We start from the raw sequence: 57,671 nt of genomic DNA, 5'->3' as shown, positions 1-57,671 counted from the left end.
GTTCATCAATGGTAGAAATCATATTCAAAAGCGTCGTTTTACCGCTGCCGGAAGGACCCATGATTGCCAGGAATTCACCTTTTTCAACTTCAAAACCCAATTGGTTTATGGCTCGGTGCGTGACTTTGCCTTCATAGACTTTGGTGACATCATCAATTTTAACTAATGGCATTTTTTTCCTCCTGTATGACCGTTTCCTGATTCGCAAAAAGGATGGAGACGGTTGTTCCTTGGCCAACTGCTGAATCGATTGACAATTGGTGTCCCAGCTTGCCGCACACTTCCTTCGCAATATAAAGGCCCATGCCCGTCGACTCCACTGTTTTCCGGCCATTTTCACCGGTGAAAAACGCCTTGGTCACTCTGGCCATGTCCGTAGCCGGAATGCCGATCCCTTCGTCACGTACAGAAAGCTGGAGGTGACTTTCCAGACAGGCCGCCGTAATATGGACTTTTTTATTTTCTTCGAACGTATATTTGACGGCGTTCGTTATTAATTGGCCCAACACGAATTTCATCCATTTGCGGTCAGTCGCTGCATGGAACTGGGCATCCACATCCACCACCGGATAAACCCGTTTCGATATGAAGAGACGCTTATTTTCGGAAATGATTTCCGTTGCGAGACTTTGCAGATTCACTTGTTCAATCTGCATATCCTGCTCGAATGTATCCAGACGCGCGTTCATCAGAACTGTATCCAGACTCGCTTTCAGGCGGCTGATTTCTTCTTCCACACTTTTTTTATCCAGCTCTTCCGGATTCTGAAGCATCAGCTGGATGACAGAAATCGGTGTTTTCATCTGATGCACCCATTGGTTCATGAATTGAAGATGGCGGTTTTGGGACGCGTACAATGCCTGGGCTTCATTCTGGTAGACTTTATATAATTTCTGGAGGTAGAGGTCGACCTGGAGCTGCTCCGGTGACCGTCCATCCTTTTGCAGCATGTGTTCCATCGCTGCAGGGGTTTCCATGATCTTTTTATAATAACGATGGCGCTTGATATAGCGTGTACCGAGAAAAGCGCCGGTCAACAGAATGCTGATGACGAATGAATAAACGGCTGTATCAAGGTTGCGGAAACCGTCAAGCCAGTAGAGGATCATGATGAACGAGACCAGTACAGCCTGAAAAACGATGTATGCGGCGTGTTCTTTCAAAAAAAGGCGGACCATTAAAGTTCCCCCTCGTCGAGCAGCAGCCGGTAACCCGCTCCCCTGACTGTTTCAATGACAGAACGCACACCGTAATCGGCAAGTTTTTTGCGCACCCTGGTCATATTGACATTGAGCGTGTTTTCATCGACAAATGCCTGCTCATCCCATAATTCTTCCAGCAATTGCTCCCGGGATACCACTTTCGGATATTGCCCAAGCAATAAACCAAGGACCGTCGCTTCTTTCTTTTGCAGCGGAATGGTTTCATTGATCACATGCAATTCCATCCGCTCCATATAAAGTGTAAGACGGCCGGCTTTCACTGACCGTTCTTCCTGTTTTAACGCATATTCCCCAAATGCCCTGCGAAGATGGCTTCTTATTTTTGCAAGGACGATTTCATAATGGAAAGGTTTCGTGATAAAATCATCGCCGCCATTTTCTAAAGCGAAAACCTGGTCCATCTCACCTGAACGTGCTGAGATGAAGATGATCGGACAGGTGGTTGTCAGCCGGAGCTGGCGGCACCAATAATAACCGTCATAAGAAGGAAGATTGATATCAAGCAGGACCAGATGGGGATCGAACGCCTCAGCCTCTTCCAGAATTCGATCGAAATCTTTTGCGGTCTCCACTTCGTAATGGTATTTCCGAAGCGTTTCAGCAAGCATTTCCGCTATTTTCAAATCGTCTTCCACTATGAATATGCGCTGTGCAGACATAAGTGATCCCCCCCTTTCCTCTTTCTTTCCATTCTATCAAAAGAGCCTGCTGATAAGCAGGCTCTTCATAATATCTTAATAAATTAATTTGAGGAATTCTTCTTTTGTAATGCCGCCCAACAGTTTAGGGATGTCCATGCCGGAGACCGCATCGTCCAAAGAGGCGCGTTCATATTTGACACCGGTGATGGCATTTTCAATTTCAGATACATCACCGACGCCAAAGAAATCGCCAAAGATTTTTGCATCTTCAACCATGCCTTTTTCAACCTGCAGACGCACATCGATGCCTCCGACAGGGAAGCGGTGTGAATGCTTCACATTGAATTTGGGCGACTTGCCGTAATTCCATTCCCAGTTGCCGTAGCGCTGGCGTGAAATTTCGTGGATGCCTTCCCAGTCTTTATCAGTCAATTCCCAGATTTTAACGTTTTCTTCCCCTTCAAAAATGGAATGAAGGATCTTCGAACGGAATTCTTCAACCGTCATCGGCTCCTGGAGGAACTCGGAAATATTGGCTACACGGCTGCGGATCGATTTAATGCCTTTGGATTCGATTTTTTCCTTGCTGACTTTCAGCGCAGAAACCACTTCATCCACATTCGTATCAAACATCAGCGTACCGTGGCTGTACATGCGCCCTCTTGTTGAAAACTGTGCATTCCCGGATACTTTGCGGCCTTCCGCCATCAGGTCGTTGCGCCCTGACAACTCAGCATTGACGCCCATTTCGTTCAATGCCTTTACAACAGGTTCCGTAAATTTGCGGAAGTTGCGGAAACTTTCACCATCATCCACTGTGATGAAACTGTAATTCAAGTTGCCGAGGTCGTGATAGACGGCCCCCCCGCCGGACAATCTGCGGACGACATGAATTCCGTTCGAATCCACGTATTCTGTGTTGATTTCTTCAGCAGTGTTCTGGTTTTTACCGATGATGATCGATGGTTCATTGATATAGAACAGCAGGAACGGGTCTTTTTCCACGTCCATATTTTTCAGCAAATATTCTTCGATGGCCAGGTTGATCCGTGGATCTGTGATTCCCTTATTGTCTACGAAATACATAATCTCTCTCCTTTTGAATTGTATCCTTTCTCCAGTTTAACGGATTATTGAAAATTATTCACCGTTTAGAGTTGACTTCTTCAAACTGTTATAATACACTGTTTTTAATCAACACAGTACTATAACAAAAAGGAGCTGGAATGAATGATTGAGAACGTAGTCGAATTTTTCAAGAACCTGCCGCCGAAGCAATGTGCGAATTGTGGAAAACAGATTGAAGAACAGCATGAGTGCTACGGGACTCAATGCAATTCCTGCGACGAAGTATAGTATCTGATTGCCAAAATGAAAGCAGAAAAACATCATCTGCTTCCATCATTCCGTTTCAGCTGGACGCGTTCCGCAGGGAGCTGCCTGAGCCTCCTCGATAGCTTACGCTATCTGCGGGGTCTCAGGACTCGCTCTATATCCTGCAGGAGTCGCCAGCTGCTACTCCATTTTGAGTCTGTGAGAAACTGGATATCTACTTTTTCAACGGACTCATTTTCTTGAATTTTTCTTTATCGAAAGTGATGCTGAGATATGGAGCAAAATAGTGAAGACTCCATGGTGAGTAAGCGAAGTGCTGAGATCCACTCGGGCGAAGTGGAACGAGACCGAGTTAGCTCAGCGCAAGCCACCAGGAAAGCGCAGCTGTTTTGCGGAATATCGATTACTTACCTTTACTTCTTTCTCAACAAGCAAAAAAGGCAGGCGCTTATGCGCCTGCCTTTTTTCTGTATCCATCCTTTTCTATCAATGGCCGTGGCCACCCATATCGACATTGCTTTCTGAATCGTCGCTGTCATCCGGTACGATTGAATCGGGATCTGGATTACCGACAGTGATTTCCTGCTTGGGCATCACATGAAGCGATCGAGCCGTCGTATGTGCCTGAACAATATAAAGCCCTTCTTCATCAAATGTCGCTTCGCTTTCATAGACGCCAGCGCCGACATGCTCAGCCGTCAGCATCTCGGCCTCTTCACGGTTGCCGGATTGCCACACTTCGTAAACGACTTCATCCGCATCTTCAACAAGTTCGTCCCCCTGTGTCACAACTACGGATAAAGTCATCGCTTCCCCCGGTTCGCTTGTAGCAGGTGAAGTGAATTCAGTTTCGATTATTTCTGTACTGCGCGTTTCTTCTGCCGGATGATCGTCTTCTCCGCATGCGCCGAGGAGCAGAACACCGGACAAAGCTGCAATCGATAGTATTTTTTTCATAAGATTCATTGTCCCCCAGGATTCCAGCCGGAAATGTGGCTGTCAGCTCAGAACGCTGCCGCACATTCCATTGTTAGCTGGAAACTAAATCGTTTATTTTTCAGCCAATTTGTTCAGGACAGTATCAGCCAATCCGTCGATGAACAACGGCTGCACATTCGGCATTTCCGGACGGCGGTATGCCGCTCCGATTTCGTCGCAGACAACTTTGCATTCGTAATCGTTATCGAATAATACTTCCAGGTGATCCGCAACGAATCCTACTGGCGTATAAACGAAAGAATCATACCCTTTCACGTCATGGAGTTCACGCGTCAGATCCTGTACATCAGGGCCGATCCAAGGTTCAGGCGTCTGCCCGGCACTTTGCCAGCCGACTTCATAGTTTTCAACGCCGGCTGCCTGAGCGATCAGGTCTGCCGTTTCCTTCAATTGATCCGGATACGGGTCGCCGTTCGCAATGATTTTCTCCGGCAATGAATGTGCAGAAACGATCAGGCAAGATTTTGCCCGTTCTTCTTCTGACATTTCAGCGAAGGCATCACGCACTTTTTCGCTCCAGTACTGGATGAATTTCGGTTCTGTATACCAGCTTTCCACTGATGTCAGCTTGATGCCGGCTTTTTCAGCCGCTTCTGCCGCACGGCCATTATATGATTTGACCGAGAACGTCGAGAAGTGCGGAGCCAGTACGATTGAAACAGCTTCGGTGATGCCATCCTGTTTCATCGCTTCCACTCCGTCTTCAACGAATGGCTCGATGTGCTTCAATCCAAGATACACTTTGAATTCGATATCATCCTGAACAGCATTCAGGCGGTCGCATAATGCCTGCGCCTGATCTTCCGTGATTTTCGCCAAAGGAGAAAGTCCGCCAATCGCTTTGTAGCGGCTGCGCAGATCTTCCAGGCTTTCTTCGCTCGGCTTGCGGCCGTGGCGGATATGCGTATAGTAGCGTTCGATATCTTCTTCTTTATATGGCGTTCCGTATGCCATCACCAATAAACCCATTGTCTTTTTCATCAATAATTCACCTCTTGAGAAATTTTTATCCGATTATTTCTGTGATTTATAAGCCGCACTGTAGTCATGCACGAAGGTTGTCAGACGTTTTAATGTATCCGGATTCACTTCCGGGAATACGCCGTGTCCAAGATTGAAAATATAGCCGTCATCCTGCATGCCCATATCAAGGATCTTTTTCACGCGTTCTTCAATTACAGGCCAGTCCGCCAATAAGTATGCGGGGTCAAAGTTCCCCATCAACGGTTTTGTCAAACCTCTTTGGCGGGCTTCCGAGATCGGCAGGCGCCAATCAAGCCCAACTACGTCCACCGGCAGGTTATGCCATTCGTTTGCCAGATGCGTTGCACCGACACCGAAGATTGTAAGCGGCACGCCTTCGCTGCGCAATTCGTTGAAGATACGGTCCATGACCGGTTTGATATAGATGCGGTAATCTTCCACATTCAATGCGCCGACCCATGAATCGAAAATTTGAACGGCTTTCGCTCCAGCTTTCACTTGAGCCTTTACGTAAGGAATGATGGTGTCAGCAAGTTTATCCATCAATGCAAACCACATTTGCGGCTGGGATACCATCATCGCTTTTGTCTTGTTATAGCTTTTGGAAGGTCCGCCTTCGATCATATAGCTTGCCAATGTAAAAGGTGCACCTGAGAAGCCGATCAATGGCACATTCAATTGTTCTTCTGTCAGCAATTTGATGGTCTTCAATACATAATCGACATCCTGCTCGGGATTTATTTCGCCCAAACGGCTGATATCGTCCATCGTACGGATCGGATTGTCGATAACCGGACCAATGCCTGCTTTGATCTTCACATCCACACCGATTGCCGGCAATGGCGTAACTATGTCTTTATAAAGAATCGCGGCATCGACATTATACTGGTCGACCGGCAATTTCGTTACATAAGCACAAAGTTCCGGCTGATGCGTAATTTCCTCAAGTGAGTATTTTTCTTTTATCTTGCGGTACTCGGGCTGCGAACGGCCAGCCTGTCTCATAAACCATACAGGTACATGATCCGTCTTTTCTCCTCTTGTCGCCCTCAGATAAGTATCATTAAAAGCCATGTTAAAAACTTCCCTTCAAATTTATCGTCCATTGCATATCTTTCTTATGTCCGTATATACTATAGACGCTCTATTTTCTATTGTATAGATTGTACCGCTAAATGTCATAAATTAGACGCTTATGGCTTCACCAGTTCGACAAAGACGTTTGCAGATATTTATTCGGGGGAAAGTTATACTGTATTTATATATATAGGAGGGGATATAATGAATTTATTCATGACTACGGGAACTTATGAGTATATGAAGAAATTACGAGATAAATATCCTGAAGAAAACATGGTTGTCATGCAGGGAGAAAACACCACTTTAGTCCTGCATGAAACAGAAGGCAAAACTGTCTTTCAGTCAGCCCGCCGCTATGAAGTCGTCGTAGGAACTGGAGAATTCAGAGAAAAAGGATTTTTTGTTTTCAATAATATCCCAGTCACTGACGAAGGTCGCCCGATATTTGAGCACCGCTTCAAAAACCGTGCCGGTGCCATCGAAAATGAACCAGGCTATGTGGCATTCCGCGTCCTGCGTCCACTCGATTCAGACACGTATGTAGTTTTGACTGAATGGGAATCGCCGATTTTCTTTGAAAAATGGAAAGAATCACAGGCTTTCTCAAAAGCCCATTCCAAACCGGAAGGCGCATCAGCCGCGAAACCGGTGAATATTTTCTCGGGATCTTCTTATATAACTACTTATCGAGCAAAACCCGAAGATGAATAATGGACATGCTCTGCTTATGGCAGAGCGAAATACATACCCAGAACAGGAGGAAAATTAATTGGTTTTCGTTTATTTCTTGATAGCCGGCATCATAACCGTCTATGCTTCGATCAAGTTATCGGAGTATGCGGACGTCATCAGTGAAAAAACAGCAATGGGCGGCATGATGGTCGGGACATTGCTTCTGGCGGGGGCAACATCCCTTCCTGAAGTTTCAACAAGTTTCTCGGCAGCAGCCATCGGCAACGCCGATATTGCCGTCGGAAACATGATCGGTTCCAACCTTTTCAACTTATTCATTCTGGCAGGGTTCGATTTCCTGCTGCGCAAACGCCGTATCCTTGACCGCGCATCCCGGGATAATATCTACACAGCATTACTTGGAATCTTATTGACAGTATTGGTCATGTTGGCCTTATGGCTCCGGATCGACACTCAGATTCTAGGCGTCGGGCTGGACGCATTGATCATCGCCATCGTTTATATCGTCGGGATGGTGCTTATCAATAAATTGCCTTCTCTTGACCCTGCAGCTGAAGCGGCAGCAGAGGCGGAAGAAGAGCCTGATAATCCTAGCGCAGGACTTTCTGCTAAAGCTGCAATAACAGGCTTTATCATTGGAGCACTGGTCATCCTTGGTGCCGGTACGGCATTATCCATCACGGGTGATGAAATCGCCACTATCACAGGCATCGGTTCAAGTTTTATCGGCAGTTTCCTGATTGCCGCTGCCACTTCACTGCCTGAAGCTATTGCAGTATTCGTCGCCTTGCGCCTGAATAATGTCAATATGGCAGTCGGTGCAATTCTGGGATCGAACATCTTCAATATGATCATCCTCGCCATCTCTGATCCAGTTTATCGGGATGGCAACCTGATCGCTGCAGCTACGCCGGGTGCAACGATGATCATTGCAACTGGTGTATTGGTCATGTCATTATTGGCTTTATATTTACTGGCCAGAAAAAACAGCAAGTCGATCCTGACATATTCATTGCCATCACTAGTCATCGTGATCATCTATTTTGTCGCATCTTATATGAACTTTACGTATTAATTAAGAAGAGAGCGGATTCCGCTCTCTTTTTTTATGTTATTATTTACTGAATAATACACATTTTCTAGGAGGGGTTCTATTGGTGCTGAAGAAATTATATGCAGAACTGGACACAGCTTATCCGGAAATGGTCGATATCCGGAGACATTTGCATATGCATCCCGAAGTTTCATTCAATGAAATAAAAACTGCGCGGTACATACGTCATTATTACGAACAATTGGGAGTCGAAGTCCGGCATAATGTCGGCGGCAATGGTGTTGTAGCGACGATCAAAGGTTCAAAGCCCGGCAAGACGATCGCGCTGCGGGCGGATTTTGACGCTCTTCCGATACAGGATCAAAAAGATGTTCCTTATAAGTCGCAGGCACCGAATGTCATGCATGCCTGTGGACATGATGGCCATACGGCTACTTTATTGGTCTTGGGGAAAATCCTCCACAGCCTGCGGAACGAACTGGCAGGGACCTATGTCCTGATCCATCAGCATGCCGAAGAATTGGTTCCGGGAGGTGCAATGTCGATGATCAATGACGGCGCACTGGATGGCGTCGATAAGATTTTCGGCACCCATCTATGGTCCATGACTCCTTTCGGACGTATCGACTACCGTGTAGGACCGATCATAGCGGCAGCTGACAGCTTCACCCTGAAAATCCAAGGCCGCGGCGGGCACGGTGCAATGCCGCATAATACAAAAGATGCCATTGTTCTCGGTTCTCAGATAGTCATGAACCTTCAGCAATTGGTGTCGCGGAGAGTCGATCCCCTTGAATCAGCTGTATTATCCGTCGGTTCATTCGTCGCTGAAAACCCATTCAATATTATTGCAGATCAGGCAGTCTTGAAAGGCACCATCCGTACATTCAATAAAGCGACGCGGGATTTGATGGAAAAAGAAATGGAACGCATCATCCATGGCAATTGCCTTGCTGCTGGCTGTACATATGAATTCTCCTATACCCGCGGCTACTCCCCTCTTGTCAACCATGAAGAGGAAACGATGTATCTGAAAGACATCGCCGGACAGGTTCCGGGTGTGGAAGAAGTATATAACACTCCTCCTCTCATGATCGGAGAGGATTTTGCGTATTATCTCGAAAAGATACCAGGCACTTTCTTCCTGACAGGCGCAATGCCTGACGGTGAAATGTATCCGCATCACCATCCCAAGTTTGATTTCAAAGAAGAAGCCATGCTGATTGCTGCAAAAACACTCGGCAGCGCTGCGCTCGGTGCGCAGCCCTGAACATGAAAATCCCGTTTCCATCTGCTCATGGAAACGGGATTTTCTATTTCTTCTTTTTATTGGCAGCCAAAAAGACTGTCGCTGCTGAAACGGCAAGTATCACGGCAAAGGTAATCCCAGCGGTCAGATAAGCTCCTGCAAATAACAGGGAGATGGCCGCAAACAGGGCCTGCAGCAGCTGGACTGCGACTATCAGCTTCCTGACTGCGTGCTGCCTGCTGAAAGAAGACAGCGGGAACAGATTATCCATCCTGAAATGCTGGGTCTGATTCAATCCCTGCCATAATTGGATCGCTGTCGCAAAAGCCAGCGCCGCTGCAAAAATGGCTGCCGCGATCGTGAAGGGAATCAAAAGCGCACCTGCTATCGAAAGCAAGGTCAGCCTCACCCAAAGATAGAATAATTCATCCGACCGGATGAAGGTCCGCCAGACAAGATAATAATGGGCATCTTTCGGCTGAGTGCCGATCATTTTATAGATCCAGTTAAGCCATCTTCTCTGTTTGATCTTCCCTTTGATCTGCGGAACATCAGTAAAGTAATTCGCAAACTGATAAAAACGGAGCATCCGATTTTCTTCCATCCTGACGAAATGCTCATAAGGAAACGCCAAGCCGGCCGAACGGTTCTGCATCCATTTGCCGTAAAGTATCATAGCGAACAGCACCAAGCCGGCAAACAGCACCAGCCCTTCCACATAGAGATAAACAAATGCTCCCGCCATTACGAAGCGGACTGCGCGATCTAACCAGGCTCGATGGCCGGAAAATGCTTTCCTGTAAGAGAATTCGATCTGGATATTCCACCATTTGATGATCAGCACCAAAATCGGAAAACCGATCAAATAAGAAGTTTCCAGGCCATAGATGGCATTCACCGTCGGCAAAGAAACGACAAAGGCAATGATCGGCAAATAGAGCTGAGATAGAAAAGACCAACTCCGGGCCGGCTTTAAAAATTCATCCAATCTGCTTTCAAGCGGCAGAAAATATACCATATCCGCTTCTTTCAACAAAGTTGAAGGCGGGCTGTAGGCCAGCAGGACGCCGAAAATGCCGGCCAGGATCCAAGCCGCCGGGAAATCGGGCGGCACGTCCTGCACCCAGTCACTATAAGCATAGCCGGCAGCGCCGAGAGCAAATAACAGGACGACCGCAATATGTCCGGTAAAGATATATTTGAAATAATTCTGCACTTCCAATGTGTAGCGGTGCAGCCGTTTCGACCAGACATCATGCAGGTTCTTCATGATCATCATCCTCGGTCATCGCGATATAAAGGTCATCAAGCGTCGCATCGGGCAGTTGGAACTCTTGCCGCAACTGGTCCATTGTCCCGATTGCCCGCACTTTTCCGTTATGCAGGAGAATGATCCGGTCGCAATATTTTTCAGCAGTGGCGAGGATATGGGTCGACATCAAAACGGATGCCCCCTTCTTCTTTTGTTCCTCCATCTGATCCAACAGGGATTTGATGCCCAGTGGGTCAAGCCCGACAAAAGGTTCATCAATGATATAAAGATCCGGATCCACAAGAAAGGCACTCATGATCATGACTTTCTGGCGCATCCCTTTCGAAAAATGAGATGGAAACCAATTCAATCGCTTTTCCATTCTGAATTCCTTCAAAAGCGCAGCGGAACGTTTCTCGAAAGCATCCTTATCGAGCCCATATGCCATCGCTGTAAGTTCCAGATGTTCCCGCAAAGTCAATTCTTCATATAGCACCGGCGTCTCCGGAATGTAGGAAAATGACGAACGATAGGCATCCATATCTTCCTGAAACGTTTTTCCATTTAGCCGGATTTCGCCGGATTTTGCCTGCATAATTCCGATAATATGTTTGATCGTCGTACTTTTCCCGGCACCGTTCAATCCGATCAGACCGACAAGCTCACCTTTTCCGATTGAAAAGCTGACCTCTTTCAACACCGGTTTCCGCGTATAACCGCCTGTTAACGATTCCACTTCCAATATAGCCAAATCCAACACCTCTTTCTTACTATGTAAATTACATCAAAATTCTGCGTTAATACGCCGATTCGGCGCTATGGACAAAGCAAAGATTATACTCCTGCGCACAGCTCGTCGCAAAGGTGGTGCCATCTTTGTATGGCACCACCTTGGCTCCCACAATAAGCCGATAAGAACACTNATACTCCTGCGCACAGCTCGTCGCAAAGGTGGTGCCATCTTTGTATGGCACCACCTTGGCTCCCACAATAAGCCGATAAGAACACTAAGAACACTCGTCTTATTGCTCCACTCGGCATTCGCCTGCTCCTGAGCCGCGCCTTCGCTTAGGTCCACTTCTAGAGTTGGAGTGAAACAACAAATACTCCCTACAGTTTCAGCGCAGCGCCCGGCACCCACTAGGACGGGGATCCGAGTTCGCTTGTGGAAACCACCTCAGCTCGAGAAGGTTTTCTAAGATATGGAGCAAAACAGCGCAGAAAACCGTACTGCTCCACCAGCGCTTTGCGACGAAGCTAGCGCAGCGATGCAACGCACTTTCATGTCCCAAAGCTAGCGTTAGCGATGCAGGGACAGGGACAGAGACAGGAGCACGTTTTTTGGAAAGCAAAGCTGTTTTGCGGAATATCGGCTACTACAGTTATTTCATTCAACCCATAAAGCCATTGTATCAAAATTCACCGGCAATTTCTTTTTCTGCAAATGAAATATGATAGACTGAAGAAAATGGAAAGGATGTTGTATATGACGAATTGCATTTTCTGCAAAATCATTTCAGGAGAAATTCCAAGCGTCAAAATCTATGAAGATGAACATGTCTTCGCTTTTATGGACATCATGCCCTTATCAAAAGGACACACCCTGCTGATCCCAAAAACACACCGGGAATTCGTCTATGATCTTCAACCCGATGAAGCAGCAAGTCTTTTCAGTGTAGCGCCTAAAATTGCCGCCGCCATCAAAGAAACGTTCCAGCCGGAAGGCATGAACCTCCTCAATAATAACGGCGCAAAAGCAGGCCAAAGCGTTTTCCATTTCCACCTTCACTTCATTCCCCGCTACGGCGAAACGGATGGATTCGGGGCCAAGTGGATCACCAAAGAAAAAGAGTTCACCTCTGAGCGGATCCAGGAGCTGGCAGAAGAAGTAAAAAATAAATTAGCCGCCGAGGCTTGATTTCGTCAGCAGGAACGTTTAGTATCAAATATAAGTTTTTCGCTTGCGGTCATGAGGACACGCCGGGAGAAACTTAAAATATAGCCATGAGCTGAGGAGAGATGAGAAATGAATACGAAGAATCTTGTACTGATGGCGCTGCTGGTCAGCGTCGGGGCGGCGCTTTATGTTGTCATCCCTGGGATTAACGGCGGTATGAAGCCTGACTTCATGCTGACAATGATGTTTGTGGGCATCCTGTTGTTCCCGAATTTGAAATCCACTTTTTTGCTTTCAGTTACTACGGGAGTCATTTCCGGTTTGTTTTCAACATTCCCTGGAGGATTCTTCCCGAATATCGTTGATAAATTCATAACAGCTTTTGTTTTTCTCGCGTTTGTCTTCATCCTGAAGAAGGCGGCAGCAAAATTGCCGGTTGCCATTGCGCTCTGCGCAGGCGGAACAGTCCTTTCAGGATCGATATTCCTGTCGGCTGCCATTCTGCTGATCGGCGCCGAGATCCCATTCGCACTCCTGTTCACGACGGTTGTCCTCCCAGCGATGATATTCAACAGTGTAGCTTTCGGTCTAATCTATCCGATTGTCATAACGTTGGTGAAAAGATCAAAATTTGAAACCGCTGTCTCGCAGACAGCATAATATAGAAAGCTTTCCGGTATATTATTTGCCGGAAAGCTTTTTTTCTTTGAACAGCCGTTCAACTTTATGTTTTAATTAATGGTAATAGAGGAAAAGACCTTTATAGGACGAAAGGGGCGCATTATACATGAAAGCATCGAACTTTTTTATAGGGCTTGCGACAGGGATGGCTGCGGGAGCTGCAGCTACACTATTCTCAGCACCACAATCCGGCGAGGAACTTCGTACTTCCGTCAAAACCACTTCCTCGGACTGGAAAGAAAAGTTGGCAGATGTAAAGGAACAGGTGGCCAAGTTGAAAGAATCCATCAATACGCTCAAGACTGAAGCAGCGGCGCAAGTACCTGCAGCAATGGACGGCTTGAAGCAATCGATGGAGAAATGGCAGGAAGAAACAGGACCCGCCAAAGAGCATCTTCAACTGGAAATTCTGGCGATCCAGAATGCGATCGAAGAATTACAGAAAAACATCAGCAAAGATAAAAAAGATGATGATAAAGATGATAAAAAACAGGTTAAAAATCCAGAGTATAATAAAATCGAATCAGAAAATGAGCGCAAAGTTTCAGAATAATCGAACTTATAATTGGAAATCATTAAAAGAACTGCCTTTTGGCGGTTTTTTTATTTAATTTTTTTACTATTCGGACTTTTATTCACTTTACTTTATTGCTATAATGAAGAAAATCTTAAACTACGGGAAGCAGGTGCTTGTGATGGATGAACGGGAATACTCCATGAAAGAAGCGATGATGTTTAGCCAGCGTATCGGACAATTGTCTAAAGCATTGTGGAAGGCAGTCGAAAAAGATTGGCAATTATGGATTAAGCCTTATGATTTGAATATCAACGAACACCATATTCTCTGGATCGCCTATCACTTGAAAGGCGCGTCAATTTCCGATGTGGCAAAATTCGGCGTCATGCATGTTTCAACGGCTTTCAACTTCTCCAAGAAACTGGAAGAACGTGAATTCCTCGCATTTTCAAAACGCGATACGGATAAACGCAACACCTATATCGAACTTACCGAAAAAGGTGAGGAGCTCATGCAGGAAATGATTGAACGGTATCATGACACCCCTCATTCCGTTATTGACGGATCGTTGAAATTGCGGGAATTGTATGGGAAATTCCCTGAATTCCTTGAAGTCATGGCTGTCATACGCTCGATTTACGGGGATGATTTCATGGAGATCTTCGAAGCTTCCTTCAAGAATATCGAATCCAAATTCAACGAAGAAAATCACATTGTGGAAGCTATTAAAAAGTAACTGAATTTCTTTGCTTTGCATGGTTGCATTTATCGGATAATCGTTGTATTGTATGTAACGACTCATTCGAGAATACCATTATGTGAGGGATGCATTTCATGCACTGCTGGAAAACGATAAATGTAAAAAAAGAATATGGCTTTCACCGTCTTTTCACCTTTGCAACATTAGCCGGAATGGGTGTTTTTACTGTATTTTATATTTTACTGAACTCTTTATATACTTCTCCATTATCCGACGGTTATTTTATTGCTTTTGTCTTGGCAATTCTTTCAGTCTACCCTCTTCATAAAATGTTCCATTTCCTGCCGCTGATCGGCAGCCGGAAATGCCTGCAATTTATCTTGAAAAAAAAGCTGTTCATGCTGCCGGGTATTTCGCTTCATATCAAGGAACCGGTTCCTAAAACCAGATTTCTGCTCGCCCTGTTATCACCCGTTGTTATATTGAATGGCCTGATAATTATAATGAGTGTACTTTATCCTTCTTATATTCATTATTTCGCAATTCTTCTTGCTTATCATTGCAGTCTTTGCCTGACCGATTTGGTCTATGTGCGACACTTGCACCGCGCTCCAAAACATGCCCTGATTGAAGAAACAGAAACTGGTTTTGAAATATTGGTGCCGCAGACAATCGGTTAATCCTGTATTTTCTCTCCTGATTTGTTATACTTGAACCTAAGGCAGAGGGGAGGAAATTCATGATTATCGCATTGGTAGTAATGTTCTCAGTGTTTTACCTGTTCCAAATCAACCGAATGACTTTGGCGCTGGTAACATCACGGGAAATTCCAGAGGAAAACCACGAAAAAATATTCCGTACCATTAATATATTGATTACAATCTTACTTGTTTCGCTATATGTAGGCGTAGAATTTACCCCTTAAGTCTATTTGCCTTTTGGCACATAGGCTTTTTTTTAATTAAATGACGGGGAAATTTCTAACAAAAAGAAACTTTTTTAATTTTATAACGTTTGTGGTATAGTAACTACGGCAACCAGAATGTTAGATAGGAGCGGAATTTATGAAAAAAACAGTATTAACTTTATCTTTGGCAGCATCAGTACTTGCTTTGGCAGCATGCAGCGACGACAACGCAGACAGCACTGTCCTTGTAACTTCTGAAGTTGGAGATATTACAAAAGATGATCTATATGAAGAAATGAAAACTTCCATCGGCGACCAAGCGATCCAGATCATGATGATCGAAAAAGTTTTGGACGATGCATACGATGTTTCTGATGAAGAAGTAGAGGCAGAACTTGATAAATCAAAAGAAGAACTTGGTGAAAACTACGAAGCTTATCTCGCTCAGAACAACCAGACAGAAGAAAGCTTTGAAAAAGTGATCCGCTTGAACCTTTTGCAGGAAAAAGCGCTGACTGAAGGCGTCGAAGTGACTGATGAAGAAATTCAGGCGCAATACGACCGTCAGAACACAGAACTTAACGCCCGCCATATTCTTGTAGAAGATGAGGAAACAGCTGCAACTGTTAAAGCTGAGTTGGACGCTGGCGGAGATTTCGCTGCACTGGCGGAAGAATATTCTTCTGACGGTTCTGCTGCTCAAGGCGGAGACCTCGGCTGGTTCGGTGTCGGTGCAATGGTTCCCGAGTTTGAAGAAGCAGCATACGCTTTGGAAATTGATGAAATCAGCGAACCGGTTTCCTCACAATTCGGTTTCCACATCATTCAGGTACTGGAAAAACGCGATGTTGAAGGTGCTGAGCCGCTTGAAGGCCAGGAAGATGCACTCCGCAGCGAAATTATGATGCAAAAATCCGATCAGTCTGCATTGCTTCCTAAAATTGCGAAATTGATGGAAGATGCAAAAGTGGAGATCAAAGACGAAGATCTTGAAGGCGCATTGGATGAAATCATGAATGCTGGAGCTCCAGTTGAAGAATAAAAACAGATGAAGACAAAGGTTAACCCCCATTTCCAACCGGAAATGGGGGTTTTCTCATTAAATCTTCGGTTTGTAGAAAGAACGGTTCTCAAGCGGAAATAGCCGTTCGGAAAATTCGCCGGGTTTCGTTTTTTCGAGCGCACGGTCGAGCATCATCATCTTCGCATCGATATTATCGATATAATGAAGCATTTCCGCTTCTTTGATCATCGGCCGTTTCGGGCTGCCCCACTCTTCCTTGCCATGGTGAGACAGGACCATGTGCTGAAGGAGCATCACTTCTTCCCCTTCGATTTCAAGTTCGTCGGCTGTTTTCGAAATCTCCGTCACCATGATGGAGATATGGCCGAGCAGATTCCCTTCCACGGTATACGTCGTGGCAATCGGGCCGGACAGTTCAAAGACTTTTCCGATATCATGCAGAATGATGCCGGCATACAGCAAATCTTTGTTCAATGTCGGATAAATCGCCAGCAGCGCTTTTCCAAGCTGCAGCATGGAAACGACATGATCGGCGAGTCCCGATACATAATCGTGGTGATTTCTTGTTGCGGCCGGGTAAGTCAGCACACTCTGCTGATGTTTTTTCAGGATATGGCGGGTGATCCGCTGAATCTGAGGATTTTCCATTTCAAATAAATACTGCATAATTTCCTCGAAAAGCTGGTCTGTGCTTTTTTCAGATGCCGGCAGCAAGTCACCGATGGACTGGTTTTCTTCCGGCTTTGCAGGACGTATGCTCTTGATGCGCAATTGATTTTTGCCGCGGTAATTATGGATTTCTCCGCCTACACGGACGATCGTTTCAGCTGCAAACAATTTCTCATGTTCATCTTTTGTATCCCATAGCTTCGCTTCGATATCCCCGCTCTTGTCCTGTAAGACCAGTGACATGAAGGGATTTCCCGTCGTCGTGACGCCTTTGACCGATTGCTTGATCAGCAGGAATTCATCTATTGTTTCTCCCACAGCCCGCTGGGTAATGCCTTTTTTCATAAATACACACTCCTTCCAGTGTTGGCCACATCGATTACCTGTGCTTCCGGCCAGGCCGCGCACATCTCTTCGTGGCAGGTGAAATATATGAACTGATGATCCGCCTGCAGCTCTTGAATCAAGTTTATCACTTGCTGCAGCCGCAGGCGATCAAAATGGACAAATGGATCATCCATGATGATCGGGAAAGGATGGCTCTTTTGCATGGAAACAGCCAGACTGAATCGAAGGGCAAGATAAGCCTGCTCTTTTGTCGCCTGACTTAATTCGGCAATGCGGAAACGCTGGTTATCTTTACGGACTGCTTCAAAATGACCATCCGGATGGATTTCGATTGTGCTGTATGCACTTCCAGTAAGCCGCTGGAAGAAATGACACGCTCCATCCAGCACTGCCGGCAGGGATTTATCCTTCAGCTCAGCCATCGTTTCGCGGATTGCTTCCATAATCGATTTGTTCACTGACCAGCGATGGGCAAGTTCATTGAAATGCGCTTTTTTCTCTTCAAACTGTTGAAGCTTCATTTCATAGGCTTCATCTGTCTGAAGATGGATCACCCGCTGCTGTAATTCTGCCCTGTCATCCACCAGCTGATTGCGTTTCCCCTTTAGATCTTTGAGTTCCGTTTCCAGTTCACTGATCCTTATCTCTATAGGTACGCTTCCAGCAGCAAGGTCTTCTTCCGCCGCATCCATCGCAGCCAATTGATTTGCCACCAGCTCCAGTTCCTGCTGCAGTTCTTTTTTGCGGTTCCAATCGAGATGCATCCGGTAGTAATGATCGGTGTCTGCTGCTCCACTTTCATCCAGCAGCTTCTGTCTTTCAGCAGCCAGTTCGTTCAGGTAGCTGTTCAATTGATCGATTTCCGTCGTGAAGGTTTCTCTTTTTTCCGCTCGTTTCAGGAACGTTTCACGTTGTTCACGAACCGTTTCCGCTACTGACCGGAGCACCGTATATAAATCTGCTGATTGGACGATGCGCCCTGTTGCGGCAGCCGCCAGTTCGAGCCATTCGGTTTCTTCGTCTTCCGCTTTTGCCAGCGCTTCTTGATTTCTTTTCAGCCTGGCATGGATTTCCTGCACTTTTCGAATGGTCCTGAACAATTCGATCAATGTAGATCTGCCCGCCGCAGATGATATTCCCAATTGATGCACATGATCGGCAAAGGCGAGGGTCGCCGGTTTATGGCTGATTTCCTCAGACAATCCAGCGATTTTCCCATCACAGGCAGTTATCACCCGAAGCGTCTCTTCCACTCTGCGATCATGGTCAGCAACCCTTTGCTGAATCGCCTCGAGTTCGCCTTCCCTTCCCCCGTACCGGTTGATTATTTCATCTGTACCTTCAAAATTATCCGTTTTGCGGCGGTTCTGCCAGAGCATCCAGGTTCCTGCCAAGGCCGCTCCGATAGCCAAGATGCCAACGAATGCATCTCCCTGGACGAATCCCATGAGCAGCCCTGCAATCCCAAGGGCTAAGAGGATATAAGAAATCTGCGGGCTGTTTTTTTGTTTGCCCAGCCGCTGAAGCGCTTTTGCTTCAGCGAGTCTTCCTTTGAGCGTTGGCCATTCTTCTGCAGCTTTCCGCTCTTCTACTGTCGGCTCCATGTTTTCCAGAATGGACATTTCTTTTTCGGCTTCAATCAATTTCTTTTTTTCATCCTGGAGCTGCCGTTCACGGAAGCGGCTGTTTTCTTCTTCTTTCTCCGCTTCAGAGGCAAGGCCCACCAGTTTCTCCTCATTGATGAGGGATACATCAAATTGCAGTGCTTCGCCGATCGGCATGCCGATCCTTCCCAATTGCTGCTGAAGCTCTTCTTGAAGTTTCTCCCGTTCCATTTCCTTTTCCCTGAAATCCGAACGGAACCGATGCCATTCGGATTCCTTTTCAATCAATTCCGTCAGGCCGGCTTCATTAAATGACGTGTCTGCCACAGCAGGCAGTGCAGCCAATTCGGTCGATAAATAATTCAGTTTGGCTGCCGCCTCTGAAATCTGATCTGAAATCCGCTCCATCCGCCTGCTTCCATCCGCTGGAAACGATTCAACCGCCAATTGCGAGAGCTGATCTTCCAGTGTCTTTTTCTTCCTGTATAACGGAGCCGCCTGCTGCTGTTTCCCTGCTTCGGCAAGTTGTGCCGCCATCCGGTTTTCCTTTTCCGTCATTTCTGTGATCTGTCTGTTCAGTTGTCTCAACTGCCCGACATAAGGACCATATAAATCTGCCTGTTCACGGTGCTTTTTCAATTCTTTTTCATCATGCCTAAGCTCATCGACCAGACTGTTCAGCTGGGGATTGCGGCCCCCCTTTTTGAACAGGAGCCCCATTTCTTTTTCCAGTTCCGCCTCCAGCTGCATGATCGCATCGATTCCCGTCGTGCCGGATGCCAGCAGCGTCCTGCTCAACTGCTCTTCAGTCATCCTGTCGAGCCCCTGCAGTTCGTGGATGGAAAACGAAAAGATGCCTTCATATGAAGCGCGGTCAAAATCACGGAGGATCTTTTTCAATTCCGGTTCCGCTCCTCGTGAACCGTCTTCAAAATAAATCGTTACATCCCCAGCCGCTTTCCCTTTAATCCGTTCGACCACGACTTTTCCGAATTGCTCATCCATCAGATGGAGCTGTCCCCCGTATTTTCCGCCGGCTTTGGGTTCATAACGGTTGCCCGTGTGATTGCGGGAAGGAAACCCGAATAAAATCTGAAGGATAAATTGCTGAAGCGTTGTTTTGCCCGCTTCATTTCGCCCATGAAAAACAGCCAATGCCCCGTGGACCGGTATCGTCAGGTTTTCATGTTTCCCAAAGCCGTAAACCGTCAATTTTTCAATTTTCACCTGTCTCCCCCGCTCTCATGGCTTTATGTATTTTCGTTATCGCTTCCGATTTTACCTCTTCCATCACTTCTTCCGTCAGCGGTACAAGATACCTGCTTGCTTTCGGATGCTGATAGAGGTCTTTCAGATTCTTTTTCCAGTCTGCCGGCTCCCAGCCGCAAAGCGTCGAAGATATTTTCTCCCCGATTGCTGATACGCCGCGTTCGGTGACTGTGTCTTCGATAACGATATGTGATATCCACGCTTCAATGGAATCCCCTTCCAGCGCTTCCTGGATCGTTTCCAATAATGCAGATTCCGGTAATTCAGCCACCAATCCAGAGGAATCCGCATCCAGCTCTGTCAGATGAAGAACTCCGATAACCGCGCTGCCTTCTGCTGTGTATTGCTCAGCGGCTGCTTTGCACGCATCGATCAATTCGTTCATATGGAGGATGCCTTTGCACGAAACATACAGCGAATCGAAATTCACCTCGGATGTCCGGATAAATTCAAGCTCTGTTTCCGGACCATCCAGCCGCACGTCGTAGAATCCTTTAGCTCCCGCTTCATTCCGGTGCCTTCCCTGAATATTTCCCGGATAGACAATGAAGGGATCCCGATGGAGAATCTGGCGGAGATGGATATGGCCGAGCGCCCAGTAATGGTAATTGCGGCTAAGCAGCTGCTCTTTACGGAATGGGGCATATACAGCATGGCTTGAATCGCCGTCCATACTGCCGTGCAGCATCCCGATATGATAATCTGCACGGCCGTCAGCCATTGGATAATCCGTAATTCGCGCTTCTTTTACATGGCGCTCCCCGTAACTGAATCCGGTGACCGTCACAGAACTTCCGGAAACGAAGAATGTATGATCAGTGACTCCCTCTCCAAAAACATGGACATTCCCCGGCAGTTCAAAACGGCTCCAGACACCACCGAGATGATCATGGTTCCCATGGCTGATCAGTACCGGAATGCCGGCGTGCGACAAGCGTTCCATGCCCTGCTGAAATTTGAACTGTGCCCGGAGCGCCCGGTCTTCTCCGTCGTAGATGTCTCCTGCAATCAGCACAAAATCCGGTTGTTCGCTGACAGCATAATCGATCAGCCGGTCAAAAGCCTGGTAGACCGTATCAGCCAGTCTTTTCCGCTGTGCAGGACCGAGCCCCGCCATCCCGGTAAACGGACTTCCTAAATGTAAATCTGCAGTGTGAATGAAACGTATAGGCGCCATTCTGTGACCTCTCCCCTGAAAGCGAATATTTGTTCTAATTTTACCATGCAACTTCCATTAAAAAAACTGTTTGCAGAAATCTCTCCGCAAACAGTTTTTCAGATTAATATAAAATAAATAACTTATAGTAGCCGATATTCCGCAAAACAGCTTTGCTTTCCAAAACCCGTGCTCCTGCATCGCTGCGCTAGCTTCGTCGCAAAGCCCCAGGAGTCTTCGCTGTTTTACTACATAGCTAAGAAATCCTTCTCGTGCTGAAGTGGTTTCCAAATCGAACTCGGACCTTCGTCTGAGTGGGTGCTCAACGCTTCGCTTAGAATGTAGGACGTCTTTGCTGCTTCACTTCAACTCCAGAAGTGGACCTAAGCAAAGGCGCGCCTCAGGACCGGGGGGAGCAATAAGACGAGTGGTCTTCTCGGCTTATTGTGGGAACCAAGGTGTGCCATACGAAGATGGCGCCTCCTTTGCGACGAGCTGGGCGCAGGAGCATAATCTTTGCTCTGTCCAAAGTGCCGAAGCGGTATATAAACGTTACATCTTCGCTTAACCATTTACCTATTTTTTATTGCCAAGCGTAATGGCTTTGCCGATGTCTTTCAGCGACTGCGAAGAACCGTACATCAGCACGCCTCCGCGGTAGACGCGTGCGCCGAACCAGCCCAGGATGCCGATTGTCACAAGCATGATCGCGATGGACAGGAGCGGCTCCCAGATCGGAATATCGAGCATTCCGACGCGCAGGAACATGACGAGCGGCGCAAAGAACGGGATGAACGATGTAACAGTTACATAATTTGCATCCGGCATACTGATGCCTGAAAATGCGATAAGCGATGCAATGATGATCAGGAACATCATCGGCAGCATCAATTGCTGGACATCTTCTGTCCGGCTCACAAGCGAACCCAGGAGGGCTGCAAGAACCGCGTAAAGGAAATAGCCCAGCAGGAAGAATAGAACCGCAAACAGGAAAGTTGCCACTTTAATATCAGAAAAGCCCATTACGCTGAAAAATCCTTCTGTTAATTCAGAAGCGGACGTTTTGAATGCAAAATAGCCAGCGATTCCGAAAATCATCATCTGGACAATTCCGAGTGTGCCGATACCCAAGATCTTCGCAAACATGTGCTTGACCGGAGAAACGGAAGAAATCAGGATTTCCATCACTCGCGATGATTTCTCATTGGCCACTTCCATGGCGATCATATTCGGATAATAGATGACAGCAATGTAAATAAGGAGAATGAGAATATACACAAGGCCTCTTGCCTGACTCATCTCTTCTTCTGTTTTTGAACTGTTTGAGACGGCTTCCCGCTCGAAATTAACCGGCAGGAACAATTCTCCGACTTCCGCTCCGCTGAGGCCGAGCCTCTCCGCTGTCAATGCTGTCTGTATTTCCTGGACAGCGTTTTCAACTTCTCTCCCGGCTCCGATTTCATTGGCTGATTCTGAAACGTAGCGGGCAGATAAAGCATCTCCGGCTTCCATGATTAAATAAGCCTCGATCGTGCCTTCTGTTATGCCTTGCTTCAACTCTTCTTCAGAAAGATCCGTCGGCATTGCCTGAATCTCACTGTCCGATTGTTCAAGCTGTGCCTGCAATTGCGCCACCAGTTCACCGCTTTTATCCACCACATGGATCACATTGTCCCCACCTTCACCCGAAAAGGCATCAATGATATTCGGCAGGTTGGCAAGCAGGAAAAATCCCGCTGCTACAATGAGGGTCGTGATGATGAATGATTTCGTGCGGGCTTTTGTCATGAATGCCTGTTTAAAGATGATCCAGAAACTATGCATATGCCTTGCCCACTTTCGCGATAAAAATTTCTTCCAGAGACGGCTCTTCTATCGAGAAATGACGCAATTGCCCCAATTTCATCGCTTCCGTCAAAATATGTTGGGCTGTGGATTCCTCGGTTATCTGGAAAAGGGCGCCATCGATTGTTTCTTTATATTTTTCCACGCCCGGCAAACGGCTGAGACCGGCCAAGTCCTGATCCATTTTCAAACGCACATTCTGTTTGCCGAAGTTCCGTTTCACTTCTCTGATAGACCCGCCAACCACGATTTTCCCATGATCGAGAATACTCATATCATCACATAATTCTTCGACATGATCCATCCGGTGGCTCGAGAACATGATGGTCGCTCCTTGTTTCTGAACATCCAGGATAGCACTTTTCAGCATCCCGACATTGACGGGGTCCAGCCCTGAAAACGGTTCATCCAGAATAATCAACGAAGGTTTGTGGACAAGCGAAGCGATCAATTGGATTTTCTGCTGATTCCCTTTGGACAGCTCTTCGACTTTCTTATCCGCATAATGCGGTACTTCAAAGCGCTCGAGCCAGACAGCTGTCTCTTTTCTGGCCTCTTCTTTCGACATTTTCCGAAGCTGCGCGAGATAGATTAGTTGATCTTCCACTTTCATCTTCGGATAGAGACCTCTTTCTTCCGGCAAATAGCCGATATATGGACTTGTTTCATAGTTGATCGGTTTGCCGTTCCAGGTCACATTCCCTTGCGTCGGATCCAACAATCCCAGGATCATCCGGAAAGTCGTCGTCTTGCCTGCACCATTGGCACCCAAAAAACCGTGCATCTGCCCTTCTTCGATTTTCAAGGATAAATCATCCACTGCCGTGAAATCCCCGAACTTCTTTGTTGCATGGTCAACGATCAAAGTCATCTCATATCCTCCTTGCTGGGTTTGCTTTCTAGTTATACGGCCATTATATGCAAATGTTTCAAACAATTGCAGGACATTTGCAATAAAACCCTTTATACTGAAAATGAATAGCGATTCAGAAAGGGAGGATCCAGAATGAGAACATATAAATTAACGGCATTTGAACAAACTGGAAAAATGATACTGGATGAAACTTTTACAGCTGAAACTGATGAGCAGGCAAAAGAAAAAGGGCAGGAACTGCTCACCGAAAAAGGCTTGGTCGATCAAACGCACCGGCTGGCTTCACCGGCCGGCAAACTCTTGCTGTTCCATTCATAATCAGGCAATAAATAAATGTCCAGGCTTTTTGCCAGGACACTTTTTAGGCAGTCAGGACACTTCATCTGTTAGAATCATTTCGCTCCAGGCAGACGCGTTCCGCAGGGAGTTGCCTGCTGCTGCATACTGACTGTGCCGGAAATGGGGTACCCGCTTTTTTAATGGGGCTTTTTAAAAAACTTATTTTTTACAGAAAGCGCTACTAAGAGAGATACCCAAACAACAAAGACTTCATGGTGAGTAGGCGTCGGCCAAATCTTCCAAGTTATTTTGTGAAATATCGATTATTCCCATTTATTCTTTCTCAATAAACTTGAAAGTGCCCCAGCATTTGCTGGGACACTTTCATTGTTTATTGACCGGAAAATTCAGGCTTCCGTTTTTCGACAAATGCCTGGATGCCTTCCAGATGATCTTTTGTGCGTCGCATCGCTGATTGTGACGCCGCCTCCATTTCGAGCACCTGGTCAAGTTCATGTAATTTCAATGTATGAAGAATGTTCTTGGTCGCCAGTTTCGAAAGTACTGGAGAGGCCAATACCTCGTCCGCATATGCTCCAGCATGTTCCATGCCGCGCCCTTCAGCCGTCACTTCCTCTATCAGCCCTTTGGCAAGTGCATCGTGCGCTTTCAGCGTTTGTCCAGCCCAAATGATCTCTTTCGCTTTCGGCACGCCGACCCGCTCTTTCATGAAGAAGTGCCCGCCGCCATCCGGAACCAGTCCGATGCCAATGAAATTCATGGCCAATTTGCTGTTTTCTTCAGCGATGACATGATCACAGGCAAGAGCCATAGAGAATCCGAGTCCCGCTGATGCCCCGTGGATAATGGCAATCGTAACCTGCGGCAGCGTATAAAGAGCTTTTGCCAGCCGGCTGATGTCTTTCATCACTAGATCAATGTCCATCGGATTGTCCGGATTCATCATCTCTTTAATATCGCCTCCGGCAGAAAATGCTCTGCCTTCCCCGTAAATTTTCACTACGTGCAGGGATTTCTCGTGATGCAAAGACTCGAAGCAGTCAGCCAATTCCTTCATCATCAGCCCGTTCATCGCATTCATGGAATTTGGACGATTTAATACGACATGGCCAATGCGGCCCTGTTTTTCCAATCGAATTGTTTCATACATAGAAAAAGACACCCTTTCGTAAAAATGAATTGTCATTCATCTTTACTTATTCGGTGTCTTTTTCCAAAATCCTTTAAATTTGCTCCACAGAATTTCTAATGAAGAAGAAAGCGTAACTTATTACGACTAATGCCTTCAAAACTTAACGGGCGCCGTCGCTTTTCTCTGTCCAGACTCCGGCGGCCCAGCCCCTCGGTTCATCAGCCTGCCCAGCTGCGCGGCTCAAGCCGCTCCCCTGATCCGTCTTATGACTTTCAGGACTTAACGCGCGCCGTCGCTTTTCTCTGTCCAGACTCCGGCGGCCCAGCCCCTCGGTTCATAAGCCTGCCCAGCTGCGCGGCTAAAGCCGCTCCACTGATCCGTCTTATGACTTTCAGGGCTTAACGGGCGCCGTCGCTTTTCTCTGTCCAGACTCCGGCGGCCCAGCCCCTCGGTTCATAAGCCTGCCCAGCTGCGCGGCGAAAGCCGCTCCACTGATCCGTCTTATGACTGTCAGGGCTTAACGGGCGCCGTCGCTTTTCTTATTACATACTTTCATACAAAGATTGGACCGGCTTGATCAAGACACGATTCACTTCTTCGATCATTTGGCTGAGGCCCATCTCGGCTTCCAGCATCGCAAGAATCTTTTCGTTCTGCTGTGCTGCCATAGCAGTAGACTGTGCGCCCATCATTTCTTCTTCCGTGATTTCTTCACCCTGCTGCTGTTTTTGCTGCAGCGTGATTTGAAGATCACGGAAACTTTTGAATAATTCGTTCGCTTCGTTATCGGATTTCACGTTTTCCACCGCTGCCTCAAGTTTTTGAAACTCATCTGTCGAACGGAACGTGCTTTCCAATTTGTTGATGTCATCATAAATATTAACTGCCATTAAAATTCTCCTCTACATATTATTCAGTGCCAGACTGAGAACTCCCTGGACAACGCCGATGACGCCGCCAAGTAAAAAGCCAAGCGCTGTAATCATTTTCAATTCCCGCTGCGAAATCCCCAAAACGAGTTCTTCCAGGCGGTTTAACGGCAGAGAATCGACTTGCTCTTTGACCATGCCTTCCATGTTGATCTTCTGCAAGGCTTCTTCCAATTTTACCTCCCCTTGTTCAAAAGCGAATTCCACTACAAGGGGGATAATGTTTTTACTTGTCCATTCTAACCCTGTTGGCCAAGTCTCTGCAAGTGTTGCCCCCAGCCGCCCTTCAATATCGGCTGTCTCCCGGACATATTGCTTTACAGCCTCAATGGCTGGATCGAAATCGAATTCCTTCAGAAAATCATCCGCTTTCCGGTCCTGGATCTTCTCCCATTCCCCGTATGCGAGCGTTGCCAAGAGCTCAAAAGTCCGCGGCGAATTGAGGAATTTGATGATTTCCGGCTGGATCCGGTCCACCAGCACCCGTGCTTCCCCGAATAATGAATGCAGCATATTGCCGAGACGGCCCCGCGAGGATAGAAACTCATCAAGAAATGTCCGGATTGTTTTTCTACCTTCTATAGAAGCAAAATAATCCGAGCCCTGATCTATGGCGTATTTCAATCCAACAAGCATTTTCTGTTCTGCTTCATTCCGCCAATTTTCCGGCAGTACTTCCCGGACTGTCTTGTCTTTCGTATATTCACGGAGCGACACAATCTGGCGATCCACAAGTTCATCCAGTTTCGCCTCGACTTTTTGCGAGACTCCCTGCTGTCCCGCTGATTCCAGCCAATCATTCAATGAGTTGGAGGATTGGAATACATGGCGGTCCACCTGATCATACAGCCAGTTTTCCGCTTTGACGCGCATCCCTTCATTTAAAAAACGCTTTTTGAAAGTTTCCGGCGTCAATAAATGCTGGACGATGGTGCGGCCGAGCTGCGTGGATAATTCATCACGTCGCTTCGGTATCAATCCTGGTGTAAAAGGCAGTCGCCACTTGCCGATGTATACGGCTTTATAAGGTCGGAACAGCATTTTAATGGCGATGAAATTGGTGAATCCACCGATCAGCGCACCGATCAATGCCATCAACCCGATGATCAAAATTGTATTCAATATCTTCACTCTCTTCTTTTGTCTTTATGGTTTTCACGCTATCCCCTATAATGGAATGGATAGCAAAGGAGGAATTGCATGCTGCAGCATTTTAAATTTACGCCGATGTTCGAAAACACCCAGCTTCCCGGCTGGAATATTTCATTCTATTATAAAAATGAACGCATTACGGGAGAATACCACCCGGACGGAACGATTGCCTGGGGCATCCGTCAGCCCGAGGATGAAGAGGTTGTCAAAAAGATGGTCCATGAACTTATGCTCTATCATGTATACGATTAAAGCGCTGATATGTTTCAGCGCTTTTTCTTCTCCGTCCCTTCATTATAAAGTAAAGCACGGAAAATATAACAGCAATTGCCTCTAGTAAAGTAGCAGTAACCGATATTCCGCAGTACAGCTTCGCTTTCCAAAACCCATGCTCCTGTCTCTGCATCGCTAACGCTAGCTTCGAGACATGAAAGTGCGTTGCATCGCTGCGCTAGCTTCGTCGCTAAGCCGCAGGAGCAGTACGGTTTTCTGCGCTGTTCTGCTACATATCTTCAGGAAGTTCTCTGTAGTGATGGTCAGTTCATATCATGTAATTGGGAAAATGCTTGCTCACTCGGGCATTCGCCCGAGTAAATTAGACTGCTACACTTATTCAAGAACCTACTTAATTGCTCTCAAATCCAGAAGCGGTATATTATTCCTCTCCACACCTTCAAAAACAAAAAAGAGAATGTCCCCTACCCGATTTTCTGGGCAGAAGACATTCCTGATTGGATCTGATACATCTGATAATAGGTGCCGCCGAGTTTCATCAGTTCATCATGGGAACCGGCTTCGGCGATTTCTCCGCGGTCTAGCACAAGGATGCGGTCCGCATTTTTGATCGTGGATAATCTGTGAGCGATGATAAACGTCGTTCTTCCTTTTTTCAGCACTTCCATCGCATGTTGGATGATTTCTTCCGTCTCGGTATCGATATTCGATGTGGCTTCATCCAGAATGAGAATTGCCGGATCGAAAGCTAAGGCACGTGCGAAAGATACCAATTGACGCTGGCCGGAAGACAAGGTGCTGCCTTTTTCGACGACCGGCTCATCGATGCCTTGCGGCAGATGCTTCAGCACCCGTTCGCCTCCGACTTCTTCAAGCGCTTTGATGGCCCGCTCGCGGCTGATCCGTTTATCACCCAATGTGATATTCGATTCAATCGTTCCAGAGAACAGATACGGATCCTGTAAGACAATCCCCATATGCTCTCGGACACTCTGTCTCGGCATGTCATTGACATTGACTCCGTCGATGGTGATGGTCCCTTTCGACACATCATAGAAACGGAACAGAAGATTCATGATGGAACTTTTTCCGGAACCCGTATGGCCGACCAGGGCCACGGTCTCCCCCTGCTTCGCCTCGAATGTGAGGTCCTTCAAAACATATTCCTCTTCCTTATAAGCAAACCAGACTTTCTCAAATCGGACGTTGCCTTGATATCTTGGAATTTTTTCATCACTTACATCTTCCCCGCTGCGGTCAAGCAAGCGGAATACCCGTTCAGCAGCAACCAATGCCTGTTCCAGTTTTGCAAACTGGTTGACGATGCCGCTGATCGGATTGAACAGGCGGATGATATAATCGACGAATGCATAAAGCACCCCGACCGTTACAACCGAACTGCCGGTCATGGAAGCCCCGCCGAAATACCAGATGAACGCGATGAAAACAAGTGAACGCAGAATTCCCACCATATTATGGGATGCTGCGGCTTCCAGGATCAGCAGCTTCTGCTGGAATTTGAAATGCACATTGTTCATCGTTTCGAATTCTTCTTTCATCTGTTTCTCCCGGCGAAACGCCTGGATGATCGTCATACCTTGAATGGATTCGTTGATCATCGCATTCATGTCACTGACTTTTTCACGGACGACATGATTGTATTTTGCCGCATACTTACGGTAGACGAGCATCCATACGTAAAGCAGCGGAACAATGATGAACGTGATCAGCGCCATGCGCCAGTCCAGGTAGAACAATGCCGCATAAATACCGGCCATATACATGAAACTGGTCGCAAACTGCGACAATACCGTTACAAATAACTCCCTGATGGCTTCCGTGTCATTTGTGATTCGGGCAACGACCTTACCGGCCGGCAGGTCATCGAAATAACGGATCGGCAGCCTTTGCACATGTTCAAAAACATCATTGCGCATTTTCCGGATGATCTTATTGGCCCCTTTTTGCAGCAGGATATACTGCAGGTAACGGAAAATCGCGGTGATGATGCCGAGCACAAAGAACAAAGCCAATAAATTGGCGATCGGCCTGAAATCGACCGCTTCCCCTCTTGCAGGGATATGGTTATCGATGATTTCCTTGGCAATGAGCGGTGTCGCAAGGTCAGCGGCAACCGCTACTGCCAGGAAGACCAATCCGGTGATTAAGACACTTTTAAAATTCAGTGCATATTGTAATAATCTTTTTCCTGTAGTCATTGTTACACCTCCTCAATCTGCTGGCGGAGGAATTGTTCGTTATACCATCCATTTTTCTTCAGCAAATCTTCATGTGTTCCTTCTTCGAGGACTTTTCCGTCATCGAGAACGACGATCCAATCCGCATGCTGCACAGCAGACAGCCGGTGGGTCGTAATGATCGTCGTTTTTCCAGAACGTTCAGCTTGGATATTTTCAATGATTTTCGCTTCTGTCTTGGCATCGACTGCCGACAGTGAATCATCAAGTATCAATATTTCAGGGTTTTTGATCAGCGCCCGCGCAATCGAAATACGCTGTTTCTGGCCTCCTGAAAGTGCCACCCCTTTTTCTCCCACCAATGTATCGAGGCCTCTCGGGAGCATTTCCAGATCTTTCGTGAAATGTGATAATCGCAAGGCTTCTGCAATATCTTCTTCCGTCGCATCCGATTTACCGAATAGGATATTGGCCCGGATCGTACGGGAGAACAGGACATGGTCCTGGGGCACATAACCGATCCAGCCGCGCAGCTGATCTTTTGTCAGATCCTGAAGTTCGATGCCGTTCAGCATGATCGAACCCTGCCCGGCTGGGTATTCCCTCATCAATTGCTTGACGAAAGTTGTTTTTCCGCTTCCCGTTTTCCCCACAATGCCGAGTGTCTGCCCGCTGTTCATCGAAAGGTTGATGCCCTGCAGATTGATCGAACTGGAAGTCGGATAGGTGAAACTGAAATCACGGAACCCGATATTTTCGGGTTTTTCCGCGAACACGGGTTTCAGTGGATCCACGACATCCTCTTTGTACTCAAGGGTTTCATTAACCCGGTCAAGCGACGCATTGCCGCGCTGGAGAATATTGATCAGTTCCCCGATAGCGAACATCGGCCAGACGATCATCCCGAGGTATACATTGAAAGCCACGAGATCGCCGAGTGTCATCTTCCCTTCAGCGACGAGAAATGCGCCATATCCAAGACCAATCATATAACTGATCGCCGTCAGCACTTTCGTGACCGGGGCAAATAAAGCATCGATCCGCTCAACAGCCATGTTTTTCTCATAGACATCTTCCGTCATATCAGCAAATTGCTGTTCGGATGACCGCTCCTGAACGTAAGCACGCACGACTCGCACCCCGCCAACAGATTCAAGCACACTGTCATTCATGTCACCGAATGCATCCTGTGCCAATGTGTAGCGTTCATGGATTTTGCGGCCAAGAATCTGGACGACTATCGCCAGGATCGGCAACGGGATCAACGCCAACAAGGTCAATTCCCAGGAAACGAGAAAGCCCATCGCGATGATGATAGTGGCCATATATAAGGTTGAATCGACAAGCGTCAATATCCCGAATCCGGCTGTTTCTGAAATTGCACGCAGGTCATTTGTCGAGCGTGCCATCAAATCGCCGGTCCGGTTCTTTTCAAAAAATGTGGGTGTCATCTTTAAGAAATGTCCCATCAGACTGGAGCGCAGCTGCCGCTCAATCACATAGGCACCCCCGAACAATTGATATTGCCACACAAAATTAATGAGGTAGGCAAGTATCATCGCGACAGCCAGCACAATTACGTATTGCCACAACAGCTCTGAAGTCAATTCGTTTTGGGCGATGGAGTCAATCGCGACTCCGATCAGCCATGGCGGAATAATTTCAAGTATATTCGCAATCAGCAATAACCCTACTGCGATCGTATATCGAAGCCAATTTTCTTTAAAAAACCATCTTAATTTCCATAATACATCAAACATAAATAACTCCTTCTTTCGTCTTCGATTTCAGCTAATCGCCTTCCAGCGATTCCTTGATCATAATTTTACGTTGTTGGATTTTTTCCATTTTCCTTATCTCCTTCATTTTTTATTGGGAATTAATCCCTATTTAACAGCTGACGCTGGTTAAATCCATATAAAACGGAAGCGTCCCCTGGTGTCTGGACACATAAAAAAGCGCATGCCAATTTTTCTCGGCATGCGCTCACGAAAAAAGGACAGGTGTTCAGACCGGTCCCAATATTTCTAGTCACGAAATAAATTCAAAGGCAAAAAACAGGATGGCCTGACGCAGATATGAAATTGGGCACAGTGTTTATAAATACTTTTTTCATCGTCAAAACCTCCATTCCTTCAAATTTGATAGCTCAAGCGTAACACTGCCTTTTTTGAATTGTCAACATTATTTTAATAAAATAGAATATTCGTTCACTAATTACTTATTTTCTCAAAATATTACTATTTACATCGGACTTACCCCCTTTCTCCGTTGACTTTACGGGAACCGTTCTTTCATAGCTCAATATAATATGATAAAAGACAAACGAATGTTTTTATTTTCCTCCATACGGGTACTTTCTTAATAACAGCAAATCCTAGTGGGGTGAAGATGATGTACAAGAAAATGGCAGTCGCATATGACGGTTCAGACGGCAGTAAACTCGCTTTGGATAAAGCGATGGAATTGAAACAGGATTTTCCGGCACTGCAGCTTTCGATTATCTATGTCAACGAAGAGATGCAGGAAAGCATCGGCTTCATGAATGCCGGGGATGCTTCAGCACCTGTGACGTCTGCTGAAGTGGATAGTACGTATGCACAATTCATGCCATACGGTCTTGGTGAAAACGAAGGCAGCAGAGTGCCAAAAGAACCGATGGAACGCCCATCAGAATTCTCTAAGCAAATGCATAATTCCATCCAGCAGCAACTCGATGAGATGAATATAGAAGGAACGGTGTTGGCGCTTGAAGGGAATGCTGCCAAGACTATCCCCGCCTTTATCGAAGAACAGAAAATTGATCTGCTGGTGGTCGGCAACAGCGGGAAATCCGGACTGCAGCGGTTCTTCGTCGGCTCGGTCAGTCAAAAACTGATCAAGGAAGCTTCCTGCTCCGTATTGGTTGTAAAATAAGACAGCGGCCTGCTGAAAAGAGCTGCCGGTAAGAACTGCACACCTAGACCACCCCATTAAATGTGTCAATAATGTCATATTATCATTAGTTTAAACACCTCTGAGATGGGTAAACATTACTAAAGATAATGTTTATCAAATTGAAACAAAGGAAGAAGGAGAACAGCCATGTCTAAGCAAACCGTCTACTTTCTGTCTTCACACCAGCACCGTGGACTGATGGCTGAGATATGGGCAAATCGACTTGATCTCCCGGATTGGGAAATTCGAAGTGCAGCCTGGGGCCAGCCTTCCATAAGCGAGACCCCGATAGAAATCATGAAGGAAATAATAATCGATCTGCCGGAAGTTGCACCAAGATCCTACAACTCGGATGAAGTCGGAGAAGCGGATTTGATCATTGCGCTGCATGACGGCGAATTCGAACAAGATGATATACCTGCAGATTTGCCCGCTCAAAAATTATTGCGATGGGATATCCGCAATCCGGAATTGCGGTCGATGGATGAAACGGAACAATGGGCCTTATATCAGGAAATCTGCGATGAAATTGCAGTGAATATAAAAAATATGGAATCTTATTTCCGTTCCGATTATATGTAAAAAACCTTCACCCCGGATAACAGGTGAAGGTTTTTTTGCTTTCAGCGGTATAATACGGCCCGTACCGGACTGCCATCTGCCCCTTTGATTTTCAAAGGCAACGCAGATAATTGATAAACCCCTGGCACGACATCATCCAGCACGATGCCTTCCAGGATATAACGATGATTCGCGTTCATCGCCTGATGCATCGGTAATTCTTTGCTGTTTTTTGAATCAACGGACGGCAAATCGACCCCCAGCAGACGAATGTTTTTTTCAGCCATCCATTCCGCGATGGCTCCAGAAAAAATTGGCCACGTCTCTGGAAATCTTGTCCGGTCCTGCCAGCTGCATGTTTTCAGCAGGATGGCTGATACCCCTTCTTCCGGCTCCGGCAGATTTTCTGTGCCGATATGCGTCAGCCCCTGCGCATCCACCACTTGAGCAGAACTCAAGTAAACTTCCAGTGGCATTTCCTCGATTTTGATCCCATTATCATCATAATGAAACGGCGAATCGATATGGGTCCCCATGTGGGTGCTCGTTTTCACTTCACCCACATTGACTGAACCGCTTTGCTCTTTTGTCACAGATAAAGCATATTCAAACGGACGGTCTCCGGGCCACTGGGGTGCGCCGGTATATAATTCCATGGAAATATCATAAATCTCTTTAATGGTCATTCATGCCACCACATTTCGTTTATTGGAATAATTTTTATACAATTCTTCAGCCATTATGGTCTGGAGGATTTCCACTGTCTGCTCCACATCAGAAAAAGAGGTGTATAAAGCAACAGGCGCAAGGCGGATCATATTAGGTGCCCTGAAATCCGGCACTACTCCCTGATCCTTCAGGGCTTTACAGATTCGTGCCGCTTCCGGATGAGCCAGGGCAATATGGCCACCCCGCTCAGCATCAGCCTGCGGGGTTACATCCATCAGTTCGGGAACCCCTTCAGCGAGCCCTTTTCTCAGCAATTCTGTCAGCAGCAATGATTTTTCGCGGACGCGGAAAATATCTGCTTCCTCGAAAATTTCGATACTGCCAAGAAGCGGCGCCATGCTGAAAATATTCGGTGTGCCGATCTGATAGGCACCAGCGCCAGCCGCTTTTGAAAATTCGTGATCCATATCAAATTGTTTCGTTTTATCGGAACCGAACCAGCCGGCGTTGCCTGGCAGCAGATCATGATGTCGTTCATGGATATACAGGCCTCCTGTACCGCCGGGACCGGAATTCATATATTTGTAATGGCACCAGACCGCAAAATCCACTCCGTCTTCGTGAAGCGAGTGCGGCATGGCTCCAATCGAATGCGCCAGGTCAAACCCGACCAGGATCCCTTTGTCATGAGCAGCCGCAGTAATCTCACGGATCGGCAGTAGCTGGCCGCTCCGGTAAAGTACTGACGGCAGTAAAACGATTGCCACGTCTTCTGTCAGCTGCTCCAGAATATCCTCTGATGCCAGTGTATAGCCGTCACTGCTTCCAATCTTGCGCATGGCAGCCGACGGATCCAGCCCACGCAAACGGATATGGCTTTCGACCGCATAAATATCCGAAGGGAAATTCAGCTCATCCACCAGAATGACCGAACGGCCTTCTGTCGGTTGGAACAGGGTGGAGAGCATCTGGTGAATATTCGAAGTGATCGAACCTGTGACCATCACTTCATTTTCCTGAGCTCCCACAAGCGGTGCGATGCGCGAACTCATCTCTTCCGCCAGGGTGAACCACGGATGCTCCCCTTCAGTCCATCCATCGATGCCATGCACCTTCCAGCTGTCCATCAGGCTGAGCAGCTTGGATTCCGCCCGCTTAGACATCAGGCCGAGTGAATTTCCGTCCATATAGATTGTGCCTTCCTGCGTGTGGAATTCTTCTTTGAATTTGCGGAGCGGGTCTTGTTCATCCATTATTTTGGCGTTCACGTTTACCAACTTCCTTTCATCTATAGGAATGCATAAATCGCAGCGCCAAGAATTGCGGTGAACAGCACTACAATCCAAGGGGCCAGTTTAAAATAGACTAACATGGCAAATGCGATTATCGCAACGGCAAAGTCAATCGGGGCTTTGATGGCTGAAGTGAAAACCGGGTCGTAAAGAGCCGCGAGTAAAACACCTACAACCGCAGCATTGACGCCTTTCAACGCAGCCTGTACTCCAGATTTTGTGCGGATGATGCTCCAGAACGGCAAAGTGCCGATGACCAGAAGAAATGAAGGCAAAAACATCGCCGCTACGGCAATTGCCACCCCCAAGCCGCTCCCCATCAATTGCCCCAGATAAGCGGACAATGTAAACAATGGGCCCGGTACTGCCTGGGCTGCACCGTATCCGGAAATGAATAAATCGGTATCCATGAACATTGGCACGACTTCACGCTCGAGCATCGGAAGCACGACATGGCCCCCGCCAAAAACAATCGAACCAACCCGGTAAAAGATATCAAAAATTGCATAATAAGTGGATTCGAACAATGGGCGGAGCAATGGCAGCCCGATCAATAAGCCAGCGAAAATCGTCCAGGCGGCAATACCCGTCTTTTTCCCGAAAGACAGCACCAGCTTCACTGCTTCCGGCGCTTTATCTTTACGGTAGATGAAGTATCCTGCAAAGCCGGCAGCAATGATGACGCCGATTTGCGCCCAGGCTGTCGGCATCAGCAAGATGGCAGTAGCGGACAGAACGGCAATCGCTACCCGCTGCTTATCAGGTGCCAGCGATTTGCCCATTCCGAGCAATGCATGTGCGACGACCGCGACAGCCACGATTTTCAGTCCCTGTATCCATCCTGCATCAAAAGCGGCACCTGATACGAACATCGCAAACAATGCCAATATCAATACTGACGGCATGGTAAACCCGAACCAGGACAGGAAGCCACCGAGTATGCCTCCCCGCAGCATTCCAATGGATATCCCGACCTGTGAACTCGCAGGACCTGGAAGGAATTGACACAAAGCGACGAGGTCGGCATAAGCTTTATCATCCAGCCATTTGCGTTTCTCCACATATTCATCCCGGAAATAACCGATGTGTGCAGCCGGCCCCCCGAAAGACGTCAACCCGAGCTTGGTTGAAGCTTTAAGGATTTCCAGGTATTTATTCTTTGTCATATGAGCCTCTCCTTTTATAATAGTCTACATACAAGCATAACCGATTGCTTATATGAATAAAATTACACCCATGTAAATTTTATTGACAGAATTATTTGTTTTTTCATTTTCGTTGCCGTATCATTAAACTAACTCAGATTCTCCCGGGAGGTGCAAACTTTGCTGCACTCATGTTGCTGTGACTGGAGCAAAGGAATTATTTGGACATAGCCATACAGACGACGATATTTATCGTGCTGCTTAGTGCAGCTGCTTTTTTTTCAGCAAGCGAATATGCAATCGTGAAAGTCCGAAGCAGCAGAATCGACCGGCTGATCGAAGAAGGCAACCGGAATGCACCATATGCAAAACGCATCCTTTCCAATATGGACGATTATTTGTCAGCCTCCCAGCTTGGCCTAATGATTTCTGTACTCGGCCTCGGCTGGCTCGGGCATTCCTTTGTGCTGAATTTCATCACACCTTTAACAGGAAGATTGAATTTTGGCGGAGCAATTTCGGGTGCTTTGGCAATATTCATTGCATTTCTTCTGATTCTTGCAGCGCTCACGATCATAGGAGAACTTGTGCCAAAGACGATCGCCGTCAAAAAAGCTGAACAGATTACATTGATGATCGCAAGGCCACTGGTCCTCGTCTATTATCTGATGTATATACCTGTCTGGTTTTTTCATCAATCCTCCAAAATGACAGCAAAATTGTTTGGCGTCTCCCAGATTTCCCGATCAGACATCAGCCATACCGAAGAAGATTTGAAACTTCTCCTTTCGGCAAGCCTTGAAAGCGGTGAAATTACCTCTTCCGAACATGCTTTTGTCAATAAAATCTTTGAGTTTGATGAGCGCATCGCCAAAGAAATCATGGTGCCGAGAACCGAGATGAAAACGGTCGATAAGGAACTCACGCTGAAGGAAGTTTTTGAAGTGGCCGGCATGGAGCAATTCACCCGCTATCCGGTCATCGATGGCGATCGTGACCATATCATCGGTGTCCTCAATATGAAATACCTTTTGACCGCCTTTATCCGGAACCCGCTGAACGGAGAGAAAACAGTGGAGAATTTTGCCCTTCCTGTCATCCAGGTGATCGATACCATGCCGCTCAGCGAATTATTGCAGAAAATTCAGCGTGAACGAATACATATGGCCATCTTACGTGATGAATACGGCGGAACTTCAGGCCTTGTGACCATCGAGGATATCATTGAAGAGATCGTCGGGGATATCCAGGACGAATTTGATCTGGAAGAAATTCCAGAAGTTCAAAAAATCGGCGAAGACCATTATATTTTCAGTGCTAAGATGCTGATTGAAAGCATTAATGATATACTTGATATCGAAATACATGAAGAAGACATCGATACGATCGGCGGCTGGATCATGAGCAGGAATTTCGATACCATCCCCGGCGAGAAAATCGTTGAACAAGGCTATGAATTTCTTATCAAAGAAGTGGACGGCCATCATATCCTTTATCTGGAAGTCCAAAAACATATCGGAGAAAATGAAGGCTAATAGCACAAGCGACTCTCTCGCGAGGGTCGCTTTCACTATGTCTAAGGAAATTGGAGGCAGGAAACATTATGGAGCTGTATACAAACTTACGCCGCGGGGAAAGAGGTGCGATGCTGAGTATCGGTGCGTACATCTTCCTCAGTGCGCTGAAACTCACATTCGGTTTTGCAGGTTCCTCTGAAGCACTGAAAGCGGACGGCTTCAATAATTTAACCGATATCATCGCATCCGTCGCAGTCCTGGTAGGTTTGCGCATTTCACAAAAACCTCCCGATGAGAACCACCATTACGGGCACCTGCGGGCTGAAACCGTGGCTTCCCTTCTGGCCTCCTTCATCATGGCCGTAATCGGGCTCCAGGTCCTGCTCGGTGCCACACGCAATTTTTTCACACCAGCCGAACAGGCTGCACCATCCCTTTATACAGCCGGCATCGCATTCTTTTCAGCCGTCGTCATGTATTCCGTCTACCGCTATAACCTAAAACTGAGCAAAGAGATCGGCAGCACGGCTGTGAAAGCCGCAGCCTATGATAACCGTTCTGATGCGTTTGTCAGCATCGGTGCGGGCATCGGGATCCTCGGCGCCATTCTGGGTGCGCCGATCATCGACGTGCTGACCGCATTCATCGTCGGATTGATCATATTAAAAACGGCCTTGGATATTTTCAAGGAGTCCGTCATGACTTTGACGGATGCCTTCAATGAAGATGAAGTCGAAACCTTGTCGGCTATCATCCGAAAAGTACCGGGGGTCCGGAAACTAAGCGATTTTAAAGGCCGCAATCACGGAAATCTGATGTTCGTCGATCTTACGATTGAAGTGGATCCTTTATTGAATGTGATGGAAAGCCACTGGATTACGGAAGAAATTGAAAGAAAAGTCAAAAAAACGAAACCAAATTGCGTCGTGCTCGTACATATAGAGCCGGACTATTCTGAAAACCGCTATTTCCTTGAAGAGGAGGATTAACTATGTATGATTTTATCGATCAGAAGAAAATCATCTATATTACATTTGCCGTCATTTTATTTGTTTCAGCATTCTTTGCCCCTTTCGCCATTTTCTATCCGATCAAAGCCATGTTCATCACACCGGATTCAATCGCCATCGGCACATCGTCCACATCATTATTGACTGGCGGAATCGGGCTCGCACTTGTAGCATCCGGTTTGATCGTGCTGGCCAATGTCGAACACCGGCTGAAGAAATATTTATCGGCGCTTCCGTTGTTTGTTATTGGCCTGATCGGAGTCAGCCTGTCATTGACGGATTATTATTATGTCACGCCTGATAACTTTGTCCGGAATGCCCCTTTCGCCTATACTTCTGAAACATATGAATGGGCAGATTTCGAAAAAGTGGAAGAACGCATCGTCAAAGAAAATGGCATAACAAGGGTCGACTCCTACACGTTCATCATGAAAGACGGGGAAGTCATCACGATGTCATCCGGTTCACTTGACCAGATGCGGGGCACCATCATCAACAGTGTGCAGTTCTTCGGGGGAACCCACGAACGTATCGAACTCGAATGAATTAAACATCAAGAAGCCATTCGTCTCTATGAGGTGAACGGCTTTTTTAATGGAAAGCGAACGGCGGACTCTTCATTTTTATCTTTTTAGATTTAGCAACGGAATCTCTTTGACACCGCGAACGATCATTCCCGGCCGCCATTCCAGTTCAGTGACCGGCACCCGAAGCTCCAGATCCGGAAAACGCTCCAGCAGCCTTGAGACGGCAATCTTTCCTTCGAGTCTTGCGAGCGGTGCTCCTAAACAGTGATGGATGCCGGTGCCGAAAGCAAGATGCGGACTTTTTTCACGCTCGATATCGAAAACTTCCGCTTCAGAAAATTTAGCCTGGTCCCGGTTCGCAGCATTCAAAGCGACGACGACTAGCTCCCCTCGCTTTATATCCTTTCCGGCAAAAGAGAACTGTTCAAGTACCCATCGGGATGTACTGAATTCCACAGGACCGTCAAAACGCAGGGATTCCTCGAGTGCCCCGTCAATCAATTCCGGATTCCTGCTAAGCTTCTCTTTTTGCTCAGGATGCTGAAGCAGGTTCAAAAAACTATTGCCGATCAGATTGACGGTCGTTTCATGACCGGCGACGATCAATAAGGTGACCACACCGTATAATTCCTTTTCCGTCAAGCGGTCTCCCGCCTCTTCCGCTTCGATCAGTTTGCTGATCAGATCATCTTTCGGTTCCTGTCTTGTTTTGCTGAACCATTCACCCAGATACCCGATAAAATCATTCATATGCTGATATACACTGACGCCAGGTTCCCCGCTGCTTCCTTCGATAAGTGAATTCGACCAGATACGAAATTTGTCCCGGTCTTCCGAAGGCACCCCCAAAATTTCACAGATGACGATGATCGGCAACGGAAAGGCAAAATCGTCGATCAGATTGATCTCTTCTTTTTGCGCCATATCATCAAGCAAGTTTTCCGTTATCTCTTCTATCCGTTCTTTCATTCCTTCGATTACCCGGGGAGTAAACGCTTTTTGTGCAAGCCCCCGCAGCCGGCGATGGTCAGGTGGATCGGAAAAGAGCATGTTTTGTGTAAATACACTCATTCCGTCCATGGAGCCACCGTAAAGTTTGCTGAAATCCTTGATGAAGCGCGGCTCTTTCAATGCTGCCTCCGCTTCTGCGTATCCTGTGACAAGCCAGCCTTGCTGGCCGTCCGGAAAGCGCGTTTTGTAAACAGGCTCAGACTTCCGTAAGCCGGCATAAACCGGATATGGATCCTGGACAAAGCCGGCAGAAAATAATTGTTGTCCGTGAAATCCGTCAACAGTCATACAATCTCCTCCTTCCTTTTTCCATACCCGCTCTCCTTAAGCTATTTTCTCCTTCAAAACACTTAAAATCCCGTTTATTTTATCGCTGTCTGATATGCATGGCGGATCAGGCTTTTGACGAAGCGGTCAAAATTCGCAAACCGGGAATCCTGCGTCTGGCCATTTTGATAACGGAAATAGATCTGCTGTACAATGACCGCCAGTTTAAAATATGCAAACGTCAGATAAAAATCAATCTGTGATACATCCCGCCCGCTCTTTTCCGCATATCGGCGAATAAATTCATCGCGCGTGTAGAATCCTTCATTGACCGTCACAGGCGGCTTGCCCATACCATATTTCAACAGTTCGGGATCATCCGCCTGGATCCAATAACTCATCGCTGCGCCGAGATCGGCAAGCGGATCGCCGACGGCTGCCATTTCCCAGTCAAACAGGCCGGTCATTTCCGAAAAGTCTTCACTGAACATGGCATTATTAAGTTTGAAATCATAATGGATGATTGTCGGTGGCTGAGATGCCGGCAAGTTGGCGGTCATCCATTTCTTCAACGCTTCGACTTCTGCGATGTCATGCGTCTTCGCCCGGTCATAACGGCCGATCCAACCATTCACCTGGCGTTCCATGAAGCCGTCCGGTTTCGCCAGTGCCGCCAGGGCCGTCTGTGTATAATCAATTCCGTGGAGTTCAACAAGTGTATCCACCATTCTTTCGGAAATGATTCGTCCCCGATCGGCAGTCGCTTCCACTCCTTCCGGAAATTCCGTGTCCAGCAAAAGACCATGCCGCCTTTCCATGATAAAAAATGGACCACCGGTAATCGCCGGGTCATCCGACAATACATAGGGCTTCGGTGCTGCAGCAAAAACCGGGGCGAGCGACTGCAAAATCCTGAATTCCCTCTCCATATCATGTGCTTTCGGAGCAACCGGCCCAAGCGGAGGTCTCCGGAGTACGCCTTCCCAATCTGCGATTTTGAGGGCATAGGTCAAATTGGAATGGCCTGCACCGAATTGACGGACTTCAAGTTCTCCTTCCGGCAGGCCGTCAATCGATGCCCGCAGAAATTGTTCAAGTTTCGATATATCTATTTCCTCCCCAGTTCTTACTGGAATCGTCGTTTCTGAAAAACCGCTCATCTTCTTCCCGCCTCATTTCTCATTGAAATTTTTTTAATTCCAATTTTGCAATCTGGCTGCGATGCACTTCATCCGGCCCATCTGCCAGGCGCAGCGTCCGCGCGTTCGCCCATTGTGCAGCCAATGTGAAATCATCACTGACGCCGGCTGCACCGTGTGCCTGAATGGCACGGTCTATCACACGCAGCGCCATATTGGGTGCCGTCACTTTGATCATTGCAATCTCTGCTTTCGCTTCCTTATTTCCGGCAGTATCCATCATATAGGCGGCTTTCAGTGTCAAAAGCCTTGCCTGCTCGATGTCGATACGGGAGTCGGCTATCCATTCGCGGATGACCCCCTGATTGGCCAGCGGCTTTCCGAATGGCGCACGCTCGGCAACTCTGCGGCACATTTCCTCAAGCGCACGTTCAGCAGCACCGATCAGCCGCATGCAATGGTGGATCCTTCCGGGTCCAAGCCTTCCCTGTGCAATCGCAAACCCTTTGCCTTCGCCCCAAATCATGTTTTCAGCCGGCACACGCACGTTGTCAAAATTGATTTCCGCATGGCCATGTGGTGCGTGATCGTAGCCGAATACCGGCAGCATCCGTTCAATCGTCACCCCAGGCGTATCGAGAGGTACCAGAATCATCGACTGCTGTTCGTATTTCGGTGCAGCCGGATCATTTTTCCCCATAACGATGCCGATTTTGCACCGTGGATCGCCCGCTCCTGACGACCACCATTTTCGGCCGTTGACGATGTAATCATCTCCGTTTCTTGTGATCGTGGCAGAAATATTCGTTGCATCACTCGACGCTGTGTCCGGTTCCGTCATCGAAAAACAGGAACGGATTTCTCCATCCAACAGCGGTTTCAGCCATCGCCTTTTTTGTTCTTCCGTTCCATACCGCACGAGCACTTCCATATTGCCGGTATCCGGTGCCGCACAATTGAAGACTTCAGGGCCAATCAAGGACCTGCCCATGATTTCACAAAGCGGCGCATATTCCCGGTTGCTGAGCCCTGCACCGTATTCACTGTCAGGCAGGAATAAATTCCATAATCCGGCCTGTTTCGCCTTTTCTTTTAATTCTTCCATCACCGGTGGCACCTCCGTCCAACGGTTGGGCTGCTCTTTTAATTGCTGATCATAAACTGATTCATTCGGATAGACATGCTCTTCCATGAATGAAATCAGGCGTTTCTGCAAGTCCTGTGTTTTTGCTGAGTAAGAGAAATCCATCTGTTTTCCACCTTTCTTTATACTAACCAGTTGGTATGTTCAGAATATTAATATAATGGTATCGTTTCCCTCCTTCATTTGCAAGACTTGAAAAAATGGATCGGAATTCTCCCAATACTTCGAATGCTGAATAAAAATAGGTTGACGATATGTTGTTAATACAGTATGTTAGAGATAACTTGAGGAAAGAGGTGGAGTATTATGGCTATTCTATTAAATGTATTTGACGCAATTGAACTAGAGATCCAGTCCATAGTCTCCCACTCTGTGTATCGCTGACGATACGCTTCTTCCATTATGCCCGGGAACCATGGACTGCGATCTGCAAGACGCATCCATGGTTTTTTATTTTGCATAAAAATTGGAGGAACTCAAATTGACAATCATTCATCATTACGGCTGGAATGACAGCTGGCTGGAAAAAAGCGAAACGGCCGGAGTGCCGGGACGTGTCGTGCTCGAACATAAAAATCTATACCGCGTTATCACCGACCACGGAGAATGGCTCAGTTCGCTGTCCGGGAAATACAGGCACGGCCACTCAAAGGCGGAATTCCCCTGCGTTGGCGACTGGGTAATGGTTGAGCAGATGCCCGGGGAAGAAAAAGGCATCATCCATCAGGTCCTTCCCCGCATTTCCACCTTCTCCCGAAAAGCGGCAGGTGATACTTCCGATATCCAGACCATTGCAGTGAATGTGGATTACGCATTTCTCGTCATGTCGCTGAATCATGATTTCAATGTCCGTCGCCTCGAACGCTATTTGCTGGCGACTTGGGATTCAGGCGCGAATCCCGTCATTGTCCTGACGAAAAAAGATCAATGCGAATCAATCGAACCTTATCTGAAAGAAGTCGAATCGGTCGCTTTTGGTGTGCCGGTCCATGCCGTTTCCAGTGTGACACTGGAAGGCATCGATGAATTGCAGAAAATTCTTTCCGGCTCAAAAACCGGTGCGCTGCTCGGTTCGTCGGGTGTCGGCAAATCATCCCTTATCAACGCACTCGCCGGCACTGAATTGATGGCTGTTCAGGAAATCCGGGAAGATGACAGTAAAGGGCGCCATACAACCACACATCGTGAAATGGTCCTGTTGCCGACTGGCGGACTGCTGATCGACACACCGGGAATGCGGGAATTTCAGCTGGGGGATTATTCCGAAGGCGTCGAATCCGGTTTTACGGATGTCGAATCGCTTGCGGATTCCTGCAGGTTCCGGGATTGCAATCATGGCAATGAACCCGGTTGCGCCATCCGGGAAGCGCTTGAAACCGGCGCATTGCAGGCCGACCGGTATCGCAGCTACGTAAAACTGAAACGCGAACTCGCTCATATGGAGCGCAAAAGCGATCTTGCTGCCCAAAAAGCGGAACGCGCCAAGTGGAAGCAAGTCACAAAAGATTCCCGAAAACGTCCGGTGAAGAAAAAATAACTTAAAAGAGGCAAGCCGCTGTCTAAGCGGCTTGCCTCTTTTCATTCATTTCCAGCTTCCGTCAAACCATGTTTGACTGCATAAAGTGCTGCCTGCGTCCGGTCCTGGACTTCCAGTTTTACAAAAATATTGGATATATGGGTTTTCACCGTCTTTTCCGTCACAAATAAGGCCGATGCGATTTCCCGGTTGCTTTTTCCTTTTGTCAGTTCCGCCAGCACTTCCTTTTCCCGGGGCGTCAACGGGTTTACTGTATGCGGAGCCGGTTCCGCCGGCCCCTTCATGAGTTCCGAAGAAGCTTTGGGATGCAGGGTATTTTCGCCTCTCATCAAGCCGCGCAGCGATTCCACGAGTTCATCTGGTTCGATATCCTTCAATTGATATCCTGCCGCTCCCGCTTCAATCGCCGGCACCACATGATCACGGTCTGAAAAACTGGTCAGCATCAACACGATGATTTCCGGATGTTTTTCCTTAATCTTGCGTGTGGCCTGGATGCCGTCCATCACCGGCATCACCAGATCCATCAAGACGATATCCGGACGAAGCCGTGATGCCAGTTCAACAGCTTCTTTACCATTCGTCGCTTCGCCGATCACTTCAATATCCTTTTGGGTTTTCAGAAAAAATAAAAGCCCGCGCCTGACGACATGGTGATCGTCCGCTATCAGTACTCTCATAACATGTCTCCCTTTCTAATAAGGAATTCTCACCAGTATCTCCGTGCCTTTATCCATCGCGCTCGACCATTCAACCGTGCCGCCTTCTGAAGCTGCTCGCTCTTTCATGCTCAGCATGCCAATGGAAGGAATGTATAGTTTTTCATCCATGACAAAGCCCCTGCCTTCATCTTTCAGTACCAGCAGGACATCTGTCGGCGTAACAGACAGATATAATTGACCACGGTCGACACCTGAATGTTTCCGGATATTATTCAACGCTTCCTGGGCGATCCGGAACAGGGTTTCTTCGATTCTCGACGGCAGCTGAATGACCCCTGTCACTTTTGTTTCCAGCTCAAGGCCGAGCATATCCGCATATCCTTTTATCCCTTCCAGCAATCCGCTTTCCAATCCTTTCGGCCTCAATTGCCAGATCAATGCCCGCATTTCATTCAATGCTTCCTGCGTCAAATGCTGTATATCACTGAATGTTTCCCGGATCGCCGGTTCAGGAGACATCTCCACTCCGCCCCGCGCCGTCAAAGTGACGGAAAACAGCAATTGATTGACTGAATCATGAAGATCGCGTGCGAGCCGGTTACGTTCCGTCACCAATGCCAATTCCTGTTCCTGTTTCGTGAGGCCGATCCGTTTGATCGCGGATCCGATCTGAAAAGCCACCGATTCCAAAAGGGCCAGTTCATCGGCCGTGAAACGCTCCCGGTTCGGCGCAGCAATATTCAGCAACCCGAACCTTTCTGTCCCTGATTGAAGCGGGACCGTTGCATGGTGGGTAATATTACCATGGCTGCCCGTTTTTTCAGCAATCGAATTTTCAATGCGCTGGCAGGCGATAATATTGGAGGCTTTTTCCAAATTACTGTCATGATAACGTTTAACACACCAGCAGCCGCCTTTTTGCAGGTGGCGGCAATTGTCCTCTTCGAGCGCAGAAGGCAAATTTGCCGAAGCCATCAGCCGGTGCTTGCCGTTTTCATCAATGAAAAAAATCCAGGCAGTTTCAAAGTTCGAACCTCTCAGCAACTTCCAGATGGCGCCTTTCAGCATCCGCTCCATATCTGTTTCCTCGTTCAGCAATTCCGCAATTTCCTTTAACAGCAACACATTGGAATGTTCACTCAGCTTCATCTTTTCACCCCATGTCATTAGTCCAACCATACACGTTTTTGCGCCTGATGCGCCTCCTACTTTTGAATGAAAAAAGCTCCCGTAACGCGGGAGCCCTTCATATAGTTCATATTAAAGATCAACGGACTTCCCGCATGAATGGACTGACATTCAACCGGGATGGAGATTCGCTTACCTCTTATTCACTTCATCAAGGAATGAGTCTTTGATTAATTCCAATTTTTCATCGCTTTCCTGTTCAGTGCTTCCCTTCACACTGAAGTAGAATTTCACTTTCGGTTCCGTACCGCTCGGGCGCAGGCATACCCATGATCCGTCTTCCAGGAAATACTTCAGGACATTCGCCTGAGGCAATTCGATTTTCTCACTCTTTTCAAGATCTGTGAAAATCCGATTTTGTGTTTCATAATCTTCAATCGTAGAAACCCGGATACCTGCAATCGATTGCAGCGGAAGCTCGCGCATGCTGTTTAGCAGTGCGGATATCTCCCTTGCGCCATCTGCACCTTTTTTCGTTACCGAAACCAGTGCTTCGCGGTACCAGCCGTGCCGATTATAAAGCTCGATCAGCACATCACGCAGATTTTTGCCCTGCGTCTTGTAATACGCTGCCGCTTCGACTAGAAGCAGGACCGACTGTACGGCGTCTTTATCGCGTGCAAAATCGCGGATCAGGTAGCCATAACTTTCTTCATAACCGAATAAAAACTCGAATTCACCGGTCAGGTCATTTTCTCTCAATTTTTCACCGATAAATTTAAAGCCGGTCAGCACATCCGCCGTTTGGACTCCGTATGCCTCTCCGACCGCACGGCCAAATTCGGAAGTGACGATCGTTTTGAAGATGCGTCCCTTATCAGGCAGTTCACCTTTCGATTTCTTCTGGCTCAGCAGATATTCAATCAAGATCGCACCTGTTTGATTGCCTGATAATAATTCATAATGATCACCGTTTGACACTGCAATGCCGACACGGTCACCGTCAGGGTCGACAGCGACCAATAAATCAGCTCCTGAATCTTTGCCGTAGCGCATCGCCAATTCGAAAGCACCCGCTTCTTCTGGATTCGGTGATGCTACTGTCGGAAACTCGCCATCCGGCTCCATCTGTTCCGGAACGTAGACGATGTCAGAATAGCCCGCTTCTTCCAGCAACCGTTTGACGGTGGATCCGGACGCTCCGTGAAGCGGCGTGAAAACAGCCTGTATCGGCGTCGCTGCCGACTGCTCACACACGGTGAGCGCGTTCTGGATATAAGCCCGGTCAAGGGTTTCACCAATAGAGACAAGCATTTCCGGATTGTAGCCATCATTGGAAATCACCAATTCATCTTCCACCCGGCTGACGAATTCGATGACGCGGTCTGCATCTTCCAGATTCAACTGGGCTCCGTCTTCCCCATATACTTTATAGCCATTGTATTCCGGCGGATTGTGGCTCGCGGTGATGACCACCCCCATGAAAGCATGCAGATAACGGACACTGAATGACAATTGCGGCGTCGTGCGCGTATCGCTGTATAAATACGTATGGATGCCGTTTGCGGCAAAAGTTTTCGCTGCCTCTTCCGCGAATTCGGGGGACATGCGGCGGCTGTCATAAGCAATGACGATGCCACGGTTTTTTGCTTCCTCACCGTTCGCTTTTATGTAATCCGCAATGCCCTGCGAAGCTTTTCGGACAGTGTAGATATTCATGCGATTCGTACCCGGCCCGATTTCTCCGCGCATGCCGCCTGTCCCGAATGTAAGATCCTGATAAAAAGCATCTTCTGCCATTTTTTCATCTTCCATCAGCAAATCCAGGGACATTCTCGTTTCTTGATCCAGACCTTCAAAGTCAAGCCAGCGTTTGATCCGTTCATTCCAATTCATGCAGGTCCCTCCTTCATATGATAGGTGCAAATCGAACCTTCTGTTTTCAGTTTACCAAAAATGACAGAAAAAAACCGCCTCCATTCGGAAGCGGCGCGATATCTTCAATATTTATTGCCTGGCTTAATCTTTTTTATATTCAACGCGGTAGACATCGTGTCTCCGGTCCTTCAATTGTTTTACCGTACCGTTTTGGCGCTGGCGGCGCAGGATTTCAAGGTCGACGTCACCGATCAGGACCATTTCCAGGTTCGCATTGGTTTCGCCGACAATGCCGTCACGCGCAAACTCGAAATCGGATGGAGCAAAGATTCCCGATTGGGCATACTGGATGTCCATGTTTTCCGTCTGCGGCAAGTTGCCGACTGTACCGGAAATGACAGTATAGATCTGGTTTTCGACAGCACGGGCCTGTGCACAATACCGTACGCGCAAATAGCCTTGGCGGTCTTCCGTACAGAACGGGGAGAAGATGATGTTCGCTCCCATATCTGTTGCGATCCGTGCAAGTTCCGGGAATTCGATGTCATAGCAGATCTGGATCGCGATCTTTCCGCAATCCGTATCGAACACACGGACGGAATCCCCTGCAGAAATCCCCCACCATTTCCGTTCGTTCGGTGTGATATGGATTTTGTACTGCTTGTCGATCGATCCGTCACGGCGGAATAGATAGGCGATGTTATAGATTTCATCATCTTCTTCTTTGACGAAATGGGAACCGCCGATAATATTCACGTTGTAGCGGACTGCAAGGTCTGTGAACAATTCAATATACTGCGGCGTATATTCCGTCAATTTGCGGACCGCCTGGCTCGGTGATGGTTCATTCAGGAACGACATCAGCTGGGTCGTGAAAATTTCAGGGAACACAACGAAATCCGAATGCGCATCTGATGCCACATCGACAAAGTATTCCACCTGATTTGCCAGATCGTCAAACGATTTAATGGCACGCATCAGATATTGCACCACGCAAATACGGACAGGAAGACTTGTTTTGAAATGGCGTTTCGAGACCGGTTTGTAATCTACGTTATTCCATTCCATCAATGTTGCGTATTTTCCTGAAGCCTTATCATCCTGGAGATAATTCGGGTTGATGCGCATCAATTGGAAACCGTTCATCAATTGGAACGTCAGGACCGGATCATAAATTTTGTGACGGGACACTGCATCCACATATTCACGCGGCGACATTTCATCCGCATGTTTATGGTAGTTGGGAATCCGTCCGCCGATGATGATCGATTTCAGGTTCAACTCCCGCGCAAGTTCCTTACGCGCTTCGTACAGGCGCTGACCGACCTGCATCCGGCGGAATTCCGGATGCACCATCACTTCAATGCCATACATATTATAACCGTCCTGGTTATGGTTCGTTATATAGCCGCCATCCGTAACATCGTCCCAGGTGTGGCGGTCATCGTATTCATCAAAATTTATCAGGAGGCTCGAACATGAGCCGATCACTTTGCCATCAAGTTCCGCTACCATCTGTCCTTGGGGGAAAACACCCAAATGGCTTCTTAATTGTTCCTCTTCCCATGGTTCCATACCTGGAAAACAGAGACGCTGCATATCCAGAATGGCATTAATATCTGCATAGGTCATCTCGCGGATGATCATGCTTTTTTCAAAATCGGATAAATCAAATTGCTCTGCCATTAAAGCCACTCCTTCACAAAAGTATCACATCTCATTATATAGGATATAATGAAAGGATAATATTATTTTACTTGCCCTAACTAAAGAATTATAATTCTATAGTAGCTATTTAACAAGAAAGGACCTTGAATATGACGAAAATCCAAGAAAATCTGCTGCTCGGCATTTGGGCGACAGCGCTGGTGGCCACTGCAGGGTCCCTTTATTTCTCTGAAGTCCGCGGCTATATTCCATGCGAGCTTTGCTGGATCCAGCGGATTTTCATGTATCCCCTGGTCATCGTCGCGGGAGTCGCCTATTTCCAGAAGAATGTCCGAATTGCTGTAACCACAGGGATCCTGTCCGGAATTGGCGGATTGATCTCCCTGTATCATTACGGAATTCAAAAACTGGCGTTCCTTTCCGACTCTGCACCTTCGTGCGGTCAAGTCCCATGCACCGGCCAGTATATCAATTGGTTCGGTTTCATCACCATTCCATTCCTGGCGCTTAGTGCATTCATTTTAATCGCAGGAATGAGCATTTATTTGCTGAAAACCCTTAAGGAGGAAAAATAAATTGAAAAAAATGCTACTCATCGGAGGCGTCGTTCTCGCGATTTTCGCTTTGATCGTTGTGCTTACGCAAATGTCCCAAAAAGAAAAATTGGCGAACAACCCTTATGATACGGATAATTTGGATCCCGCCACTATCGATCAGCTGGACGATGAAAACTATCAGAACATCGTGTTGCCGGATGAACTGGAAGATCAGATTGCCAGCGGCGAAGCGACAACTGTTTATTTCTTCAGCCCTACCTGCCAATATTGCCAGCAGACAACACCGGTCCTGATGCCTGTCGCTGATGATATGGATGTAGACGTGCTGCAATACAATCTGTTAGAGTATGATCAAGGCTGGCAGCAGTATAATGTCCAATCAACGCCAACCCTAGTCCATTATGAAAACGGCGAAGAAGTGGCACGCTGGGTCGGCGCACAGCCAAAAGAGAATATTGAACGCTTTTTCACAGAAATCGTTAAAAAATAAACTATAAAGAGCAATGTGCACTGCGCATGCTCTTTTTTTATGGAGGTAATACTATGAGCTGGAATTATGAGATACAGGATGATGGCATGACCGTCGAAGAATTACTGCGCACCGAATGGGGCCTCGGCAAAAAAGTGGTGCATGAACTGCGCATGGCCAAAGCCGTGAAAAATGAAAAATTTCAGGAGGTCGTCTGGAAAGAGCCTCTGGCGAAAGGGACTGTACTGCAATTTGAGCTGCCGAAAGCGGATTCTCCATATGAGCCGAATCACGACATCGAGCTGCCTGTACTGTTCGAAGATGAACATTTCCTGATTGCACGCAAACCGAAAGGCATGAACACCCACCCGAATGAAGTCGGACAGAATGATACATTCATCAATGCTGTCATCGGCCATATCATCCGCGGCGGCGGCTCATACGGCGAGCATGTCCACCGACTCGATCAGGGCACTTCCGGACTTTTGATGGTGGCGAAGCACCCCGTCGCCAAAAACATTTTGGACCGTCTGCTGGAACAGAAGCAGCTGTCCCGCGATTACGAAGCTGTCGTCAACGGAAAAGTCCATAATAAGTCAGGCACCATCGATTTCGCGATTGGCCGTGACCGTCATCATCCGACTCGCCGCATGGTTTCACCGACCGGCCAGAGCGCTGTCACACATTATCGATTATTGCGCCATATGGAAGGGAAATCCCTTTTGCAATTGTCGCTTGAAACCGGACGCACGCATCAGATCCGCACACACCTGTCGCATATCGGCCATCCGATCATCGGTGACGAATTATACGGCGGACCTGCGACACAGGACGGCGCTTATCACCTGCATGCTTTCCGCATGTCGTTCATCCATCCGTTTACCGGAGAGAAAATCGTTGTGGAAGATACGGCGAGATAATAGAAAAAGAAGTTCCCTTCCATATTGGAGGGAACTTCTTTTTATTATCCTTTGATGTCGTCAGGATTCGTACCCGAACGCCAGTCCTGGTTCAATCCATCGATCGCTGCCATTTCATCGGCAGCCAGCGAAAAATCAAACACATTGGCATTTTCAGCAATCCGTGACGGCGTCACCGATTTCGGAATGACGATCAAGCCGTGCTGCAGATGCCAGCGGATGACCACCTGCGCAATTGTTTTATTGTATCCTGCAGCAATTTCTGCAAGCACCGCATCTTCCAGCAGACGGCCGCGCGCAAGCGGCGACCAGGACGTCACCGCAATTTCCTGCTGCGCACAAAATTCCCGCAGCGGCCCTTGCGTCAATTGTGGATGCAATTCGATCTGATTGACCATCGGTTTTGTATTCGCTTTTGCCAAAATCCGCTCCAGATGCGGCTGATGGTGGTTCGACACACCGATCGCACGCACCAGTTTTTCATCATACAAGCGCTGGATGGCCCGGTACGTGTCCTCATATTTGCCCGGCACCGGCCAGTGCGTCAAATACAGATCCAAATAATCAAAACCGAGACGTTCAAGCGATGCTTCAAACGCGCGAAGCGTCCCATCGTAGCCCTGGTCCGTGTTCCACACTTTAGACGTGATGAACAGCTCTTCCCTTTTTACCGATGAATTCCGCACCGCTTCCCCGACTTCACGTTCATTTTCATAAACGGTTGCCGTGTCGATCGCTTTATAGCCGGCATCAATAGCTGTTTCCATTGCCTGGACAGCCTGCTCCCGGTCCGTCATCTTATAGACACCGAGCCCGAAGCGCGGCATCTCCACTCCATTATGTAATGTTTTCGTCGAATTGATTGTCAGTTCCAAATCATTCATCCTTTCTTCTTCCACTTCTTTTATTGTACAAATTCAGCAGCCGAATTTCGAGTTTTAACCTAAGAAAAAAACCACCAGGGAAGGTGGTCTTTAAACTCGTGCACGGCTTGCAAAAGCGGCATTGATGAATAATACGATGGCAGTGATCAAGTGCAATGCCCAACCGATTAACGGAATCCATGCAAGCAGGCTCGTGATCAAACCAAGAATCGGACCTGATTTTGGCGAAAATTCACGGAAACAGAAGAATAGCGTGATGGCGTGAAGCACGAACATGAAGCCCAGCGCTGAATAGCCCGTGCTGATGACGAACGAACCGCCGATAAGCGGAATCGCCAGAAAAGCTTCAGCAATCGCTGAAATCCAAAGAAGAGCAGCTGAAATTTTCATTTTCATATAGATCGACCTCTCTTTAACAAATATTTAACTACCATACTATACGAATGAAACCTGAATAAGCTTCAAGAGTTTCCAAAAACAATCAAACCGACAGAAATTCTCCATAATTCAGGAAGGACTTATATTTCATTTTTCCCTGATTTCGGCTATACTAAACAAAGATGCACATTTCAAGGAGGTCGTTATTAATGAACTTAATCCTTATCTTAGGTATTTGTGTTGCGTTCCTATCAGCTATTTTCACTGCAGGGTACGACGACAAACCAGGAACTTTTGATCAAGATAATAACTAAAAAGAAAGCAGCGGACATTGTTCCGCTGCTTTTTTCTTTGTCCAGACTCCCGTGGCCCAGCTCTTCGGACTTAAGCTGCCCTTCCTGTGCGGCAAAAAGCGCCGCTTCGGAAGTTCACCTAAACCGTTAATGCTCCTGCATCGCTTCGCTAGCTTCGTCTCTTGTCTGTCGGAGCTGAACGGCCGTTGTCGCTTTTCTTTGTCCAGACTCCGGCGACCCAGCTCTTCGGGTCATACGCCAGCCTACCTGCGCGGTCAGGACCGCTACGTTATTCTGTCTTAAGCCTGGCAGAGCTGAACGGGTGCCGTCGCTTTTCTATTCAAGTCCCGGATAATTCTGCTGACGCAGCGCTTCATACAGCAGAATGGCTGCCGTATTCGACAGATTCAATGAACGGATATTGTCATTCATCGGAATGCGCAGGCAGCGGTCCGGGTTCGCTTCCAGCAATTCAGCCGGCAGCCCTTTCGTTTCCTGGCCGAATACGAAGAAATGATCTTTTCCCTGATCCGAAAAATCAAATGTCGTATGCGGTTTCGCACCGAATTTTGTAATGTAATAGAATTCTCCTTCGGGATAACGGTCAAACAGTTCCTGCATCGAATCGTAATACGTCAAATCGACGTGTTCCCAATAATCCAATCCTGCCCGTTTCAGCATCTTATCATCCGTCGAAAAGCCAAGTGGCCGGATCAGATGCAGTTTGCCCCCTGTCCCTGCACATGTACGTGCAATATTTCCTGTATTTGCCGGTATCAGCGGCTGGTATAAAACAATGTTAATCGCCAAACTCTTCACTTATCCTTTCATTTCTTCAGCAAAAAATGCCAATCCTTTTTGAATTTCCTCCAGCACTTGACTGTCTGTTTCATCATCAGCTGCCTGTTTCAATGCGCGCAGCCCTTCTGCTGTGCCGATTTTACCGATCGCCCATGCTGCCGTGCCCCTGATTACAGGACGTTCATCCGACTGGAGCAAATCGATCAATGCCGGTACAGCACCGACTTCCCTGAAATGGGCCAATGCCAGAATCGCATTGCGCTGAATCGGTTTTTTACCCCGCCACGAACCGGAAATATAACCGAATTTTTCTTTAAACTCGCGGTTCGTCATCTTCAGTAAGGGTTCAAGAAGCGGCTTCGCAATTTCCGGATCCGCTTCAAATTCAGCATGGATCTGATTCGCTTTCCGTTTATTCTTCGGGCAGACGGTCTGGCAGGTATCACAGCCGTATAACCGGTTGCCGATTTTCGTCCGGAATTCATCAGGCAAAAACCCTTTCGTCTGGGTCAAAAAAGAAATACAGCGCTGGGCATTCAACTGGCCTCCCTCGACAATGGCGCCCGTCGGACAGGTGTCGATGCACAGACGGCAATCCCCACACTGATCTTCCATCGGTTCACTCAATTCAAATGGTATGTTCGTAATCATTTCCCCCAGGTAGACATAAGAACCGAACTCCGGTGTAATGATATTCGTATTTTTCGCACTCCAACCGATCCCCGCCCGTTCAGCCACTGCCCGGTCGGACAATTCGCCCGTATCGACCATCGACCGCATGCGTGCCTCCGGGTAATGGGCAGCGATAAATGCTTCCAATAAGGTCAAGCGCTCCCGCAATGCCGAATGATAATCCTTGCCCCAGGACGACCGGGAAAAAATGCCTCTCCGGGCTCCTTTTGTCCCCTGCGGCGCATCCTTCATTCTCGACGGATAGGCGATGGCGATCGATATGATCGTAACTGCCTCTTCCAGCAATAAATCCGGGCGTACCCTCTTTTCGATATCCGGTTCTTCAAAACCCGACTGGTATCCCAATTGCTGCTGGCGGATCAGCCGATGCTTCAAATTAAAGAAAGGTTCTGCAGATGCAAAACCGATTTTATCTATTCCGATGTCCGAGGCATAAGCAACGAGCTCTTTTTGAAATTGTGCAAGATTCATGCTGATAACCCCTTTTTTGAATATATGATACGATGATGATAACTACTAGTTGAAAGGATGTTTTCGGTGGATATAACGATCGATCCTAAAATCACTGAAATACTTTCCGATTTTAAAATCGGAATCATTCATTATAACAATATCACCGTTTCCGATTCACCTCAAATGTTAAAAGGCCGTCTCCATCTTTTCCAGGAACAATTATACTTTGACCTGGATGAGAAAGAATTATGGGATTTTCCCGGCCTGCTTGAATGGAAAATGATATGGAAAGCACTCGGCGCCGATGCTAACCGCTATCGCCCCTCCGCAGAAGCACTCTTCCGAAGAGTCAAAAAGCAGAATTACCTGACACCCGTCCATTCCGGAGTCGATATGAATAATTTCCTGTCCCTTCAATACGAAATCCCTCTCGGATTATACGATGCCGATAAAATCGAAGGGAATGTCACTGTGGCCATCGGTACGGCGGAAGATCAGTATGAAGGCATCAATAACCGTTTAAATACCTTATCCAATATACTCGTCAGCAAAGATTCAAAAGGCGCTTTCGGCAGCCCCTTTGTAGATTCGAAACGGACTGCAGTAACAGAAGATACGGTCAATGCGCTCCATATTTTCTTTCTGCGCCCTTCAATGGACCGCGATACCGCGCTTGAACTGCTTGCTGCCGCCGCCAATATGTTCACCGGCATCAACGGCGGAGAAGCGGATTATTACGTGATTTGAATCTATGCCTGAGCCTTATTTCGCGGTTCAGGCATATTCTTTTCCATCCCGCCCCAAATTTAGTACTATTTTGATATCGAGATAAAAAAGAGGGATATACATGCAAAAAGTTCACAGTGACATTATCCAATTCCGGGGCGGGCATTACGATTTCGGTTACGCGCAGGGGCTGGAGCTAAGAGATTCAATCTTACTTCCAAACCGTCGTAAACAATTCGGCTCCTCCAATAGACAGCTCATGATCAATGAAAAAGAAGCGACAGAAATGCTCCTCACTTATGCCCCTAGGATTTGGGAAGAGATCAAGGGGCTGGCAGATGCGCTCGAATGGAATATGCATGACGCTATCCGGGAATTCGGAGGCTATTATTTGGAATACACCAGAAGCGGCTGTTCCATTATAACCGGATCAGATTTCATGGTCCGCAACTACGACAGCTCCCCTCAGGGCTATGAAGGCAGATTCGCCCTCTATCAGCCGACAGATGGCGGCTATGCTACAATCGGCCCTACCATGCAAGTGACAGGCCGTACGGACGGACTCAATGAAAAAGGCCTCTCAATGGGCTATAATTTCATTAATCGCCGAAACTCGGAAGACGGCTTCATCTGCAATATGATTGGCCGGCTGATTCTGGAGAACTGCAGTAATGTCAGTGAAGCGATTGAGCTGCTGGAAGAAATTCCACATCGCCGCTCATTCAGCTATGTCCTTCTCGACCGCAGCGGACGCTCAGTCGTCGTTGAAGCCTCCCCCCGCTCAGTGGTTGTGCGTGAAGCTTCTGTATCGACCAATCATTTTGAAGTACTGACAGAAGAAAATCGATATCAATCGGATGATTCAAAACGCCGTGAAGAAGCCTTATTAGTCCATAAAGAGCAATCGGATGATGCCTACACCGCATTCAGGCTACTCAACAATCTGGACAGTGGTATATTTTCCATGAAATACAGCACCGCTTCCGGTACGCTGCACACGGCTTCCTATTTCCCAGTCGCACTTAAAATGGGCTTTGCCATCGGCCCTGATCGGCTGCCATTAATGATCGATTTTCAAAAATGGCTGGACGGCGAAAAATTATATGCAAAACGGATCAATGGGAAAATCGATACCCACTTCCCTTTTGCCCATATGGCTGAAATGTAATCCGATACACCATAAGCATAGAAAAAAGCCCTGACTCTGATGGTCAGGGCTTTTTTCTTGCTTACCGTTTGGCATCCGATAAGTGAAGATACCGGCGGTCGGGGTCGAACCGACACTCCCGTGAAGGAACGGGATTTTGAGTCCCGCGCGTCTGCCAATTCCGCCACGCCGGCATAATATAATGGAGGCGGCAACCGGACTCGAACCGGTGATAAGGGTGTTGCAGACCCATGCCTTACCACTTGGCTATGCCGCCAATTTTTGGAGCGGAAGACGGGGGTCGAACCCGCG

The 57,671-nt window shown here is 47.4% G+C and carries 57 protein-coding genes and 2 tRNA genes (1 of these 59 running past the window's edge); 24 read left to right on the top strand and 35 right to left on the bottom strand.

Annotated elements, in window-relative coordinates; genetic code table 11:
• From IQ294_RS15120 to lplA, 4 genes are all read right to left on the bottom strand, one after another.
• Positions 1-172, bottom strand: partial view of an ABC transporter ATP-binding protein gene (locus tag IQ294_RS15120; protein ID WP_203334894.1) — the 5' portion only. It extends 602 nt beyond the left edge of the window; the window shows 172 of its 774 coding nt (coding positions 1-172); it begins with the start codon at positions 170-172; its stop codon lies off the left edge, out of view.
• The gene (locus tag IQ294_RS15115; protein ID WP_203334893.1) at positions 159-1,178 is read right to left on the bottom strand and encodes a sensor histidine kinase; all 1,020 of its coding nucleotides are present in this window, start codon (positions 1,176-1,178) and stop codon (positions 159-161) included. The genes IQ294_RS15120 and IQ294_RS15115 overlap by 14 nt, the downstream gene beginning before the upstream one ends.
• A complete protein-coding gene (locus IQ294_RS15110; RefSeq protein WP_203334892.1) occupies positions 1,178-1,882 on the bottom strand; it encodes a response regulator transcription factor in 705 nt (234 codons plus the stop codon). The genes IQ294_RS15115 and IQ294_RS15110 overlap by 1 nt, the downstream gene beginning before the upstream one ends.
• A gap of 75 nt (positions 1,883-1,957) precedes the next feature.
• Positions 1,958-2,950: a lipoate--protein ligase gene (gene lplA, locus IQ294_RS15105; RefSeq protein ID WP_203334891.1), complete on the bottom strand. Its 993-nt coding sequence runs from the start codon at positions 2,948-2,950 to the stop codon at positions 1,958-1,960.
• Positions 2,951-3,094: 144 nt separating this feature from the next.
• Here lplA and yhfH point away from each other — a divergent pair, with 144 nt between their 5' ends.
• Positions 3,095-3,220, top strand: a complete 126-nt coding sequence (gene yhfH / locus IQ294_RS15100) for a protein YhfH (protein ID WP_203334890.1) — start codon at positions 3,095-3,097, stop codon at positions 3,218-3,220.
• Between the two features lie 465 nt (positions 3,221-3,685).
• Here the strand turns inward: yhfH and IQ294_RS15095 are convergent, their stop codons facing one another.
• The 3 genes from IQ294_RS15095 to hemE form a co-directional block, all read right to left on the bottom strand.
• The gene (locus tag IQ294_RS15095; protein ID WP_203334889.1) at positions 3,686-4,156 is read right to left on the bottom strand and encodes a FixH family protein; all 471 of its coding nucleotides are present in this window, start codon (positions 4,154-4,156) and stop codon (positions 3,686-3,688) included.
• Between the two features lie 93 nt (positions 4,157-4,249).
• Positions 4,250-5,182, bottom strand: a complete 933-nt coding sequence (gene hemH, locus IQ294_RS15090) for a ferrochelatase (protein WP_203334888.1) — start codon at positions 5,180-5,182, stop codon at positions 4,250-4,252.
• Between the two features lie 30 nt (positions 5,183-5,212).
• Positions 5,213-6,256 (bottom strand): uroporphyrinogen decarboxylase, encoded by a 1,044-nt coding sequence (gene hemE / locus IQ294_RS15085; RefSeq protein WP_203334887.1) that lies wholly within the window; start codon positions 6,254-6,256, stop codon positions 5,213-5,215.
• A 207-nt stretch (positions 6,257-6,463) separates the two neighbouring features.
• On the opposite strand from hemE, the gene IQ294_RS15080 reads away from it, so the two are divergent.
• The 3 genes from IQ294_RS15080 to IQ294_RS15070 all read left to right on the top strand — a co-directional run bounded on the left by IQ294_RS15080 (position 6,464) and on the right by IQ294_RS15070 (position 9,279).
• Positions 6,464-6,973 carry an antibiotic biosynthesis monooxygenase family protein gene (locus IQ294_RS15080; protein WP_203334886.1) on the top strand — a complete coding sequence of 170 codons (510 nt, stop codon included), beginning with the start codon at positions 6,464-6,466 and terminating at the stop codon, positions 6,971-6,973.
• A 58-nt stretch (positions 6,974-7,031) separates the two neighbouring features.
• Positions 7,032-8,030, top strand: a complete 999-nt coding sequence (locus IQ294_RS15075; RefSeq protein WP_203334885.1) for a sodium:calcium antiporter — start codon at positions 7,032-7,034, stop codon at positions 8,028-8,030.
• 82 nt (positions 8,031-8,112) lie between these two features.
• Entirely contained in the window at positions 8,113-9,279 is a 1,167-nt protein-coding gene (locus tag IQ294_RS15070) for a M20 family metallopeptidase (RefSeq protein WP_349291376.1), read from the top strand.
• A 43-nt stretch (positions 9,280-9,322) separates the two neighbouring features.
• Here the strand turns inward: IQ294_RS15070 and IQ294_RS15065 are convergent, their stop codons facing one another.
• On the bottom strand, positions 9,323-10,528 hold the full coding sequence (locus IQ294_RS15065) for an ABC transporter permease (RefSeq protein WP_203334884.1): 1,206 nt from the start codon (positions 10,526-10,528) through the stop codon (positions 9,323-9,325).
• Positions 10,512-11,261, bottom strand: a complete 750-nt coding sequence (locus IQ294_RS15060) for an ABC transporter ATP-binding protein (RefSeq protein ID WP_203334883.1) — start codon at positions 11,259-11,261, stop codon at positions 10,512-10,514. The genes IQ294_RS15065 and IQ294_RS15060 overlap by 17 nt, the downstream gene beginning before the upstream one ends.
• Positions 11,262-11,996: 735 nt before the next feature.
• On the opposite strand from IQ294_RS15060, the gene IQ294_RS15055 reads away from it, so the two are divergent.
• The 7 genes from IQ294_RS15055 to IQ294_RS15025 all read left to right on the top strand — a co-directional run bounded on the left by IQ294_RS15055 (position 11,997) and on the right by IQ294_RS15025 (position 16,254).
• Positions 11,997-12,428 (top strand): HIT family protein, encoded by a 432-nt coding sequence (locus tag IQ294_RS15055; RefSeq protein ID WP_203334882.1) that lies wholly within the window; start codon positions 11,997-11,999, stop codon positions 12,426-12,428.
• Positions 12,429-12,536: 108 nt separating this feature from the next.
• Positions 12,537-13,067, top strand: coding sequence for a tryptophan transporter (locus tag IQ294_RS15050; protein WP_203334881.1), 531 nt, complete (start codon positions 12,537-12,539; stop codon positions 13,065-13,067).
• Between the two features lie 127 nt (positions 13,068-13,194).
• Entirely contained in the window at positions 13,195-13,641 is a 447-nt protein-coding gene (locus tag IQ294_RS15045; protein WP_203334880.1) for a YtxH domain-containing protein, read from the top strand.
• Positions 13,642-13,783: 142 nt separating this feature from the next.
• Entirely contained in the window at positions 13,784-14,341 is a 558-nt protein-coding gene (locus IQ294_RS15040) for an HTH-type transcriptional regulator Hpr (protein ID WP_203334879.1), read from the top strand.
• A 98-nt stretch (positions 14,342-14,439) separates the two neighbouring features.
• Positions 14,440-14,985, top strand: coding sequence for a DUF3267 domain-containing protein (locus tag IQ294_RS15035; protein ID WP_203334878.1), 546 nt, complete (start codon positions 14,440-14,442; stop codon positions 14,983-14,985).
• Positions 14,986-15,044: 59 nt separating this feature from the next.
• Entirely contained in the window at positions 15,045-15,230 is a 186-nt protein-coding gene (locus tag IQ294_RS15030) for a hypothetical protein (protein WP_144841077.1), read from the top strand.
• A 139-nt stretch (positions 15,231-15,369) separates the two neighbouring features.
• On the top strand, positions 15,370-16,254 hold the full coding sequence (locus tag IQ294_RS15025) for a peptidylprolyl isomerase (protein WP_203334877.1): 885 nt from the start codon (positions 15,370-15,372) through the stop codon (positions 16,252-16,254).
• Positions 16,255-16,311: 57 nt separating this feature from the next.
• Here the strand turns inward: IQ294_RS15025 and yhaM are convergent, their stop codons facing one another.
• The 5 genes from yhaM to IQ294_RS15000 form a co-directional block, all read right to left on the bottom strand.
• Positions 16,312-17,250, bottom strand: a complete 939-nt coding sequence (gene yhaM, locus IQ294_RS15020) for a 3'-5' exoribonuclease YhaM (protein ID WP_203334876.1) — start codon at positions 17,248-17,250, stop codon at positions 16,312-16,314.
• A complete protein-coding gene (locus tag IQ294_RS15015) occupies positions 17,247-20,084 on the bottom strand; it encodes an AAA family ATPase (RefSeq protein WP_203334875.1) in 2,838 nt (945 codons plus the stop codon). The genes yhaM and IQ294_RS15015 overlap by 4 nt, the downstream gene beginning before the upstream one ends.
• Positions 20,074-21,303 carry a metallophosphoesterase family protein gene (locus IQ294_RS15010; protein ID WP_203334874.1) on the bottom strand — a complete coding sequence of 410 codons (1,230 nt, stop codon included), beginning with the start codon at positions 21,301-21,303 and terminating at the stop codon, positions 20,074-20,076. Before IQ294_RS15010 ends, IQ294_RS15015 begins: the two co-directional genes overlap by 11 nt.
• 555 nt (positions 21,304-21,858) lie before the next feature.
• Positions 21,859-23,106, bottom strand: coding sequence for an ABC transporter permease (locus IQ294_RS15005; RefSeq protein WP_203334873.1), 1,248 nt, complete (start codon positions 23,104-23,106; stop codon positions 21,859-21,861).
• Positions 23,099-23,998, bottom strand: a complete 900-nt coding sequence (locus IQ294_RS15000) for an ABC transporter ATP-binding protein (RefSeq protein ID WP_203334872.1) — start codon at positions 23,996-23,998, stop codon at positions 23,099-23,101. The genes IQ294_RS15005 and IQ294_RS15000 overlap by 8 nt, the downstream gene beginning before the upstream one ends.
• A 135-nt stretch (positions 23,999-24,133) precedes the next feature.
• On the opposite strand from IQ294_RS15000, the gene IQ294_RS14995 reads away from it, so the two are divergent.
• Positions 24,134-24,319, top strand: a complete 186-nt coding sequence (locus IQ294_RS14995; RefSeq protein ID WP_203334871.1) for a YhzD family protein — start codon at positions 24,134-24,136, stop codon at positions 24,317-24,319.
• 352 nt (positions 24,320-24,671) lie between these two features.
• Here the strand turns inward: IQ294_RS14995 and IQ294_RS14990 are convergent, their stop codons facing one another.
• The 3 genes from IQ294_RS14990 to IQ294_RS14980 all read right to left on the bottom strand — a co-directional run bounded on the left by IQ294_RS14990 (position 24,672) and on the right by IQ294_RS14980 (position 27,493).
• Positions 24,672-25,451 (bottom strand): enoyl-CoA hydratase, encoded by a 780-nt coding sequence (locus IQ294_RS14990; RefSeq protein WP_203334870.1) that lies wholly within the window; start codon positions 25,449-25,451, stop codon positions 24,672-24,674.
• A gap of 524 nt (positions 25,452-25,975) precedes the next feature.
• The gene (locus IQ294_RS14985; RefSeq protein WP_203334869.1) at positions 25,976-26,323 is read right to left on the bottom strand and encodes a YlbF family regulator; all 348 of its coding nucleotides are present in this window, start codon (positions 26,321-26,323) and stop codon (positions 25,976-25,978) included.
• A 12-nt stretch (positions 26,324-26,335) separates the two neighbouring features.
• Positions 26,336-27,493 carry a DUF445 domain-containing protein gene (locus tag IQ294_RS14980; protein ID WP_349291375.1) on the bottom strand — a complete coding sequence of 386 codons (1,158 nt, stop codon included), beginning with the start codon at positions 27,491-27,493 and terminating at the stop codon, positions 26,336-26,338.
• Between the two features lie 69 nt (positions 27,494-27,562).
• On the opposite strand from IQ294_RS14980, the gene IQ294_RS14975 reads away from it, so the two are divergent.
• Positions 27,563-27,766, top strand: a complete 204-nt coding sequence (locus IQ294_RS14975) for a YheE family protein (RefSeq protein ID WP_203334868.1) — start codon at positions 27,563-27,565, stop codon at positions 27,764-27,766.
• 446 nt (positions 27,767-28,212) lie between these two features.
• Here the strand turns inward: IQ294_RS14975 and IQ294_RS14970 are convergent, their stop codons facing one another.
• Positions 28,213-29,967, bottom strand: coding sequence for an ABC transporter ATP-binding protein (locus tag IQ294_RS14970; RefSeq protein ID WP_203334867.1), 1,755 nt, complete (start codon positions 29,965-29,967; stop codon positions 28,213-28,215).
• Positions 29,968-29,969: 2 nt separating this feature from the next.
• Positions 29,970-31,706 carry an ABC transporter ATP-binding protein gene (locus tag IQ294_RS14965; RefSeq protein WP_203334866.1) on the bottom strand — a complete coding sequence of 579 codons (1,737 nt, stop codon included), beginning with the start codon at positions 31,704-31,706 and terminating at the stop codon, positions 29,970-29,972.
• A gap of 634 nt (positions 31,707-32,340) precedes the next feature.
• Between IQ294_RS14965 and IQ294_RS14960 the strand changes: the two genes are divergently transcribed.
• Entirely contained in the window at positions 32,341-32,862 is a 522-nt protein-coding gene (locus IQ294_RS14960) for a universal stress protein (RefSeq protein WP_203334865.1), read from the top strand.
• A 168-nt stretch (positions 32,863-33,030) separates the two neighbouring features.
• Positions 33,031-33,465 (top strand): arsenate-mycothiol transferase ArsC, encoded by a 435-nt coding sequence (locus tag IQ294_RS14955; protein WP_203334864.1) that lies wholly within the window; start codon positions 33,031-33,033, stop codon positions 33,463-33,465.
• A 41-nt stretch (positions 33,466-33,506) separates the two neighbouring features.
• On the opposite strand, the gene IQ294_RS14950 is transcribed toward IQ294_RS14955, so the two are convergent.
• From IQ294_RS14950 to chrA, 3 genes are read right to left on the bottom strand one after another with little or no spacing between them, the layout of a single operon-like run.
• Positions 33,507-34,130, bottom strand: coding sequence for a cyclase family protein (locus tag IQ294_RS14950; RefSeq protein WP_203334863.1), 624 nt, complete (start codon positions 34,128-34,130; stop codon positions 33,507-33,509).
• A complete protein-coding gene (gene kynU, locus IQ294_RS14945; RefSeq protein ID WP_203334901.1) occupies positions 34,131-35,366 on the bottom strand; it encodes a kynureninase in 1,236 nt (411 codons plus the stop codon).
• Positions 35,367-35,401: 35 nt separating this feature from the next.
• Entirely contained in the window at positions 35,402-36,571 is a 1,170-nt protein-coding gene (gene chrA / locus IQ294_RS14940; protein WP_203334862.1) for a chromate efflux transporter, read from the bottom strand.
• A gap of 200 nt (positions 36,572-36,771) precedes the next feature.
• Here chrA and IQ294_RS14935 point away from each other — a divergent pair, with 200 nt between their 5' ends.
• From IQ294_RS14935 to IQ294_RS14925, 3 genes are all read left to right on the top strand, one after another.
• Complete coding sequence (locus IQ294_RS14935; RefSeq protein WP_203334861.1) at positions 36,772-38,085, top strand: hemolysin family protein; 1,314 nt, start codon at positions 36,772-36,774, stop codon at positions 38,083-38,085.
• Positions 38,086-38,153: 68 nt separating this feature from the next.
• A complete protein-coding gene (locus tag IQ294_RS14930) occupies positions 38,154-39,056 on the top strand; it encodes a cation diffusion facilitator family transporter (RefSeq protein ID WP_203334860.1) in 903 nt (300 codons plus the stop codon).
• 2 nt (positions 39,057-39,058) lie between these two features.
• The gene (locus IQ294_RS14925) at positions 39,059-39,622 is read left to right on the top strand and encodes a hypothetical protein (protein WP_203334859.1); all 564 of its coding nucleotides are present in this window, start codon (positions 39,059-39,061) and stop codon (positions 39,620-39,622) included.
• Between the two features lie 78 nt (positions 39,623-39,700).
• Here IQ294_RS14925 and IQ294_RS14920 read toward each other — a convergent pair whose 3' ends face one another.
• The 3 genes from IQ294_RS14920 to IQ294_RS14910 all read right to left on the bottom strand — a co-directional run bounded on the left by IQ294_RS14920 (position 39,701) and on the right by IQ294_RS14910 (position 43,270).
• Positions 39,701-40,903, bottom strand: a complete 1,203-nt coding sequence (locus IQ294_RS14920) for a cytochrome P450 family protein (protein WP_203334858.1) — start codon at positions 40,901-40,903, stop codon at positions 39,701-39,703.
• Between the two features lie 74 nt (positions 40,904-40,977).
• On the bottom strand, positions 40,978-42,042 hold the full coding sequence (locus IQ294_RS14915; protein WP_203334857.1) for a phosphotransferase family protein: 1,065 nt from the start codon (positions 42,040-42,042) through the stop codon (positions 40,978-40,980).
• A gap of 19 nt (positions 42,043-42,061) precedes the next feature.
• Positions 42,062-43,270, bottom strand: a complete 1,209-nt coding sequence (locus IQ294_RS14910) for an acyl-CoA dehydrogenase (protein WP_203334856.1) — start codon at positions 43,268-43,270, stop codon at positions 42,062-42,064.
• A gap of 376 nt (positions 43,271-43,646) precedes the next feature.
• Between IQ294_RS14910 and rsgA the strand changes: the two genes are divergently transcribed.
• Complete coding sequence (rsgA, locus tag IQ294_RS14905) at positions 43,647-44,702, top strand: ribosome small subunit-dependent GTPase A (RefSeq protein ID WP_203334855.1); 1,056 nt, start codon at positions 43,647-43,649, stop codon at positions 44,700-44,702.
• Between the two features lie 41 nt (positions 44,703-44,743).
• Here rsgA and IQ294_RS14900 read toward each other — a convergent pair whose 3' ends face one another.
• The 4 genes from IQ294_RS14900 to IQ294_RS14885 all read right to left on the bottom strand — a co-directional run bounded on the left by IQ294_RS14900 (position 44,744) and on the right by IQ294_RS14885 (position 50,056).
• On the bottom strand, positions 44,744-45,382 hold the full coding sequence (locus tag IQ294_RS14900; protein ID WP_203334854.1) for a response regulator: 639 nt from the start codon (positions 45,380-45,382) through the stop codon (positions 44,744-44,746).
• Between the two features lie 15 nt (positions 45,383-45,397).
• Positions 45,398-46,513, bottom strand: a complete 1,116-nt coding sequence (locus IQ294_RS14895) for a GAF domain-containing sensor histidine kinase (RefSeq protein WP_203334853.1) — start codon at positions 46,511-46,513, stop codon at positions 45,398-45,400.
• Between the two features lie 171 nt (positions 46,514-46,684).
• A complete protein-coding gene (locus IQ294_RS14890) occupies positions 46,685-48,388 on the bottom strand; it encodes a phospho-sugar mutase (protein ID WP_203334852.1) in 1,704 nt (567 codons plus the stop codon).
• Between the two features lie 123 nt (positions 48,389-48,511).
• Positions 48,512-50,056, bottom strand: a complete 1,545-nt coding sequence (locus tag IQ294_RS14885; protein ID WP_203334851.1) for a carbon-nitrogen hydrolase family protein — start codon at positions 50,054-50,056, stop codon at positions 48,512-48,514.
• Between the two features lie 131 nt (positions 50,057-50,187).
• On the opposite strand from IQ294_RS14885, the gene IQ294_RS14880 reads away from it, so the two are divergent.
• Genes IQ294_RS14880 through IQ294_RS14870 form a run of 3 tightly spaced genes read left to right on the top strand, consistent with a single transcriptional unit; the run spans position 50,188 to position 51,984 of the window.
• Positions 50,188-50,613 (top strand): disulfide oxidoreductase, encoded by a 426-nt coding sequence (locus IQ294_RS14880; RefSeq protein WP_203334850.1) that lies wholly within the window; start codon positions 50,188-50,190, stop codon positions 50,611-50,613.
• Position 50,614: 1 nt separating this feature from the next.
• Complete coding sequence (locus IQ294_RS14875; RefSeq protein WP_203334849.1) at positions 50,615-51,085, top strand: thioredoxin family protein; 471 nt, start codon at positions 50,615-50,617, stop codon at positions 51,083-51,085.
• 53 nt (positions 51,086-51,138) lie between these two features.
• Positions 51,139-51,984: an RluA family pseudouridine synthase gene (locus tag IQ294_RS14870; protein WP_203334848.1), complete on the top strand. Its 846-nt coding sequence runs from the start codon at positions 51,139-51,141 to the stop codon at positions 51,982-51,984.
• A 44-nt stretch (positions 51,985-52,028) separates the two neighbouring features.
• On the opposite strand, the gene IQ294_RS14865 is transcribed toward IQ294_RS14870, so the two are convergent.
• The 4 genes from IQ294_RS14865 to queG all read right to left on the bottom strand — a co-directional run bounded on the left by IQ294_RS14865 (position 52,029) and on the right by queG (position 55,504).
• Positions 52,029-52,868: an aldo/keto reductase gene (locus tag IQ294_RS14865; protein ID WP_203334847.1), complete on the bottom strand. Its 840-nt coding sequence runs from the start codon at positions 52,866-52,868 to the stop codon at positions 52,029-52,031.
• Between the two features lie 90 nt (positions 52,869-52,958).
• Positions 52,959-53,258 carry a hypothetical protein gene (locus IQ294_RS14860; RefSeq protein WP_203334900.1) on the bottom strand — a complete coding sequence of 100 codons (300 nt, stop codon included), beginning with the start codon at positions 53,256-53,258 and terminating at the stop codon, positions 52,959-52,961.
• A 617-nt stretch (positions 53,259-53,875) separates the two neighbouring features.
• A complete protein-coding gene (gene trmL / locus IQ294_RS14855; RefSeq protein WP_203334846.1) occupies positions 53,876-54,349 on the bottom strand; it encodes a tRNA (uridine(34)/cytosine(34)/5-carboxymethylaminomethyluridine(34)-2'-O)-methyltransferase TrmL in 474 nt (157 codons plus the stop codon).
• Between the two features lie 9 nt (positions 54,350-54,358).
• Positions 54,359-55,504, bottom strand: coding sequence for a tRNA epoxyqueuosine(34) reductase QueG (gene queG, locus IQ294_RS14850; RefSeq protein WP_203334845.1), 1,146 nt, complete (start codon positions 55,502-55,504; stop codon positions 54,359-54,361).
• A 66-nt stretch (positions 55,505-55,570) separates the two neighbouring features.
• Here queG and IQ294_RS14845 point away from each other — a divergent pair, with 66 nt between their 5' ends.
• Entirely contained in the window at positions 55,571-56,233 is a 663-nt protein-coding gene (locus IQ294_RS14845) for a phenylalanine--tRNA ligase beta subunit-related protein (RefSeq protein WP_203334844.1), read from the top strand.
• Between the two features lie 100 nt (positions 56,234-56,333).
• Complete coding sequence (locus tag IQ294_RS14840) at positions 56,334-57,380, top strand: C45 family autoproteolytic acyltransferase/hydrolase (RefSeq protein WP_203334843.1); 1,047 nt, start codon at positions 56,334-56,336, stop codon at positions 57,378-57,380.
• Positions 57,381-57,469: 89 nt separating this feature from the next.
• Here the strand turns inward: IQ294_RS14840 and IQ294_RS14835 are convergent.
• Positions 57,470-57,553, bottom strand: a tRNA-Leu gene (locus IQ294_RS14835).
• Positions 57,554-57,562: 9 nt separating this feature from the next.
• Positions 57,563-57,636: transfer RNA gene (locus IQ294_RS14830), tRNA-Cys, on the bottom strand.
• Between the last annotated feature and the right edge of the window lie 35 nt (positions 57,637-57,671).

The sequence above is a fragment of the Planococcus beigongshangi genome (genome assembly GCF_016820495.1).
Lineage (GTDB): Bacteria > Bacillota > Bacilli > Bacillales_A > Planococcaceae > Planococcus > Planococcus beigongshangi.
The sequence above is the reverse complement of the archived record's forward strand: the minus strand, read 5'-3'. Positions and strand labels throughout refer to the sequence as shown.

Excerpts from the sequence above, each read along its gene's own strand:
- IQ294_RS15115 (WP_203334893.1), bottom strand. The coding sequence starts at position 1,178 with ATGGTCCGCCTTTTTTTGAAAGAACACGCCGCATACATCGTTTTTCAG.
- IQ294_RS15110 (WP_203334892.1), bottom strand. The coding sequence starts at position 1,882 with ATGTCTGCACAGCGCATATTCATAGTGGAAGACGATTTGAAAATAGCG.
- lplA (WP_203334891.1), bottom strand. The coding sequence starts at position 2,950 with ATGTATTTCGTAGACAATAAGGGAATCACAGATCCACGGATCAACCTG.
- yhfH (WP_203334890.1), top strand. The coding sequence starts at position 3,095 with ATGATTGAGAACGTAGTCGAATTTTTCAAGAACCTGCCGCCGAAGCAA.
- IQ294_RS15095 (WP_203334889.1), bottom strand. The coding sequence starts at position 4,156 with ATGAAAAAAATACTATCGATTGCAGCTTTGTCCGGTGTTCTGCTCCTC.
- hemE (WP_203334887.1), bottom strand. The coding sequence starts at position 6,256 with ATGGCTTTTAATGATACTTATCTGAGGGCGACAAGAGGAGAAAAGACG.
- IQ294_RS15080 (WP_203334886.1), top strand. The coding sequence starts at position 6,464 with ATGAATTTATTCATGACTACGGGAACTTATGAGTATATGAAGAAATTA.
- IQ294_RS15065 (WP_203334884.1), bottom strand. The coding sequence starts at position 10,528 with ATGAAGAACCTGCATGATGTCTGGTCGAAACGGCTGCACCGCTACACA.
- IQ294_RS15055 (WP_203334882.1), top strand. The coding sequence starts at position 11,997 with ATGACGAATTGCATTTTCTGCAAAATCATTTCAGGAGAAATTCCAAGC.
- IQ294_RS15050 (WP_203334881.1), top strand. The coding sequence starts at position 12,537 with ATGAATACGAAGAATCTTGTACTGATGGCGCTGCTGGTCAGCGTCGGG.
- IQ294_RS15045 (WP_203334880.1), top strand. The coding sequence starts at position 13,195 with ATGAAAGCATCGAACTTTTTTATAGGGCTTGCGACAGGGATGGCTGCG.
- IQ294_RS15040 (WP_203334879.1), top strand. The coding sequence starts at position 13,784 with ATGGATGAACGGGAATACTCCATGAAAGAAGCGATGATGTTTAGCCAG.
- IQ294_RS15035 (WP_203334878.1), top strand. The coding sequence starts at position 14,440 with ATGCACTGCTGGAAAACGATAAATGTAAAAAAAGAATATGGCTTTCAC.
- IQ294_RS15030 (WP_144841077.1), top strand. The coding sequence starts at position 15,045 with ATGATTATCGCATTGGTAGTAATGTTCTCAGTGTTTTACCTGTTCCAA.
- IQ294_RS15025 (WP_203334877.1), top strand. The coding sequence starts at position 15,370 with ATGAAAAAAACAGTATTAACTTTATCTTTGGCAGCATCAGTACTTGCT.
- yhaM (WP_203334876.1), bottom strand. The coding sequence starts at position 17,250 with ATGAAAAAAGGCATTACCCAGCGGGCTGTGGGAGAAACAATAGATGAA.
- IQ294_RS15010 (WP_203334874.1), bottom strand. The coding sequence starts at position 21,303 with ATGGCGCCTATACGTTTCATTCACACTGCAGATTTACATTTAGGAAGT.
- IQ294_RS15005 (WP_203334873.1), bottom strand. The coding sequence starts at position 23,106 with ATGCATAGTTTCTGGATCATCTTTAAACAGGCATTCATGACAAAAGCC.
- IQ294_RS15000 (WP_203334872.1), bottom strand. The coding sequence starts at position 23,998 with ATGACTTTGATCGTTGACCATGCAACAAAGAAGTTCGGGGATTTCACG.
- IQ294_RS14995 (WP_203334871.1), top strand. The coding sequence starts at position 24,134 with ATGAGAACATATAAATTAACGGCATTTGAACAAACTGGAAAAATGATA.
- IQ294_RS14990 (WP_203334870.1), bottom strand. The coding sequence starts at position 25,451 with ATGTATGAAACAATTCGATTGGAAAAACAGGGCCGCATTGGCCATGTC.
- IQ294_RS14985 (WP_203334869.1), bottom strand. The coding sequence starts at position 26,323 with ATGGCAGTTAATATTTATGATGACATCAACAAATTGGAAAGCACGTTC.
- IQ294_RS14975 (WP_203334868.1), top strand. The coding sequence starts at position 27,563 with ATGCTGCAGCATTTTAAATTTACGCCGATGTTCGAAAACACCCAGCTT.
- IQ294_RS14970 (WP_203334867.1), bottom strand. The coding sequence starts at position 29,967 with ATGACTACAGGAAAAAGATTATTACAATATGCACTGAATTTTAAAAGT.
- IQ294_RS14965 (WP_203334866.1), bottom strand. The coding sequence starts at position 31,706 with ATGTTTGATGTATTATGGAAATTAAGATGGTTTTTTAAAGAAAATTGG.
- IQ294_RS14960 (WP_203334865.1), top strand. The coding sequence starts at position 32,341 with ATGTACAAGAAAATGGCAGTCGCATATGACGGTTCAGACGGCAGTAAA.
- IQ294_RS14955 (WP_203334864.1), top strand. The coding sequence starts at position 33,031 with ATGTCTAAGCAAACCGTCTACTTTCTGTCTTCACACCAGCACCGTGGA.
- IQ294_RS14950 (WP_203334863.1), bottom strand. The coding sequence starts at position 34,130 with ATGACCATTAAAGAGATTTATGATATTTCCATGGAATTATATACCGGC.
- kynU (WP_203334901.1), bottom strand. The coding sequence starts at position 35,366 with ATGGATGAACAAGACCCGCTCCGCAAATTCAAAGAAGAATTCCACACG.
- chrA (WP_203334862.1), bottom strand. The coding sequence starts at position 36,571 with ATGACAAAGAATAAATACCTGGAAATCCTTAAAGCTTCAACCAAGCTC.
- IQ294_RS14930 (WP_203334860.1), top strand. The coding sequence starts at position 38,154 with ATGGAGCTGTATACAAACTTACGCCGCGGGGAAAGAGGTGCGATGCTG.
- IQ294_RS14925 (WP_203334859.1), top strand. The coding sequence starts at position 39,059 with ATGTATGATTTTATCGATCAGAAGAAAATCATCTATATTACATTTGCC.
- IQ294_RS14920 (WP_203334858.1), bottom strand. The coding sequence starts at position 40,903 with ATGACTGTTGACGGATTTCACGGACAACAATTATTTTCTGCCGGCTTT.
- IQ294_RS14915 (WP_203334857.1), bottom strand. The coding sequence starts at position 42,042 with ATGAGCGGTTTTTCAGAAACGACGATTCCAGTAAGAACTGGGGAGGAA.
- IQ294_RS14910 (WP_203334856.1), bottom strand. The coding sequence starts at position 43,270 with ATGGATTTCTCTTACTCAGCAAAAACACAGGACTTGCAGAAACGCCTG.
- IQ294_RS14900 (WP_203334854.1), bottom strand. The coding sequence starts at position 45,382 with ATGAGAGTACTGATAGCGGACGATCACCATGTCGTCAGGCGCGGGCTT.
- IQ294_RS14895 (WP_203334853.1), bottom strand. The coding sequence starts at position 46,513 with ATGAAGCTGAGTGAACATTCCAATGTGTTGCTGTTAAAGGAAATTGCG.
- IQ294_RS14890 (WP_203334852.1), bottom strand. The coding sequence starts at position 48,388 with ATGAATTGGAATGAACGGATCAAACGCTGGCTTGACTTTGAAGGTCTG.
- IQ294_RS14885 (WP_203334851.1), bottom strand. The coding sequence starts at position 50,056 with ATGGCAGAGCAATTTGATTTATCCGATTTTGAAAAAAGCATGATCATC.
- IQ294_RS14880 (WP_203334850.1), top strand. The coding sequence starts at position 50,188 with ATGACGAAAATCCAAGAAAATCTGCTGCTCGGCATTTGGGCGACAGCG.
- IQ294_RS14870 (WP_203334848.1), top strand. The coding sequence starts at position 51,139 with ATGAGCTGGAATTATGAGATACAGGATGATGGCATGACCGTCGAAGAA.
- IQ294_RS14865 (WP_203334847.1), bottom strand. The coding sequence starts at position 52,868 with ATGAATGATTTGGAACTGACAATCAATTCGACGAAAACATTACATAAT.
- IQ294_RS14860 (WP_203334900.1), bottom strand. The coding sequence starts at position 53,258 with ATGAAAATTTCAGCTGCTCTTCTTTGGATTTCAGCGATTGCTGAAGCT.
- queG (WP_203334845.1), bottom strand. The coding sequence starts at position 55,504 with ATGAATCTTGCACAATTTCAAAAAGAGCTCGTTGCTTATGCCTCGGAC.
- IQ294_RS14840 (WP_203334843.1), top strand. The coding sequence starts at position 56,334 with ATGCAAAAAGTTCACAGTGACATTATCCAATTCCGGGGCGGGCATTAC.